36 protein-coding genes and 1 riboswitch are annotated in these 43437 nt (G+C 72.6%); of the genes, 11 read left to right on the forward strand and 25 right to left on the reverse strand.

Going from position 1 to position 43437, the window contains the following annotated elements:
- Positions 1 to 1314 (reverse strand): aminotransferase class I/II-fold pyridoxal phosphate-dependent enzyme (locus C1A38_RS21830; protein WP_102659651.1); only part of this gene is annotated, 1314 nt, incomplete at its 3' end.
- Between the two features lie 34 nt (positions 1315 to 1348).
- Between C1A38_RS21830 and C1A38_RS21835 the strand changes: the two genes are divergently transcribed.
- Both C1A38_RS21835 and leuE read left to right on the forward strand, forming a co-directional pair.
- Positions 1349 to 2617, forward strand: a complete 1269-nt coding sequence (locus tag C1A38_RS21835) for a bifunctional pyridoxamine 5'-phosphate oxidase family protein/GNAT family N-acetyltransferase (RefSeq protein ID WP_102659622.1) — start codon at positions 1349 to 1351, stop codon at positions 2615 to 2617.
- Complete coding sequence (gene leuE, locus C1A38_RS21840; RefSeq protein ID WP_102659623.1) at positions 2617 to 3279, forward strand: leucine efflux protein LeuE; 663 nt, start codon at positions 2617 to 2619, stop codon at positions 3277 to 3279. The genes C1A38_RS21835 and leuE overlap by 1 nt, the downstream gene beginning before the upstream one ends.
- A 111-nt stretch (positions 3280 to 3390) precedes the next feature.
- On the opposite strand, the gene C1A38_RS21845 is transcribed toward leuE, so the two are convergent.
- The 10 genes from C1A38_RS21845 to C1A38_RS21890 form a co-directional block, all read right to left on the reverse strand.
- On the reverse strand, positions 3391 to 4299 hold the full coding sequence (locus C1A38_RS21845; RefSeq protein ID WP_102659624.1) for a sporulation protein: 909 nt from the start codon (positions 4297 to 4299) through the stop codon (positions 3391 to 3393).
- 11 nt (positions 4300 to 4310) lie between these two features.
- Positions 4311 to 5378 carry a hemolysin family protein gene (locus tag C1A38_RS21850; protein ID WP_102659625.1) on the reverse strand — a complete coding sequence of 356 codons (1068 nt, stop codon included), beginning with the start codon at positions 5376 to 5378 and terminating at the stop codon, positions 4311 to 4313.
- Positions 5375 to 6727: a hemolysin family protein gene (locus C1A38_RS21855; protein ID WP_102659626.1), complete on the reverse strand. Its 1353-nt coding sequence runs from the start codon at positions 6725 to 6727 to the stop codon at positions 5375 to 5377. Before C1A38_RS21855 ends, C1A38_RS21850 begins: the two co-directional genes overlap by 4 nt.
- A gap of 224 nt (positions 6728 to 6951) precedes the next feature.
- Positions 6952 to 7359, reverse strand: coding sequence for a monovalent cation/H(+) antiporter subunit G (mnhG, locus tag C1A38_RS21860; RefSeq protein WP_373307016.1), 408 nt, complete (start codon positions 7357 to 7359; stop codon positions 6952 to 6954).
- Positions 7356 to 7598, reverse strand: a complete 243-nt coding sequence (locus C1A38_RS21865) for an MrpF/PhaF family protein (protein WP_238358597.1) — start codon at positions 7596 to 7598, stop codon at positions 7356 to 7358. The genes mnhG and C1A38_RS21865 overlap by 4 nt, the downstream gene beginning before the upstream one ends.
- A 17-nt stretch (positions 7599 to 7615) precedes the next feature.
- Positions 7616 to 8212: a Na+/H+ antiporter subunit E gene (locus C1A38_RS21870; protein WP_102659628.1), complete on the reverse strand. Its 597-nt coding sequence runs from the start codon at positions 8210 to 8212 to the stop codon at positions 7616 to 7618.
- Positions 8209 to 9711, reverse strand: coding sequence for a Na+/H+ antiporter subunit D (locus tag C1A38_RS21875; protein WP_102659629.1), 1503 nt, complete (start codon positions 9709 to 9711; stop codon positions 8209 to 8211). Before C1A38_RS21875 ends, C1A38_RS21870 begins: the two co-directional genes overlap by 4 nt.
- A gap of 34 nt (positions 9712 to 9745) precedes the next feature.
- Complete coding sequence (locus C1A38_RS21880) at positions 9746 to 10216, reverse strand: Na(+)/H(+) antiporter subunit C (RefSeq protein WP_102659630.1); 471 nt, start codon at positions 10214 to 10216, stop codon at positions 9746 to 9748.
- On the reverse strand, positions 10213 to 13053 hold the full coding sequence (locus tag C1A38_RS21885) for a Na+/H+ antiporter subunit A (RefSeq protein WP_102659631.1): 2841 nt from the start codon (positions 13051 to 13053) through the stop codon (positions 10213 to 10215). Before C1A38_RS21885 ends, C1A38_RS21880 begins: the two co-directional genes overlap by 4 nt.
- Positions 13054 to 13235: 182 nt before the next feature.
- Positions 13236 to 13595, reverse strand: coding sequence for a hypothetical protein (locus tag C1A38_RS21890; protein ID WP_102659632.1), 360 nt, complete (start codon positions 13593 to 13595; stop codon positions 13236 to 13238).
- Between the two features lie 175 nt (positions 13596 to 13770).
- Here C1A38_RS21890 and C1A38_RS21895 point away from each other — a divergent pair, with 175 nt between their 5' ends.
- Positions 13771 to 18351 (forward strand): ATP-dependent helicase, encoded by a 4581-nt coding sequence (locus C1A38_RS21895; RefSeq protein WP_102659633.1) that lies wholly within the window; start codon positions 13771 to 13773, stop codon positions 18349 to 18351.
- Positions 18352 to 18379: 28 nt separating this feature from the next.
- Here the strand turns inward: C1A38_RS21895 and C1A38_RS21900 are convergent, their stop codons facing one another.
- Positions 18380 to 18958: a hypothetical protein gene (locus tag C1A38_RS21900; protein WP_102659634.1), complete on the reverse strand. Its 579-nt coding sequence runs from the start codon at positions 18956 to 18958 to the stop codon at positions 18380 to 18382.
- A 181-nt stretch (positions 18959 to 19139) separates the two neighbouring features.
- Here C1A38_RS21900 and C1A38_RS21905 point away from each other — a divergent pair, with 181 nt between their 5' ends.
- Together C1A38_RS21905 and C1A38_RS21910 are read left to right on the forward strand one after the other, a co-directional pair.
- Positions 19140 to 19976, forward strand: a complete 837-nt coding sequence (locus C1A38_RS21905; protein WP_102659635.1) for an SAM hydrolase/SAM-dependent halogenase family protein — start codon at positions 19140 to 19142, stop codon at positions 19974 to 19976.
- Positions 19977 to 20040: 64 nt separating this feature from the next.
- Entirely contained in the window at positions 20041 to 20268 is a 228-nt protein-coding gene (locus C1A38_RS21910; RefSeq protein ID WP_233196945.1) for a CPCC family cysteine-rich protein, read from the forward strand.
- 82 nt (positions 20269 to 20350) lie between these two features.
- Here C1A38_RS21910 and C1A38_RS21915 read toward each other — a convergent pair whose 3' ends face one another.
- Entirely contained in the window at positions 20351 to 21547 is a 1197-nt protein-coding gene (locus tag C1A38_RS21915; RefSeq protein ID WP_102659637.1) for a DUF8814 domain-containing protein, read from the reverse strand.
- A gap of 111 nt (positions 21548 to 21658) precedes the next feature.
- Between C1A38_RS21915 and C1A38_RS21920 the strand changes: the two genes are divergently transcribed.
- Positions 21659 to 22453, forward strand: a complete 795-nt coding sequence (locus C1A38_RS21920) for a DNA-formamidopyrimidine glycosylase family protein (RefSeq protein ID WP_102659638.1) — start codon at positions 21659 to 21661, stop codon at positions 22451 to 22453.
- A gap of 201 nt (positions 22454 to 22654) precedes the next feature.
- Positions 22655 to 26299 (forward strand): hypothetical protein, encoded by a 3645-nt coding sequence (locus C1A38_RS21925; RefSeq protein ID WP_102659639.1) that lies wholly within the window; start codon positions 22655 to 22657, stop codon positions 26297 to 26299.
- Between the two features lie 87 nt (positions 26300 to 26386).
- Here C1A38_RS21925 and pspM read toward each other — a convergent pair whose 3' ends face one another.
- From pspM to C1A38_RS21960, 7 genes are all read right to left on the reverse strand, one after another.
- The gene (gene pspM, locus C1A38_RS21930) at positions 26387 to 27169 is read right to left on the reverse strand and encodes a phage shock envelope stress response protein PspM (protein WP_102659640.1); all 783 of its coding nucleotides are present in this window, start codon (positions 27167 to 27169) and stop codon (positions 26387 to 26389) included.
- Between the two features lie 22 nt (positions 27170 to 27191).
- Positions 27192 to 28055, reverse strand: coding sequence for a PspA/IM30 family protein (locus C1A38_RS21935; protein WP_013732207.1), 864 nt, complete (start codon positions 28053 to 28055; stop codon positions 27192 to 27194).
- A gap of 196 nt (positions 28056 to 28251) precedes the next feature.
- The gene (locus C1A38_RS21940) at positions 28252 to 28704 is read right to left on the reverse strand and encodes a helix-turn-helix domain-containing protein (protein WP_102659641.1); all 453 of its coding nucleotides are present in this window, start codon (positions 28702 to 28704) and stop codon (positions 28252 to 28254) included.
- A gap of 125 nt (positions 28705 to 28829) precedes the next feature.
- Positions 28830 to 29357 carry a CinA family protein gene (locus C1A38_RS21945; RefSeq protein WP_102659642.1) on the reverse strand — a complete coding sequence of 176 codons (528 nt, stop codon included), beginning with the start codon at positions 29355 to 29357 and terminating at the stop codon, positions 28830 to 28832.
- A gap of 103 nt (positions 29358 to 29460) precedes the next feature.
- Positions 29461 to 30054 (reverse strand): CDP-diacylglycerol--glycerol-3-phosphate 3-phosphatidyltransferase, encoded by a 594-nt coding sequence (gene pgsA, locus C1A38_RS21950; protein WP_102659643.1) that lies wholly within the window; start codon positions 30052 to 30054, stop codon positions 29461 to 29463.
- A gap of 53 nt (positions 30055 to 30107) precedes the next feature.
- A complete protein-coding gene (gene rimO, locus C1A38_RS21955; protein ID WP_102659644.1) occupies positions 30108 to 31586 on the reverse strand; it encodes a 30S ribosomal protein S12 methylthiotransferase RimO in 1479 nt (492 codons plus the stop codon).
- Between the two features lie 113 nt (positions 31587 to 31699).
- On the reverse strand, positions 31700 to 32629 hold the full coding sequence (locus tag C1A38_RS21960) for an ornithine cyclodeaminase family protein (protein ID WP_102659645.1): 930 nt from the start codon (positions 32627 to 32629) through the stop codon (positions 31700 to 31702).
- Positions 32630 to 32723: 94 nt separating this feature from the next.
- Positions 32724 to 32789: riboswitch (guanidine-III (ykkC-III) riboswitch) on the forward strand.
- A 57-nt stretch (positions 32790 to 32846) separates the two neighbouring features.
- Between C1A38_RS21960 and C1A38_RS21965 the strand changes: the two genes are divergently transcribed.
- Positions 32847 to 33161: a DMT family transporter gene (locus C1A38_RS21965; protein ID WP_013732201.1), complete on the forward strand. Its 315-nt coding sequence runs from the start codon at positions 32847 to 32849 to the stop codon at positions 33159 to 33161.
- An 82-nt stretch (positions 33162 to 33243) separates the two neighbouring features.
- The gene (locus C1A38_RS21970) at positions 33244 to 33471 is read left to right on the forward strand and encodes a hypothetical protein (protein ID WP_102659646.1); all 228 of its coding nucleotides are present in this window, start codon (positions 33244 to 33246) and stop codon (positions 33469 to 33471) included.
- A gap of 156 nt (positions 33472 to 33627) precedes the next feature.
- On the opposite strand, the gene C1A38_RS21975 is transcribed toward C1A38_RS21970, so the two are convergent.
- The gene (locus tag C1A38_RS21975; RefSeq protein WP_102659647.1) at positions 33628 to 36072 is read right to left on the reverse strand and encodes a DNA translocase FtsK; all 2445 of its coding nucleotides are present in this window, start codon (positions 36070 to 36072) and stop codon (positions 33628 to 33630) included.
- Between the two features lie 113 nt (positions 36073 to 36185).
- Between C1A38_RS21975 and C1A38_RS21980 the strand changes: the two genes are divergently transcribed.
- Positions 36186 to 36665, forward strand: coding sequence for a type III secretion system chaperone family protein (locus C1A38_RS21980; protein ID WP_102659648.1), 480 nt, complete (start codon positions 36186 to 36188; stop codon positions 36663 to 36665).
- A 35-nt stretch (positions 36666 to 36700) separates the two neighbouring features.
- Complete coding sequence (locus C1A38_RS21985; RefSeq protein WP_102659649.1) at positions 36701 to 38440, forward strand: type III secretion system chaperone family protein; 1740 nt, start codon at positions 36701 to 36703, stop codon at positions 38438 to 38440.
- A 132-nt stretch (positions 38441 to 38572) separates the two neighbouring features.
- On the opposite strand, the gene C1A38_RS21990 is transcribed toward C1A38_RS21985, so the two are convergent.
- From C1A38_RS21990 to thyX, 4 genes are all read right to left on the reverse strand, one after another.
- The gene (locus C1A38_RS21990; RefSeq protein ID WP_102659650.1) at positions 38573 to 39754 is read right to left on the reverse strand and encodes a S1 family peptidase; all 1182 of its coding nucleotides are present in this window, start codon (positions 39752 to 39754) and stop codon (positions 38573 to 38575) included.
- A gap of 70 nt (positions 39755 to 39824) precedes the next feature.
- Positions 39825 to 41516, reverse strand: a complete 1692-nt coding sequence (locus C1A38_RS21995) for a ribonuclease J (protein WP_013732195.1) — start codon at positions 41514 to 41516, stop codon at positions 39825 to 39827.
- A gap of 52 nt (positions 41517 to 41568) precedes the next feature.
- Positions 41569 to 42495: a 4-hydroxy-tetrahydrodipicolinate synthase gene (gene dapA / locus C1A38_RS22000; protein WP_013732194.1), complete on the reverse strand. Its 927-nt coding sequence runs from the start codon at positions 42493 to 42495 to the stop codon at positions 41569 to 41571.
- A gap of 82 nt (positions 42496 to 42577) precedes the next feature.
- Entirely contained in the window at positions 42578 to 43321 is a 744-nt protein-coding gene (gene thyX, locus C1A38_RS22005; protein ID WP_043723373.1) for an FAD-dependent thymidylate synthase, read from the reverse strand.
- Between the last annotated feature and the right edge of the window lie 116 nt (positions 43322 to 43437).

The following is a 43437-nucleotide window of genomic DNA, read 5'->3' on the forward strand; positions in this document are numbered from 1 at the left end:
GGGGTGGGAGGCTTGGGTGAGGGTGTGGGCTAGGGGGTGGAGGTCCGGCTCGGTAAGGGGGCTGACGGTGAGGCGTAGGGCGGGTGGGCTGGCGATGCGGAAGAGGGCGCCGGGGGCGGCGAGCCAGCCGGCGTCGCGCAGCACGGTGGAGGCGACGGTTTCGTCGGTCACCGGCACCCACACGTTGAGGCCGCTGCGGCCGTGTGCGGTCAGGCCGCGTTCGACGAGGGCGTCGATGAGTCCGCGGCGACGGCGTTCGTAGCTGTCGGCGGCCCGTTCGATCAGGGCGGTCACCGCCGGGTCGCGCCAGAGGGACAGCACCAGCCGTTGCGCCACGGTGGAGACCCAGCCGGTGCCGACCCGGGTACGGCCGGCCACCCGGGCCACCGTCGTCTCGTCCCCGGCCAGCACGGCCAGGCGCAGGTCGGGGCCGAAGGGTTTGCTCACCGAGCGGACGAAGGCCCAGTGGGCGGTCGCCCCGGCAAGCGGGTGCAGCGGTACGCGGGCCAGTTCGGCGGCGTGGTCGTCCTCGATCAGCAGGACGTCGGCACGGCCGGCGAGCAGGGCACGCAGGGCGGCGGCGCGGTCGGCGGAGACGGCGGCGCCGGTGGGGTTCTGGGCACGGCTGGTCACGATGAGCGCCCGGGCACCGGCCGCGAGCGCGGCGGCGACGCCCGCGACCAGTGGGCCGTCGTCGTCGAGCGGTACGCCGATCGGGCGCATGCCGAGGGCGGCGATGAGGTCGAGCTGATTGGCCCAGCCGGGATCCTCCACCGCGACGGCGTCACCGGGGCGCAGGTGGGCGGTGAGGAGTCGTTCGATGCCGTCGAGCGCGCCGCCGCTGAGGGTCAGTTCGGTGGCGGGCACGCCGTCGGCGGCGAGTCGCTGGCGGGCCGCCTCGGCGAACTCGGGCAGCGTGCCGGCATCGGAGTAGCTGATGGCGGGGCCGATGGTGTCGGCGAGCGCGGCGAGGTGGGGGCCGAGCGGCGGCAGCAACCGCGCGTCGGGTTCGCCTTTGGACAGGTCGCGCAGCCCGGCGGCGGGTGGGGGGCGTAGTGCGGCCCGGCGGGCGGCCACCGGCGGGCGGGGGCGGACCCGGGTGCCGTGCCGGCCGGCGGTGACGATGAGTCCGCGTTGGCGCAGTTCGGCGTAGGCGCGGGAGACGGTGGCCGGGCTGACGGCCAGGTCGGCGGCGAGGGCGCGTACCGGTGGTAGCGGGTCGCCGGGGGCGAGGGCGGCGTCGCGGATGCCGGACTCGATGCTGGCGGAAATCTCGGCGGCTGTCGCACCGCTCACCTGATATCGTGCTGACACAAATTCAGCATTGTACTAGAGCAAAGGTGGGAGCATGTACGCGCCGACCGCCCGCACCACCGCCAGTCGCTCCCGGGAGCGGATGAGTTACGACCGCGCCGCCGCCCACGCCGTCCTCGACGAGGCGTACCACTGCGCCCTCGGGTTCACTGTGGACGGTGAGCCTCGGGTGCTGCCCACCCTGCACGTACGCCTCGGTGACACGCTCTACCTGCACGGCTCCACCGGCAGCCGGCCGCTGCTGGCCGCCCGCGGTGACGGGCTGCCGGTCTGCGTGGCGGTCACCCTGCTCGACGCCCTGGTCTACGCCCGCTCGCAGGTCCACCACAGCGCCAACTACCGCTCGGTCATCGCGCACGGCACGGCCCGACTGGTCACCGACGTCGCCGAGAAGGCCGAGGTGCTGACCGCCCTGGTCGACAAGGTCGGTGCCGGTCGCGCGGCGGACAGCCGACCGCCGAACCGGCGGGAACTGGCCGAGACCGCCGTGCTGGCGTTGCCGTTGACCGAGGTCTCGGTACGTTCCCGTGCCGGTGGCGTCAGCGAGGAGCCGGCCGACCACGCGCTGCCGCACTGGGCCGGGGTGATCCCGCTGCGGCTGACGGCGGGCCTGCCCGAGCCGGACGTCGGGGTCACCGTGCCGGTGCCGCCCTATCTGCGGCCAACCCTCACCGGCGCACACCCGGAACCAGCCCACACCGCGTGGCACGAGCCGGTGGTGCTGCGCGGCGAACACGTGCTGCTGGAACCGCTGGACCTGGCCCACGCCGACGAGTTGTTCACCGCGACCGCCGACCCGCAGGTGTGGCAGCACCTCGGGTCGCCTCAGCCGACAACCGTCGACGAACTGGCGGCCGCTGTCCGCGCCTATCTGGGTGCCTGGCAGCGGGGTGAGCAGGTGCCGTGGGTGCAGCGCTGCGCGGTGACCGGCGCGGTGGTCGGCACCACCTCGTACTACGAGATCGATCCCGAACGGCGGTCGGTGGCGATCGGGCACACCTTCCTCGGTCGGCCGTGGTGGCGTACCCGAATCAACACCGAGGCCAAGCTGCTGCTGTTGGAGCGGGCCTTCGGCGACCTGGGGGCGGTGCGGGTGGTCTGGCACACCGACATCCGCAACGAACGTTCCCAGCGCGCCATCGAGCGGCTCGGGGCCATCCGCGAGGGCGTGCTGCGCAAGCACCGCCTGCGCCCGGACGGCTCGTGGCGGGACACCGTCCAGTATTCGATGACCGTCGAAGAGTGGCCGAATGCACAGGTCAGGCTGCGGGAAAGGCTTCGCGCGAAGGCGCCTTCGGCCTGATGATGTCCAGCGTGCTGGGGATCACCGACATCTGGACGTACGTGCTGGGCACCGTGGCCATCGTGCTGCTGCCCGGGCCCAACTCGCTGTTCGTACTCTCCACCGCCGCGCGACGCGGGGTGGGCACCGGTTACCGGGCGGCGGCCGGGGTGTTCGTCGGCGACGGGGTGCTGATGTTCCTCTCCGCCGCCGGGGTGGCGTCGCTGCTCAAGGCGTACCCGCCGGTCTTCCTCGTGATCAAGTACGCGGGTGCGGCGTACCTGGGCTATGTCGGGTTGACCATGCTGCGCGCGGCCTGGCGGCGCTGGCGGGACCGCAACGATCCCACCACCCCGCGCCTGATCGACGCCGCGCAGCCGGCGGAGATGCGCAGCCCGTTCCGCAAGGCGCTGGTGATCAGCCTGCTCAACCCGAAGGCGATCCTGTTCTTCGTCTCGTTCTTCATCCAGTTCGTCGACCCGACCTACCCGTGGCCGGCGTTGTCGTTCCTGCTGCTCGGCCTGATCGCCCAGGTGACCAGCGCGCTCTACCTGACCGCGTTGATCTTCGCGGGCACCTTCCTGGCCGCCCAGTTCCGCCAGCGTCGCCGGCTCTCCGCCGGCGCGACCACCGCCGTCGGCGCGCTCTTCCTCGGCTTCGGCGTCAAGCTCGCCCAGGGCTGAGGTGCAAGGAAGGGCACCTTGTTAACGCCTGAGGTAGTGAAAGGGCCCCCTGTTAACACCTCGGCTCGGCTCAACACCTCGGCTCGGCGGCTCGGCGCGCGGGCGGAAGGGTCAGGTGCCGTCGCCGCCGGTGCCGGCACCACCGGCCGTGCCACCGAGGCCGTAGCCGGGCGGGATCGGCTGGTCGGGCGGGCGGCTGACGTGGGCGGACTCGTTGATGCTCGCCGACCAGTCGGCGTGCGCCGCGGCGGCGGCGTGCCGGTTGATCGTCTCGCGTAGCCAGCCGTCGACCGTGGCGGTCCAGTCCCGCTTGTCGGCGTCGACGTGCCAGATCCGGAACCGGCTGATGCTGGTGTGGGTGATGCCCGCCAACGCCAGCCGACGGTCGCACCAGAGGATCACCTCAAGGCCGGCGGAGTTGGTCACGAAGATCACCTCCAGTTCGGTGATCGGCCCGGCGTAGAGCGGGCCGACCCAGAACCCCCACCGCTGGTGCAGGGGCAGCGTCTGCTCCACCCCGGGCAGCCGGCCGTCGATCAGACCGGACTGCCGCGCACTGAAGCCGAGGGTGTCCAGTGCGCCGAGGATGTGCTGCTGGGTGGGGAGCGGGTGGACGAAGATCGGCACCATCGCGCCCTGGTCCAGCGCTGGTTCGATGGCCACCTCGGTGCGCAGCCCCATCCGCAGGCTGAGCAGCGGTACGCCGCCGAGCGTGGTCACCGGGGTCTCCCAGGGCAACGGGAACTCGAACGGGATCGACCGGGCCCGGCCCGCCCGCAGGACCAGCGCGTCGGACACCTGCGCCTGATGGAACTGCACCAGGCGGCGGGGCGCCTCCGGGTCGTCCGGCTCGACCGTGCTGACCAGGCCGAGCCGGACGTGGTAGACCGGCACGTCGACGGAACCGGCGATCAGGTTCACCCGCCCCGGCAGCCGTAGGCCGGGGCGGGTGCTCGGATTGGCCAACGCGGTCTGCACCGTCAGGCCCGTACCGCCCGGTGACACCCCCGTCAGCCGCATCCGCGTCGCTCCTACCTCAGCCGGCGTACCGCACGCGGGATCGTGTCGGTTTCGTCGTCGAACTCACCGATGACCTCCTCCAGCAGATCCTCCAGGGCGACGAAGCCGACCGGTCGGGTCGGACCGGCGCCGTTGCGGACCATGGCCAGTTGGGACTGGCGGGCCCGCATCACGGCCACCGCCTCGGTCACCGTCGCCGTGTCGGGCAAGGTGATCGCGTCGTTCATCAGATCCGCTGCGGTGGCATCGGGCCGGACGGCGGCGGCACGTACCGCCTCCCGTACGTGCACCAGACCGCAGACGTCACCGGCGGCGTCCAGCACCGCCAGCCGCGACCGGCCGCTGTCCCGGCTGACCTGTTCGATCCGCTCGACCGGGTCGTCGAGGCGGACCGTCACCATCCGGTCGAACGGCTCCATCACCTGGGCCACCGTGGTCCCCTGCAGCTCCAGCATGCTGGTCAGCAACTCGTGCTGGGCGGCACCGAGCAGGCCGTGCTCGCGGGACTGCTCCAGCAGCATCCGCAGCTCGTCCGGGCCGTGCACCTGCGCCAGCTGATCCTGCGGGTTGACCTTCGCCAGCCGCAGCATCGCGTTGGCCACTGCGTTGAGGGCCGACAGCACCGGCCGGGCCACCCGGGCGAAGGCCCGGAACGGCAGGGCCAGCAGCAGCGCGGAGCGCTCCGGGTGGGTGATCGCCCAGGACTTCGGCGCCATCTCGCCGACCACCAGGTGCAGGAAGGTGACCAGGCTCAGCGCGAAGATCAGCGCGATCACGTGGCTGGCGCCGGAGGGCAGGCCGACGGCGTGCAGCAGCGGCCCCACCAGGCGTTCGATCGCCGGCTCGGCCAGCGCACCGAGGCCCAGCGTGCACAGGGTGATGCCCAGTTGCGCGCCGGCCAGCATCAGCGACAGCTCGCGTACGCCGTCGAGGGCGGCCCTGGCCGCCCGGCCACCGCCGACCGCCGCCTGCTCCAGGCGGTACCGCTTGCTCGCCACCAGGGCGAACTCGGCGGCGACGAAGAACCCGTTGAGGGCGAGCAGGACCACCGAGGTGATCAGCGCGAATCCGGTGCTCACGCGGTCACCTCCTCACGCCCGCCGGCCAACTGCAGGCGGACCGAGTCGGCCACGTGCCGGTCGACCGCGAGCACCTCGACCAGGGCTCTCGGGGAGACCTCAGCGTTGTCACCGTCGGCAGGCAGGTCGATCTCCAATCGGTCCCCGACCTCGGGCACCCGGCCCAGCTCGCGCATGACCAGACCGGAGAGGGTGTCGTACTCGGGATGTTCGGGCAGCGAGATGCCGGTGCTGTCGGCGACCTCGTCGATGCGCCAGCGCGCCGGCACCACCCAGGAGCCGTCGTCCTGCCGGGCCGGGGCCCGCTCCGGCGGGTCGTCCTCGTCGCGGATCGGGCCGACCAGCTCCTCGGCGATGTCCTCCAGCGTGATCACGCCGGCGAAGCCGCCGTACTCGTCGACCACGCAGGCCAGCTGACGGTGCCCGGAGCGCAGCCGGTCCAGGACCGTCGGCAGCGGCAGCGTCTCGGGCACCAGCAACGGTGGTACGGCGACCTCGCTGATCGGGGTGGTGGCGCGCTGCGCCGGGGGCACCCGGAGCACGTCGGAGATGCCGACCACGCCGATCAGGTCGTCCACGCCCTCGGCACCGCGCACCGGGAAGCGGGAGCGGCCGGTGTCGAGCAGCTCGACCACCCGGCTGATCGTCTCGTCGGCGCGTACGGTGTGCACGTCGACCCGGGGCACCATGACCTCGCCGGCGGTCAGCTGACGGAAGTCGAGCCCTCGGTCGAGCAGCTCGGACATCTCGGCGTCGAGGTGCCCTTCCAAGCGGGACTCGGCGATGATCTGTTCCAGGTCCTCCGGCGTGGCGCCGCTGGGCAGTTCCTCGATCGGCTCGATGCCGACCCGACGCAGCAGCCGCACCGCGGCCCGGTCGAACAGTTTGATCAGCGGGCCGGCGATCGCCATGTAGAACAGGGTGGACCGGGACAGGGCCCGGGCGACCGGCTCGGGTCGGGCGATGGCCAGGTTCTTCGGGGCCAGCTCGCCCACCACCATCTGCACCACAGTGGCGATGACCAGAGCCAGCACGACGGACAGCGGCAGCGTGACGCCGGAGGAGACGCCGGCCACGCCGAGCAGTTCGGCAAGTCCGGCGCCCAGGTACGGCTCGGCCACGTAACCGACGAGCAGGGCGGTGACGGTGATGCCGAGCTGAGCGCCGGAGAGCATGAACGACAGCCGCGCGGTCACCTCCAGTGCCCGGGCGGATGCCTGGTCACCCTCGGCGGCGCGCTGCTTGAGCTTGCCCCGGTCGACGGCGACGTAGCCGAATTCCTGCGCGACGAAGTAACCCGTCGCGACGGTCAGAACGATGATCAGGAGAAGACCGACGAGGATCAACACGGGAGGCTCAGGGCTCCCGGGGTCATCGGGTCATGTGGATGCCGGGGCTTACCCGGCTGGCTACTGCTGCCCTCCTGGGCAGAAGAGTCGATCATGCGGTCATTCTACCGGCCCGGCCGCCCCCGTCGTGGGGGCTGGGCAGCCCGCGCCCTCGGCATGTGAAAGGTCCGCCGGCCCGCGCGTCACCCACACCTCGCAGTCACCAGCAGACCCATCCGTCACCGTCAGCGGTCGGCCAGTTCGTCGGCGTCGAGCAGGCCCGGATCGAAGCGTCCGGTGCGGTAGGCGGCCCGACCGATCATCTGGGCGGCGACCGGGGCGGTGGCCAACTGGAAGACGCCCACCAGCGCGACCATGCCGAGGTCGGAGAGGGTACGCAGCCGCAGCACCAACCCGAGCAGCAGCAACAGCACACCCAGCACCTGCGGCTTCGTGGCGGCGTGCATCCGGCTCAGCGTGTCGGGGAACCGCAGCACCCCGACGGCGGCGGCCAGGCTCAGCAACGCACCGGCGACCAGGCTGACGGCACCGAGCCAGTCCGCCACGTCGGTCACGGTGAGGGCGGCCCAGTCCACGGCCGTCGCCGTCCCGCCCGACACCGTCCCGCCCGGCCCGGCGGCGGGCGGCGTCACGACTGCTCCCGGACGGCGAAGCGCACCAGGGAGACCGAGCCGACGAAGCCGAGCAGGGCCAGCACCACCAGTACGGGCAGCGTGCTGGCGTGCCGGTTGAGCGCCGCCTCGGCGCCCACCGCGCCGACCATCGTGGCGAGCAGCATGTCGGCGGCGACCACCCGGTCGAGCAACGACGGCCCCCGGTAGAGCCGGACGAGGGCGAGCAGCGCGGCCACGGAGAGCAGGCCGGCGATCATCAGACCGAGAAGGAAGGTCACGACAACTCCTTGTCGACGGGTACGGAGAGCACCTGACGCAACTCGGCGTTCGAGCCGACCGCGGCGACGATCCGCCGCTCCACGATGCGGACCTGCCGGCGGGCGGCGACGAGATCCGCCGGGCCGTGCACGTCGAGCACGTGCACGTAGAGAACCGCGGCCTGCCGATCCGTCTCCACGATCAGGGTGCCCGGGACGAGCGACAGCACCTCGGCGGTGAGCGCCAGGTTGAGATCGGTGGGCACCCGCAGTCGGACCGCCACGATGGCCGAGCGCGGGACGTAGCCGGGCTGCACCGCGATCCGGGCCACGTGCAGGCTGGCCCGGATCAGTTCGCCGACGAACCGCACCGTGAACACCAGCAGCCCACGCAGCCGCAGTCGACCGTCGAAGGTCACCGGTGGCAGCGGGAAGAACACCACCACCGCCGCGGCCACCAGCAACCCACCCAGCAGGTTCGCCCAGCTGAAATCGCCCCAGAACAGGTTCCAGGCCACCACCAGCCAGCCCACCGCCAACACCCGGTCGCGTCGACGTCCCAGCCGGGAACGCATGCCCTGGGCGGGCGTCGCGTCCGGCTCCGGCCGGGTCACGGTGGGCCGCCCGGCAGGACGGCATGGATGTACGGGGTTCGTTCCCGCAGGTCGACCGCCGCGCCCGTGGTCACGTCGAACAGGGGTCCGGCCGCCACGGTCAGGGCCACGCCGAGGACCACCAGGGCCGTGGTGGCGCCGACCGTCAACATGGGCAGCGGTGCGTTCGAGTTGCCTGTCACGCAGGGCACCCGCCAGAACGCCATGCTCCACGCCCGGCTGGCCACGTAGAGGGTGAGCAGGCTGGTGATCGTGCCGACCGCCACGAGCGTCCAGGGCAACGTTCCGCCGACGGCCGCGCCGGCCTGGAGCAGGCCGAGTTTGCCGAGGAACCCGGAGAACGGTGGGATGCCGGCGAGGTTCATGGCCGAGACGAAGAAGAGCAGTCCGAGCAGGGGCGCCACCCGGGCCAGCCCGCCGAGGCGGCGCAGGTCGGTGCTGCCGGTGCGTTGCTCGACCAGGCCGGCGACCAGGAAGAGGGTGGTCTGGATGGTGATGTGGTGGACCACGTAGAAGATCGCGCCGACCAGGCCAGCCACCGTGCTGAGCCCGACTCCGAAGATCATGTAGCCGATGTGGCTGACCAGGGTGAACGAGAACAGCCGCTTCATGTCCGACTGGGCCACCGCGCCGAGGATGCCGACCAGCATGGTCAACCCGGCCACCACCAGCAGCAGCGTGCCGGCCTGCCCACCGGGGAAGAGCAGCGTCTGGGTCCGGATGATGGCGTACACGCCGACCTTGGTGAGCAGGCCGGCGAAGACGGCGGTGACCGGGGCCGGGGCGGTCGGGTAGCTGTCGGGCAGCCAGGCCGACAGCGGGAAGACCGCCGCCTTGATGCCGAAGGCCAGCAGCAGCATCAGTTGCAGGCTCAGCCGGACCCCGTCGGGCAGGGCGTCCAGTCGGGCGGCGAGGTGGGCCAGGTTGAGGGTGCCGGTCGCCGCGTACACCAGGCCCACCGCGATCAGGAAGATCATCGAGGCCAGCACGTTCACCACCACGTACGTGGAGCCGGTACGGATGCGCAGCCGGGTGCCGTTCAGGGTGATCAGGACGAAGCTCGCGGCGAGCAGCATCTCGAAGCCGACGTACAGGTTGAACAGGTCACCGGCGAGGAACGCGTTCGTCACGCCGGCGGTCAACACCAGGTAGGTGGGGTGGAAGATGGCCAGCGGCGCGCTCTCGCCGGTCTCCCCCTGGCCCTGGCCGATCGAGTAGAGCAGCACGCAGAGGGTCACCGCCGAGGAGACCACCAGCATCAGCGCGGCCAGTTGGTCGGCGACCAGCACGATGCCGACCGGTGCAGGCCAGGCGCCGATCTGGACGACAAGTGGTCCGTGCTGGTACGAGCGCACCAGCAGCAGCACCGACACCAGCAGGGTGGCGCTCAGGCAACCGACGCTGACCATGCGCTGTGGCAGGGGCCGGTTCGCCAGCAGCAGCGTCAGTGCCGCGCCGAGCAACGGCAGCAGCACCGGCAGCGGTACGAGCGTGCTCATCGTCCGCTCCGGCCGGGGTTCGGCGCGTACCGGCTCATCCCGGCCCCTCCCCGCGTCGCGGCCCGGGTGCGGGCGCGTCGAGTTGTTCGGGATCGAGTTCCGGTGGTTCCTCACCGAAGTCGACGGTCGAGACCTCCTTGCGCGCGGCGCGTTGCTTGATCCGCTGGTCCTCGATGTCGTCGGGCACCTCGTCGTCGCCGTCCAGATACCAACTGCGGTAGCTGATAGCCAGCAGGAAGGCGGTGAAGCCGAAGGTGATCACGATGGCGGTGAGCACCATGGCCTGCGGCAGCGCGTCGCTCATCGCCGCCGGTTCGGTGACCCCGACCACCGGCGCCCCGCCGGGCCGCCCGCCGAAGATGATCAGCAGGTTGATTCCGTTGCTGATCAGGATGACACCGAGCAGGACCCGACTCAGGCTGCGTTCCAGCAGCAGGGTCACGCCGCACCCCACGAGGATCCCGATCGCGAGGAAGGACACCAGGTTCGCGCCGGCACCTGTCATCTGCGCCGCCCTCTCCCGCGTTCGACGGCGAGCCCTCCGGGCCGACCGCCCGAGGCCTCGATGTTCCGGTCGATCTCGGCCCCGAGACTGCGCAGCACGTCCAACGCCAACCCGATCACCACCAGGTACACACCGACGTCGAAGAAGAGCGAGGTGACCAGGTAGAAGTCGCCGATCAGCGGCAGCCAGAGGTCGATCTTGGCGCTTTCCAGCGCCGCGCCACCGGCCAGCATGCTGGCCAGCGCACCGCCGACCGCCACCGCCAACCCGGCCCCGAGCACGGTGCCGGCGTTGATCGGCGCGGCCTCGGCCAGTTCGTACCGACCACCGGCGAGGTACCGCATGGTCAGCGCCAGGCTGGCGACCAGCCCGCCGGAGAAGCCGCCGCCTGGCGCGTTGTGGCCGGAGAAGAGCAGGTAGAACGAGAACAGCACGGCGGTGTGGAAGATCAGCCGGGTGACCACTTCCAGCACCAGGGAACGGTTGCGCTCGTGCAGGGTGGCGCCGCCACGCAGCCAGACCGGTCGACCGGCGAGGACCTCGCCCCGGTCGACGTCCAGCCGACGCGGCCGGGGGCCGGTGCGGGACCGCTGGAAGACCAGGCTGGCCACCCCGGTCGCGGCGACCACCAGGACCGACAACTCGCCCAGGGTGTCCCAGGCGCGGATGTCGACGAGCGTCACGTTTACCACGTTGCGGCCGTGTCCCTGCTCGACGGCGAGTTGGGGAAAGTCCTCCGAGATGCTGCGCGCCTGCCGGGCGGTGGCGGCGGCGACGGCGAGTCCGGCCACGGTCAGCCCCACGATCGCCCCGATCCCCCGTCGTAGCCATCGGCTGCTCCACAGCGGACGCACCGAGAACCGTTTCGGCAGGCGGCGCAGCACCAGCACGAAGACCGCGATCGTCACGGTCTCCACCAGGAACTGGGTCAGCGCGAGATCGGGTGCGCCGTACAGCACGAAGAACATCGCGGTGCCGTAGCCGGTCATGCCGACCAGCAGCATCGCGGTCATCCGGCGACGGGCACCCACGGCGAGGAGCGCAGCCACGCTGATCACCACAAGCACCACCGGCTGGGCCGGCGTCAGCCACAGCGCGATCGGGTGCTGCCACGGCTCGATGTACAGCAGCACACCACCGGGCACGGCGGCCAGCACCAGCAGGATCAGACCGAGGTACTGCGGCAGCGAACCCCGCTGCGTCACGCTTGTGACGTCCACCGCGACCCGGTCGAAGCGGTGGGTGACCCACTCGTACCCCTGCTGACCGGTGACCGGCACGCGTACCCGCGCCAGCGCGGGGGCCAGCGGACGGCGCAACCAGAACACCACCGCGCCGCCGGCCAGGACCAGCGCCGACAGTCCGAGCGCCAGGTTGAGGCCCGACCAGAGCGCCAGGTGCGCGTGCACGGGCCCGAAACTCTCGGCGTACGGTCGCAGCAGGTGGTCCACGGGGCCGGCGGCCACACCGGCGGCGAGCCCGACGAGGGCCAGCCCGGTCGGTGGCAGCAGCATCGCCGGCGGGATCCGCCCCAGCCTGGTCGGCGCGATCCCCGGGCGGCTGCCGAAGGCGCCCCAGAGGAACCGGAGGCTGTAGGCGACGGTGAGCACGGTGCCGACGACAAGCACCGCCAACACCACCGGCCGGTCGGTGAACGCGGCGAACACCGCCTCCTTGGCCACGAAACCGAGCAAGGGCGGCACGCCGGCCATGGAGGCGGCGGCGAGCACGGCGACGCCGGCCAGCACCGGTGCGGCGCGTCCCAGCCCGGAGAGTTTGCGCAGGTCCCGGGTGCCGGCACCGTGGTCGATCACGCCGACCACGAGGAACAGCGTCGCCTTGAACAGCGCGTGCGCGGCCAGCATCGCCACACCGGCCAGCGCGGCGTCCGCGGTGCCGACGCCGATCGTCACCGCCAGCAGGCCGAGTTGACTGACCGTGCCGTAGGCGAGCAGCAGCTTCAGATCGTGCTGCCGCAGCGCCGCCCAGCCACCGATCACCATGCTGGCCAGCCCGGCGACCAGCACCACCGGTCGCCACGGCGCGGCCCCGGCCAGCACCGGGGCGAACAGGCCGAGCAGATAGACGCCGGCCTTCACCATCGCCGCGGCGTGCAGGTACGCGCTCACCGGGGTCGGTGCCGCCATCGCCACCGGCAGCCACGAGGTGAACGGCAGCAGCGCCGACTTGGACAGCGCGCCGAGCAGGATCAGCAGCACCGCGACCACCAGGTACGGGCCTTCGGGCAACGGGCGGGCGGCGATCTCCGACCAGCGGTAGGTGCCGGCGTGGTGGCCGAGCATGATGAACCCGACAAGCATGGCCAGGCCACCGAGCGTGGTCAGGATCAACGCCTGACCCGCCGCCCAGCGGGCCGAACGCCGCTCTGTGCTGTGCCCGATCAGCAGGTACGAGAAGACAGTGGTCAGTTCCCAGCAGACGTAGAGCAGGAGCAGGTCGTCGGCGAGGACGAGCCCGAGCATCGCCCCGGCGAAGCCGACCATGACGGCGGCGTACTGGGCCGTGCCGACGGCGTCGGCCGGCAGGTAGCGCGCGCTGTAGACCAGCACCAACGCGCCGACGCCGCCGACCAGCAGCGTCATCAGCCAGGACAGGGTGGTCATCCGCAGCGCCAGGTCCAACCCCAACTGCGAGATCCACGGGTACGTCTCGACCACCGCGCCGCCGTGCGCCACGTCCGGCGTACGCACCAACGCCCAGCCGAACGCGGCGGCGGGCGCCAGGGCCAGCGGGTAGCAGGCACGCCGACCCCACCGACGCACCAGTAACGGCGCCACGATGGCTGCCGTGAGGTGCAGGGTCAGCAGTACGAGCACGCGCGCTCCCGTCGAGGTGGGGCAGCGGCGCCCGTTTCGCGTGCCGGCGCCTGAGAGGGATCAGACGACAGTTTCGGTGCAAGCTAGGCGGTTTTGGCGAAAAAACCCCATATCTGATGCACCTTGCCGCAACGGCGTGACGGTCCTCGGCCAGCCGTGCCACCGCCGCTGCGGTGGTGCGGTCAGCCGTGCGAGGGCCGCGCCGGGTCGCGTGCGGGCTCCACCATCAGATCCGGCCGGCCGATGCGCCGGGCCGCCTCGTTGACCAGCCGCTGGGTGGCGGTCAGGGAGCGGACGGAGAGCAGTCGGCCCCGGCTCTCCCGGCGCAGCACGAAGTAGTGCACGGCGACCCGCACCTGCGCCCGGTCGGCGGCGCTGGCCTGCGCGGTGACGACGACCAACTCCCGCAGGCAACTGGCGAGCCGCTCGGCCAACTCGAGGTCGGGGCCGCGCAGCCCGGCACGCAGAGCGACGACCCGACTGTCGACCTTGCGGATCAGAACGTCGGTGCCGGATCCTGGGCCCCGCTGCTCGACGGCCATCCGATCTCCTCACCGCTCATCGTGCCGCGGGTGAAGTTACTTTATGTTGCCTGCCACAAGCAAGCAGTTAAGTAAGACTTAACGGATTAAGCGCTCAAACAGCGATGAGCCTTTTAATAACCCCCTAATCTCCTCAGTTTGCCCCCGGTGCGGGTCCGCGGATGTCGGTGCCTCGGTGCAGGATGGGCTGGTGGACTCCAGCGCAGCACCGACGGGCGGCCCGACGCTCTCCCGTTTCGGTGCGGCGACCCGGGAGTGGTTCAGCGCCGCCTTCGAGGCACCGACGGCCGCCCAGGCGGGTGCCTGGACGGCGATCGCCGCCGGCCGCAACGCCCTGGTCGTGGCGCCGACCGGGTCCGGCAAGACCCTCGCCGCGTTCCTCTGGTCGCTCGACCGGCTGGCCCGCGAGCCCGCCCCGGCCGACCCCCGACACCGGTGCCGGGTGCTCTACGTCAGCCCGCTCAAGGCGCTCGCGGTCGACGTCGAACGCAATCTCCGCACCCCGCTGGCGGGCATCCGGCAGGCCGCCAGCCGGCTCGGGCTGCCCCCGCCGGAGATCACCGTCGGGATGCGCACCGGCGACACCCCGGCCGACGAACGCCGGGCCTTCGCCCGCACCCCACCGGACATCCTCATCACCACCCCGGAGTCGCTGTTCCTGCTGCTGACCTCGGCGGCACGCGACTCGCTGCGCGGCGTCGAGACGGTGATCGTGGACGAGGTGCACGCGGTGGCCGGCACCAAACGCGGCGCGCACCTGGCGCTGTCCCTGGAACGGCTCGACGAACTGTTGCCGGCGGCGGCGCAGCGGATCGGGCTCTCCGCGACGGTCCGACCGGTCGACGAGTGTGCCCGGTTCCTCGGCGGTGCCCGCCCGGTCGAGGTGGTCGCCCCGGTCACCGCCAAGACGATCGAGGTCAGCGTCCAGGTGCCGGTGGAGGACATGACCCACCTCGACGAGCAACCGACACCGCAGGACGCGCTCGGCGGCCCGCGCACCGCGTCGATCTGGCCCGCCCTGGAGGAACGGGTGTACGCCCTGATCCAGGCGCACCGCTCGACAATCGTGTTCACCAACTCCCGCCGCAGCGCCGAGCGGCTCTGTGCGCGCCTCAACGAACTCGCCGCCGAGCAGTCCGCAGGTGAGCCGTCGGCGGCTGCCGGTGCCGGCCGCACCCCGGCGCTGATGATGGCCCAGGCCGGGGCGGTGGCCGGCGCTCCGCCGGTGGTCGCCCGGGCGCATCACGGCAGCGTCTCCCGAGAGGAACGCCGGCACATCGAGGAGTCGCTCAAGGCTGGTCAGTTGCCGGCCGTGGTCGCCACCTCCAGCCTCGAACTCGGCATCGACATGGGCTCGGTCGACCTGGTGGTGCAGATCGAGGCACCGCCGAGCGTCGCCGCCGGTCTGCAGCGGGTCGGCCGGGCCGGGCACCAGGTCGGCGCGGTGTCGCGCGGCGTGGTGCTGCCCAAGCACCGCGGCGACCTGCTCTCCTGCGCGGTGGTCGCCGAGCGGATGAGCGAGGCCACCATCGAGGAGCTGCACCATCCCCGCAATCCGTTGGACGTGCTCGCCCAGCAGATCGTCGCGATGGTCGCGCTGGACCAGTGGCGGGTCGGGGACCTGGCCGCGGTGGTACGCCGGGCGGCACCCTTCGCCGAGCTGCCCGACTCGGCCCTGCACGCCGTCCTCGACATGCTCTCCGGGCGCTACCCGTCGACAGCCTTCGCGGAGTTGCGGCCACGGCTGGTCTGGGATCGCGCCACCGACGTGCTGACCGGTCGTCCGGGCGCGCAGCGACTCGCCGTGACCAGCGGCGGCACCATTCCCGACCGGGGGCTGTTCGGCGTCTTCCTGGCCGGCGCGCAACGCGCCGCCCGGGTCGGCGAGCTGGACGAGGAGATGGTCTACGAGTCCCGGGTCGGCGACGTTTTCCTGCTCGGCTCCTCCTCCTGGCGGATCGAGGAGATCACCCCGGACCGGGTCCTGGTCTCCCCCGCGCCCGGGCAGGCGGCCAAGATGCCGTTCTGGAAGGGCGACCAGCCGGGCCGCCCGGTGGAGCTGGGTCGGGCGATCGGGGCCCGGATCCGGACCCTGCTGCGCCACGGCGACGAACAGGCCACGGCTGCGCTGCGGGCCACCGGGTTGGACGACTGGGCCGCCGGCAACCTGATGGCGTACCTGCGCGAACAGCAGGCCGCGACCCGCGCGCTGCCGGACGACCGGACGGTGGTGGTCGAGCGGTTCCGTGACGAGCTGGGCGACTGGCGGCTGGCCGTGCACAGCGTCCTCGGCGCCCGGGTGAACGCACCGTGGGCGCTGGCCGTCGCCCGTCGACTCGGCGAACGCTACGGCCTGGACGCGCAGGTCCTGCCCTCCGACGACGGCATCGTCGTACGCCTGCCGGACACCGCCGACAGCCCACCCGGCGCCGACGTGGTGGCCTTCGATCCCGACGAGATCGCGCAGTTGGTGGAGGAGTCGGTCGGCACCTCGGCGCTGTTCGCCGCCCGGTTCCGGGAGTGCGCGGCACGCGCGCTGCTGCTGCCCCGCCGGGACCCCCGCCGCCGGCAGCCGCTGTGGCAGCAGCGGCAACGCGCCGCGCAACTGCTCGACGTCGCCCGCGAGTACGCCGACTTCCCGGTCACCCTGGAGGCGGCCCGGGAATGCCTCCAGGACGTCTTCGACGTGCCCGCCCTGGTGCAGGTGATGCGCGACCTCGCCGGCCGCCGGGTACGCCTGGTCGAGGTGGAGACGCCCCGACCGTCGCCGTTCGCCCGCTCCCTGCTCTTCGGGTACGTCGGCGCCTTCCTCTACGAGGGCGACGCCCCACTCGCCGAGCGCCGCGCCGCGGCCCTGGCCCTGGATTCGGCCCTGCTCGGCGAGCTGCTCGGCCGGGTCGACCTGCGCGAGTTGCTCGACCCGGCGGTGCTCACCGAATCCGAGCGGCAGCTGCGCTGGCTGACCCCGCAGCGCCGACCCCGCGACGCGGAGGACGTGGTCGAGCTGCTGCGCCAGCTCGGCGACCTGAGCGCCGAGGAGTTGGCCGAGCGGGGCGTGCCGGTGGACTGGCTGACCGATCTGGCCGCCGGCCGCCGGGTGCTGCGGGTACGCATCGCCGGGCAGGACCGCTGGGTGGTCGTGGAGGACGCCGGTCGGCTGCGGGACGCGCTCGGGGTGGCGCTGCCGGTGGGAGTGGCGCAGGCGTACCTCGAACCGGTGGCCGACCCGCTCGGCGACCTGGTCGCCCGGTACGCCCGTACCCACGGTCCGTTCCCGGCGGCCAGTTGCGCGGCCCGGTTCGGCCTGGGGGTCTTCGTGGTGGAGCAGGCGCTGCGCCGGCTGGCCGCCACCGGGCGGGTGGTCTCCGGCGAGTTCACCCCGGACAGCGTCGGCACCCAGTGGTGCGACGCGGAGGTGCTGCGGCTGCTACGCCGCCGGTCCCTCGCGGCGCTGCGTCGGGAGATCGAGCCGGTGCCGCCCCGCGCCCTCGCCACCTTCCTGCCCCGGTGGCAACAGGTCGGCTCGTCGGCCCGGGGCGTGGAGGCGGTGGCCGCCGTCGTGGAGCAGTTGCAGGGCGTGTCGATGCCGGCGTCGGCGCTGGAGCGGCTGGTGCTCCCGGTCCGGGTGGCCGACTACTCTCCCGCGTTGCTCGACGAGCTGTGCGCCAGCGGCGAGGTCGTGTGGGCCGGTGCCGGTGCGATCGCCGGCGGGGACGGTTGGGTCACCCTCGCCTACGCCGACGTCGCGCCGCTGCTGCTGCCCCCGCCGGACGACGCACTGGCGCGTACTCCCCTGCACGACGCGGTGCTCGACGCCCTCGGCGACGGTCAGGCGTTGTTCTTCCGGGCACTGTCCGACCGGGTCGGTGCCACCGACGACGCCGAGTTGACCACGGTCGTCTGGGATCTGGTCTGGGCCGGGCACCTCACCAACGACACCCTGGCGCCGCTGCGGACGGTGCTCGGCGGTGGCGGCGCGCACCGGGCCCGACCGGCGGCGACACGCGGCCGCTACCGACGCCCGGGGCGGGTGGCGCTGCCCAGCCGGGGCGGTCCACCGACGGTGGCCGGTCGGTGGTCCCGGTTGCCGGAACGCGACGTCGACCCGACGCGGCGGGCCGCCGCCCTGGCCGACGTGCTGCTGGAACGACACGGCGTGCTCACCCGGGGAGCGGTCGTGGCCGAGCAGGTGTCCGGTGGCTTCGCCGCGGTCTACCCGGTGCTGGCCGCGCTGGAGGAACGCGGTGCCGCCCGACGTGGCTACTTCGTCGACGGGCTCGGCGCGGCACAGTTCGCCGTGCCCGGCGCGGTGGACCGGATCCGCGCCCTGGCCGAGCCGCTGGACGCCACGCCGGCCCGTGGTGGCCCGGCCGTGCTGCTGGCCGCCACCGACCCGGCCAACCCGTACGGTGCAGCGTTGCCCTGGCCGGAACGGGTGGTCGACTCCGGCGACGCGGCGGCACCGGCCACCGGCCACCGGGCCGGCCGCAAGGCCGGTGCCCTGGTGGTGCTGGTCGCCGGTGACCTGGTGCTCTACGTGGAGCGGGGCGGGCGGACCATCCTCTCCTTCACCGACGACGCCGACGCGCTGGCCGGTGCCGGGAAGGCCCTGGCCGACGCCGTCGGTTCCGGCGCGTTGGGGCCGATCTCGGTGGAACGGGCCGACGGCGAGGCGGTACGCACCTCGGCGCTGCACGACGCGCTCACCGCCGCCGGCTTCCGGGCCACCCCGCGCGGTCTGCGCCTACGCGCCTGACCCCACGTGCGGCGGGGTCGCCCCGCGCTCAGCGCAGGTCGTCGAGGACCTTCTCGTAGCGCGGCCGCTCGGCCTTCGGCGTCGGTGCCTTCAGGTAGTTCAGCACCACCGTGCCCTTGCGGTGCGAGACGCCGTCCCACCGCTCCGCCATGTCGATGGCGCTGCCCTCGTCCGGGAACACGTACACCGCGATGCCGTCGGTGACGACCAGTTCGGAGCAGCCCAACCCGAGCCCGTCCGGCCCGCACTCCTCCGAGCGGTCCCGCGAGTTGGCGACCTTCAGCCCGGCGGCCCGGAACGCCGCGATGACCTCCCGGGCGCTGGGCTCGCCCGCCTGGCGGGGCGGCAACTCGATCGGCGGTGGGCTCAGCGGCAGCTTCGGCGAACTGCTCTCGGTGCTCGCCTCGTCCGACGGCGCGCCACTGGACTCGGGTCCGGCGGTGGCGGCGGCGGTGGCTTCCGGGCTGGTCGGCGGCGGCGCGGCGCTGTCGGCCGAGGTTGCCGTCGGGGCGGCCGTGGACGGCCGATCCGGGTCACCACCGCAGGCGGTGAGCGCAACGGTGGCCGAGAGCAGGACGACGGCGGGCAGAATCTTCCGGTAAGTCACTCCTGGCAGTCTGCCCAACCCGGCGGTCCTCGTGCAGTGGCCGGTCGGTCAGTGCGCCTGTCACCTATCCGCTATGGCGGGCGCCGGCCCGCAGGCAGCGCGATGGCGACCGGCCGCCGCAGGCGGCCGGATGGCGGGCGCTGCCCACGGGCGCCGGGCGCCGCACGTACCATCCGATGCCGTGACAAGTCGTACGCGCACCACCGGGTCGGCCGAGGTCGTCTCGCTGACCACCGACTACGGTCTGGCCGACGGTTTCGTGGCGGCCTGCCACGGGGCGATCGCCCGGCTCGCGCCGACGGTCCGGGTGATCGACGTGACCCATCTGGTGCCACCGGGAGACATCCGGCGGGGTGCGACGGTGCTCGCGCAGACCGTGCCGCACCTGCCGTTCGGGGTACACGTGGCGGTGGTCGACCCGGGTGTGGGCACGGCCCGCCGGGGCATCGCGCTGGCCACGCCCGAGGGCCTGCTGGTCGGGCCGGACAACGGTCTGCTGCTCGACGCCGCCGCCGCGCTCGGCGGGGTGACCGAAGCGGTGGAGCTGACCAACCCGCGGTGGCAGGCGGATCGGGTCTCGGCGACCTTCCACGGTCGGGACGTCTTCGCCCCGGTCGCGGCCCGGTTGGCCTCGGGCGGCGCGCTGGCCGACGCAGGCCGGGCCGTCGATGCGTCGACGCTGGTCCGGCTGCCCGACCCGGTGGTCGAGGTGCGACCGGACGGCTTCACCGCCGAGGTGCTGACGGTGGACCACTTCGGCAACGTGCAACTGGCCGCTGCGGCCGAGTTGTTGCTTGCGCTGCCGGGCCGGGTCCGGATCCGCCGCGTGGGCGAGGAAGACCGGGAGCGTACGGCGGTGCACGGTCGTACCTTCGGCGACGCCCCGCCCGGTGCCCTGGTGGCGCACGCCGACTCGGCCGGCCGGGTGGCCTTGTCGGTCAACGGCGGCCGGGCCGCTGAGGTGCTCGCCGTCACTGCCGGTACGCTGCTGCGGATCGATGGACTCGCCGGCTGTTGACCGGCCCGCTGCCACACGCACGAAACGTCCACTGTGGAAGGCTGTCGGAGTGGAAGAACGCTGGGTGCCTGCCGCCTGTCCCTGCTGCGCCTCCCGCACCGGCGGCGGCACCTGTCCGGTCTGTTTCTGGACCGACGACGGGCAGGCCGACGCCGACGCCGACGTGGTGCGCGGCGGGCCGAACGGCGACCTGAGCCTGACCATGGCCCGGCTCAACTTCGCCGTCTACGGTGCCTGCCACCCCCGCTACCAGGATGCGGTGCGCGCCCCGCGGCCCGAGGAACTGCCCTGACCACAGGGTGAGCCGTAGCGGCGCCCGGCCCGGCCGAGTCGGGCCGGTGCCGCCTGACACCGACCCGCCTCGACGCACCGGTTCAGCAGCGCGGCACCGTGCCGCCCCAGACCGTCGAGATGTACGCGTGGCTGACGAACTGCCCGCTGGCCAGCCGGTTCCACCGGTTGGTGGTGCGGTACGGGCCGGTCACGCTCTGCCCGGTCACGTAGCACTGGATCGGCACGTTGGCGTACTGGGCGGCCAGGCCGCGCGTCGCGTAGGAGGTGCCGGGGCCGCTGCGGATGTTCAGCGGTCCGTCCCCGACCACACCCCGGGAACCGGTGCCGGTCCACAGGTACGCCACGTCGACCCAGGCGTTCGTGGTCAGTTGCAGCCCGTCCCAGAAGGTGCCGTCGGCCAGGTCGATGCCGGCCGGGTTGAGCACCACCCGACCGAACTGGTCCCGTCCCCCGTTGTAACCGGACTGGTAGGCAGCCTGCGCCTCCGGCCGGCCCTGCGGCAGATCCTTCCAGTTCTCCCGGACCGCACTGGGGTTCCAGTAGTCGTCGCGGGTGTTCCACGGACCGACGTCCCAGACCGGGGCGTACTCGCATCGGCTGCCGGTGGTGGTGCAGACCCGGACGGTGTAGTCGCCGCTGTTGCGCGGTGACAGACCGCGCCGGGACGGCAGGGCCACGAAGTGGTCGCGGGCCACGACGACGTGTCCGTTCGCGGTCGTGTTGCCGACCAGGCCGACCCGCGTCGCGTACACCCGGTAGGTGAGGCCTGGGGTGGCGGCGGTGACGGCGACCCGGTCGGCGGTGAGCCGGACGGCGCGTACCTCGGCGGTCTCGCCGGACCGGCTCGCGGTGAGCACCACCCGGGCCTGCACCTGGCGGACCGGGCTGTCGAAGACGGCGGCCGGGACGGCGTCGCGCCATTCGGTCCACCCGTGGGCACGCCAGCCCCGGACCTGGACCGTCGCGGCGGCGCCGGGCCGGGTGGTGACGGTGACGTCGGCGCGGACCCGGGTCGCCGATGCGGCGAGGGTACGCGCGGAGGTCACCAGCATGCCCTCGGCGACGGCGCTACGCCGTGCCGGGGCGGCGGGTGGGCGGGCGTCGGCCAGTCGCAGACCGGCCCGAGTGTGCCGCACGTTGACGTCGTCTCTGTCGACGACCGACAGATCGGCCTGCCACCTGTCGGTACGGGCGGCGGACGCGGATGCGGGGTGCAGGGCCACCGTGAGTACGGCGGCCATGGCGAGCGAGAGGACGGGGATGCGGAGATAATTCATGGGCAATCCTCCAGGTATTTGCCCAATCCTGCCCAGATAGGCAGATCAACGAGAAGTGGGATACAGATAGCGATACACACGAATTGCGCTCGGTCGGGGGATAATGCCGGGATGCCCGAGGGTGACACCGTGTGGAACACCGCCCGCGTCCTGGCTCGCGCGCTCACCGGGGCCCGGCTGACCGGCAGTGACTTCCGGGTGCCCCAACTGGCCACCACCGACCTCACCGGTTGGCGGGTGACCGACTGCGCCAGCCGAGGCAAGCACCTGCTGATCCGACTGGCCGAACCGACCGGCGCAGCACAGTGGACGCTGCATTCGCACCTGCGCATGGACGGCACCTGGCGGGTGTACGCCCCGGGAGAGCGCTGGAACGCCCGCCCGGCCCACCTGATCCGGGTGGTGCTGTCCGCCGCGACCGCGACCGCCGTCGGTTACCACCTGCACGAGGTGGCGCTGCTGCCGACCGCCGAGGAGGACCGGCTCGTCGGGCACCTCGGCCCCGACCTGCTGGGAACGGACTGGGACCCGCAGGAGGCGGTCCGCCGGCTGGCCGACCGACCGGCCGACAACATCGCCGAGGCGCTGCTGGACCAGCGCAACCTGGCCGGGGTCGGCAACCTCTACAAGTGCGAGCTGCTGTTCCTGCGCGGAATCAACCCGCGCACCCGCGTCGCCGACGTGCCCGACCTCGCCAGCCTGGTCACCCTGGCACACGACCTGCTGGCCGCCAACCGGGGACGGTGGACGCAGAGCACCACCGGGTCGCTGCGTCGCGGCCAGACCAGTTACGTGTACGGGCGGCGTGCCCAGCCGTGCCGACGGTGCGGCACCGCGATCCGCAAGGAGGAACTGGGCGAGCGGGTCACCTACTGGTGTCCCCGCTGCCAACCCGCCCCGACCTGACCTGGCCCGACCGCCTGGCCACTGCCCGGGGTGGCGCGCGACAACACGCCGGATGAGCAGCAAATTGACACGATTGGGTACTTCCTTAACCGGCAGGTCACGTCGCATGCTGCGGTTGAGCGCTCACGGATAGTCAACGCAGCGCGATGTGGCCGACCACGTCGGGGTGGTGGCCGCCGCGCCCCGATCACCGGGAGAGCCATGGCCGTGTTCCGTAGACTCCGGTCGACCTGGCTCGACCGTGCCACCCGCAGTGAACAGCAGGGCTCGTCCCCGACCGTCCCCAGTGCTCGCACCGGCCCGGCGGCGGTCACCGACGTCACCGCCGTACCCGAAGCGGCCGGCACCGCCGCACCGGCGAGCCTGGACCCGGCGGCCGCACCACGCTGCTTCGGCCCGGTGCCGAACCACGCCTACAGTCCCCTGCCGACCCTCGACTCCACCGGCGCGGTGGTGACCGGCACGGGCATCCGCAAGTTCGTCGACCCGCTGCCCGGCCTCGGCGCGTTGGGGCGTACCCCCCTCGGGGCCGAGCTGCCCGTCGCGGTGCCGGACACCATCAGTCACCCCGGCTGCGACTACTACGAGATCGGGCTGACCGAGTACACCCAACGGCTGCACCAGGATCTGCCGGCGACCCGGCTGCGCGGCTACCGACAGCTGAACCTGGGCACCGACGGCGACGGGCACAACACCGTCGCCCCGCCGTCGCGCGCCTGGCACCTCGGGCCGGTGGTGCTGGCCCGCCGGGGCCGACCGGTACGGATCAAGTTCATCAACCAGCTGCCGGCCGGCCCGGCCGGCGAACTCTTCCTGCCGGTGGATCCGACCATGCCCGCCGCGGGCGAGGGTCCGCTCGGCGGCCCGGCACCGTACCCGCAGAACCGGGCGGTACTGCACCTGGCCGGGGCGCACACCGGTTGGATCAGCGCCGGCAACCCGTACCAGTGGATCACGCCCGCCGGTGAGATCACTCCCTACCCGACAGGCGTCGGCCTGACTCCGGTGCCCGACATGCCGCCGCCGGGGCCGGGTGCCACCACGCTCTACTACCCGAACGAGCAGAGTGCCCGGCTGCTGTGGTTCCACGACAACACCGTCGGACTGTCCCGGCTGACCATCTATTCCGGACAGATAGCGCTCTTCCTGCTCACCGACGAGGCAGAGGATCGGCTGGTCGCCGACGGGGTGCTGCCCGACGAGCAGTTGCCCCTCGTCTTCGAGGACAAGACCTTCGTACCGGACGACGCCCAGCTCGCCGCGCAGGACCCGACCTGGGACCGGCACCGCTGGGGAGCCCGGGGCAGCCTCTGGCACCCGCACGTCTACCAACCCCGACAGAACCCGTACCAACCCGACGGCCGCAACCCGACCGGCCGCTGGGACTACGGCCCGTGGTCCCGTACCGTGCCGGCTGCCGGGTCGGACGCGGCGGCGGTGCCCAACCCGCGCCACGACCCGGTCACCGAGCCGGACGAGCCGCCGGAGATGCCCGGGGTGCCGCATCCCAGCGCGGTGCCCGGCGCGTACGGCGACACCGTGCTGGTCAACGGCGCCGCCTACCCGTACCTGGACGTCGAGCCCCGGGTGTACCGGTGGCGGATCCTCAACGCCTGCACGGACCGCTGGCTCAACCTCCAGCTGTACCGGGCCGGCTCGGACGAGCCGATGTGGACGCCCGAGGGCCGACTCGTCGACGCCGACGCCGGTGAGGTGCCGATGGTCGACGCGGTACGGGCACCGGGGCGTCCGGCGGGCTGGCCCACCGACGGTCGGCCCGGTGGGGTGCCCGACCCGGACGCCTGCGGACCCGAGATGATCCGGATCGGCAACGAGTGCGGCCTGCTGCCCGCCCCCGTGGTGATCCCCAACCGGCCGGTCGGGTTCCGCTACGACCGACGCGATCCGGCCGTGCTCAACGTCGACGGGCACGCGCTGCTGCTCGCCCCCGGTGAGCGGGCCGACGTGCTTGTGGACTTCGCCACCGTCGCCCCGGGCAGCACGCTGATCCTCTACAACGACTGCCCCGCGCCGTTTCCCGCCTTCGACCCCCGCTACGACCACCACACCGGCGCGCCCGACCGCACCACCGAGGGTGGCGCGCCGCCGTCCGTCGCCGGCTACGGCCCGAACACCCGGACCCTGTTGCAGATCCGGGTGGCGGGCACCCCGGCCACGCCGTACGACCTCAACCGGTTGCGCGAGCGGCTTCCGGCCGCCTACGCGGCCAGCCAACACCCCCCGATCGTGCCCGACCCGGCGTACGACCCCTGCTACGGCACCGTCACTGCCGGAGCGACCCGCATCCCCGTGCACGCCACAAGGGTCGAGTTCACCCCCACCGGGGCCGCCGCACCAGCCGCCCTGCCGCTGACGGTCAAGGCGGTGCGACAGGTCTTCGAGCCCGAGCACGGCCGGCTCACCGGGCGGCTCGGGGTGGCGCATCCGCACGCCGGGCCACGCGCCGAGACTGTCCTGCCGCTCGGGCCGACCGACCCTGCCACCGAGGTGCTGCACGTCAGCGACCCGGCCGTGCCGGTCGGTGCGCCGGGTGACGGCACCCAGCTGTGGCGGGTACGCGGCACCGGCCGGCAGAGCCATCCGGTGCGTTTCGACGGGCTGGACGTGCAGGTGGTCGGCCGGGTCGGGCGCGACGGTGCGATCCGTCCCCCGTATCCGGGGGAACTGGGCTGGAAACAGATCGTCCGGGTCGACCCCGGCGAGGACGTGATCCTGGCGCTGCGCCCGGAAGCACCGCCGCTGCCGTTCAAGATCGGCGACAGCGTACGGCTGCTCGATCCGACCCGGCCGGTCGGTGTGCCGGTCGGATCCACCCCGGTCAGCCCGCTCGACGGGCGTCCGGCCTCGGTGGTCAACCAACTGGTCAACCTGGGCTGGGAGTACCGCTGGTGCAGCGGCGCGGGCGGGCACCGCGACCAGGGCATGAGCCGCCCTCTCGTGGTACGCGTGTCGCCCCGGGCACCCAGCGGGCTGGCCGCCACCGCCGCGCCCGGCTCGGCGACCGCCCTACCGGCGATCAACCTGACCTGGACCGGCAACGGCAGCCGTCCACCGGCCACCAGCCATCTGCTGCAACGCGCCACCGACCCGACGTTCATCAGCGGGCTGACCGAGTTGACCGTGGCGGCCACCGCGACCCGGTACACCGACGCCACAGTCACCCCCGGCGTGACCTACCACTACCGGATCCGGGCCGAGAACGCCGTCGGCTGCTCGGCCTGGTCGAACAGCATCCCCGCCTCGGTGCAGCTCACCGCGCCGACGAAGCTGTCCGCGGCGATACCACCGGCCGCGCCGCTGCGTGTCGCGCTGCGCTGGGCCAACCGTTCCTTCGCCACCGGGATCGACGTGCAACGGGCCACCAACCCGACCTTCACCAGCGGGCCGGGCACCACCGCCATCGGCGTCGGCGATCACCACCTCGACCCGGCGGTCGCCCCCGACACCACCTACTACTACCGGGTACGCACCACCTACCTGGGTGCCGCCTCGCCCTGGTCGACGGTGGCAACGGTGACCACCCCACCGGCGCCGGGGGTACCGACCTCGGTGAGCGTGACCACCAGCACACCCGGCCCGGACACGGCGACGGTGATGTTGAACTGGGCGGCGAGCACCCCCGCCAGTCAGGGCGCGGGCTTCACCGTGGAACGCGCTCTCGACGTCGCCTTCACCCGCGAGTTGGCCACCTTCACCGTCACCGGCCGAGGCTTCACCAACACCGGCCTGGCCCGAGGCGTCACCTACCACTACCGGATCCGCTCGTTCAACGTCGTCGGCGCCTCCCCCTACACCCCGCCCCTGCCCATCACCACCCCCGAATAACGCGCCACGCGCCCGCCGCGCGCTCTCCCCGCGTTGATCAAGAAGTTCTGGTCTGGATCCGGCGTTGCGGAGACCGAAACGTCTTGATCAGCGGGGTATGCCGGGGGTGGGGTGGGGGCGGAGTTCGGAAAGGGCGGAGGCGAAGCCGTGCAGCAGGTCGGTGGCCTCGGTGAGGCGGGTGGCGGCGGGGTGTTCGAGTTGGGGGCGGTACTCCTCGGCGAGGTAGCCGGCGGCAGCCACCACCAGGCGCTCGTACGCCGTCACGCCGGCCTCCAGTTGGCCGGTGAGCGCCTGGTGCGCCTCGGCCAACGGCGGCCGGGCGTCGGCCGGCGCGAGGCGCAGGGTGCGCTCCACGCTGGCCACCCGGTCGGCCAGCTCCCGCAGGGACTGCTCGGCGACGCTCGCCTCCGCGACGGCCGGCTCGGCGAGGCCGGTGAGCCGACCCGTCATCCCGGCCATGGTGGTGGCGGCCCGGTCCAGCCGTTCCCACGGACCGGCGGCGCTGGTGCCGCGCAGTGCGGTGCGGGTACGGACCCGGCGCACCTCGGCCACCACCCCGGCACCGGCGGGCAGTCGTTCCACTGCAGCCACCAGGCGGGCCCGGTTGCGGGCGGCGGCCTGGGCCGGATCGAGGGCGGGCGGAGCCGGCTGGGCGGCCAACGCCCGCAGGTCCACCCAACGCCACGCGGCCAACGCGGTGGTGGCACCCGCAGCGGCGGCCCAGACCGCGTCGGCCAGCCCGATCCCGGCGTACGGAGTCAGGATGACCGTCGCGCCACCGAACCCACCGGCCAGGACGCTCCACCGCCGGGCGGAGCGGCGCAGCTTGCCCAACCGCCGGAAGTACCGGGTGCGTTCGTCTGCTGCCACCGTGGCCTCCTCGATCCCCCGCTCAACCGGCGGCGCTGGTGTCCCCGGTGCCCCGGTCCCGATTCATGGTCGCCCTGATCTCGTCCAGTCGGGCGACGGCCGGGTCGGCGGTCGCCGGCTGCGGGGCGCCGACCGCGCCCTGCCCGGTGCCGGCACCGAGCTGCTCACCGGCCATGCTCGCCCGGATCTGATCCAGCCGGGCGGTGCCGGCGGTGTCGAGGGTGGCCTTCTGGATCTCCAGCATCCGGCCCTCGGCCGAGTTGCTGGCCAGCTCGGCGCGGCCCATGGCGTTGGCGTAGCGCCGCTCGATGCGGTCGCGGACCTCGTCCAGGCTGGGCGTCGTGCCGGGCGCGGTGAGCGCCGACATCGACTCCAACGAGGCGGCCACGCTCTCCTGCATCTTGGCCTGCTCGAGCTGGCTGAGCAGCTTGGCGCGCTCGGCCAGCTTCTGCTGGAGGATCATGGAATTGTTCTCCACCGCCCGGCGGGCCTGCCCGGCGGCGGCGAGCGCCTGATCGTGAAGCGTCTTCAGGTCCTCCGCGGCCTGCTCGGCGGAGACCAGCTGGGTGGCCAGCGTCTGCGCGGACTGCTCGTAGCGCCCGGCCTCGACCTCGTCACCCTTGGCCCGGGCCTGGTCGGCGAGGACCAGCGCCTGCCGGGCGTTGCTCTGCAACCGCTCGACGTCGGACATCTGCCGGGACAGCTTCATCTCCAGCTGACGCTGGTTGCCGATCACCGCGGCGGCCTGCTGGACCAACGCCTGGTGCTGCCGGTGCGCCTCGTCGATGGCCTGTTGGAGCTGCACCTTGGGATCGGCGTGCTCGTCGATACGGGCGCCGAAGAGCGCCATCAGGTACTTCCAACCCTTGACGAACGGGTTCGCCATCTCCGCGGTATCCCCTCAGTAACGTCGCTGCGCCAGCCCCCATGTCGGGTGGCCCAGCTCGGCCACCGGCGATGGTGGGTCCATCGTCCCAGCCGAGCACCAGCACGACATCCGTACCGGCGACGAGGGGACGTATGCGATCAACCCTACGCGGCGGCCGCCACCGCGACCATCCGCCACCGAGCCCTTCGCGCGCTCAGGCGGCGCAGACCACGTCCCGGTCGGTGCGGTCGGCGGGTCGGACCCGGGTGCTGCGCAGGGTCGCCTTGAGCGGGGACTCCTGACGCACCGAGACCGCGACACCGTCCGCGCTGACCTGGCGTACGGAGCGGTTGGTCGCTGCGCCCACCGTCGCGGTGACCGGGGTCGACTCGGCCGACTCGTCCTGCATGGGCACGAGCACACCGGGCAGCTGCTCGGCGAGCGCGACGGTGTCGCTCACCTCTCGCAGCAACTCGGAGAGGCGGGCGCCCAGCGCATCGCAGATCGCGGCGAGCAGTTCGCTTGAGGGTTCCTTCTGGCCGCGTTCGATCTCGGACAGGTAGCCCAGGCTGACGTTGGCCGCGGACGAGACTTCGCGCAGCGTGCGGTGCTGCCCCTGCCGGCGCGCCCGTAGAGCGTCACCGATCACCCGGCGTAGCAGGACCATCGCACCTCCCCTGGGGGACAGAGTACGCCTGACCGTGCGGCCGGGCGGCGGCACCGGCTCCGATCGACGGAGCCTTCCCGCAACCGTACCCGCTATGGGCCGCCACGACATCCCACCCCGCCCGGCTACTCCGCTGCGTAACCGCCGCGCCCGCCGCCACCGGCCGCCGCCGTGACGCCTCCGGAACGCTGCGCATGCTCGGTGAGCAGCCGCAACGCCTCGGTCACCGAGGCACCCCGGATCTGATCCCGCCCGCCGTCGAGGTGCAACTCGCGTACCTCCGTGCCGTCGGGGCCGGCGACCGCGACGAAGACCAGCCCGACCGGCTTGCCGTCCTGCGGCTCCGGGCCGGCCACACCTGTGGTGGCCAGCCCCCAGTCGGCCCCGCAGCGCTGCCGCCCACCCTCGGCGAGCGCCGCCGCCACATCGGCGTCGACCGGGCCGCGCTCCGCCAGCAGGTGCTTCGGTACGCCCGCCAGCGACTCCTTCAGCTCGGTCGCGTACACCACCAGACCGCCCCGGTAGACGACGCTCGCACCGGCGATCTCCACGATCGTGGCGGCCAGCAGTCCTCCGGTCAGCGACTCGACGGTGGCCAGGGTCTCCCGCCGCTCGGTGAGGCGGTGCACCACTCCGGCCGCCGCGCGGCCCATCGATCCTTCGGCTTCTCTCACACCCACGACTGGCATCCTTCCCGACCGGACCGGTTCCTACTCGCCACGACGCGGGATTTCAGCTGCCAGAAGCGGTGCCGGCTCAGCTGCGGGCGCGACGCAGCCGCAGAGCCTGGGCGATGTAGTCGAATCCGGTGACGACCGTCACCGCGACCGCCGCACCCATGATCCAGGGACCGATCACGGCCAGCCCGTCCGGCATCGGCCACAGGTACCAGACGATGGCCAGGATCTGCAGGGCGGTCTTGACCTTGCCGCCACGACTGGCGGCGATCACTCCCCGCCGGATCACCCAGAACCGCATGGCCGTGATGCCGACCTCGCGGGCGAGGATGAGCCCGGTCACCCACCAGGGCAGCCGGTCGTACCAGGACAGCAGCAGCAGGGCGGCACCGGTGAGCGCCTTGTCGGCGATCGGATCGGCCACCTTGCCGACCGCGGTGATCAGCCCGAACCGGCGGGCGATCCAGCCGTCGACCAGATCCGTCGCCGAGGCGACGGCGAAGATCAGGCAGGCGGTGATCTGCCAACCGGCGTGGGTCATGCCCGACACGACCACCGAGGCGGCGAAGACCGGTACGAGCAGCAGCCGCAGGGCGGTCAGCGCGTTGGCGGCGTTCACCACCGGCACCCGGGCCGCCACCGGAGCCGGTGTCGACTCGGTCGCGCCGGTCATCGGCCCACGCTCGGGCACCCCATGCTGTCGTTCCCTCTCGTCTCGGCCCGCCGTCACCGTGTCGCGCCGGGCGCCGCCGAGATCATCTCATCCGGCACCGCCAGCAGGTCCACTCCCTCCGTGCCGGTCACGGTGGCCCGGACCAGGTCACCCGGACGAAGCGCGGCCAGGTCGACACCACCGTCGGCGGGCGCGACGAGGGTGGTCGAACCGTCCACCTCCGGCGCCTGGTGCGCGGCCCGTCCCTCGACGACGTCGCCGTCGATCGAGTCGACGAGCACCTCGACGGTCGTGCCGAGCCGGTCCTCGGCACGCTGCGAGCACAGCTCGTCGGCGAGGGCGCTGAGCTTGTCGTACCGGCGCTTGATGGTGGCGGCGGAGACCTTGCCGGACAGCCCGGCGGCCTCGGTGCCGTCCTCGTCGCTGTAGTCGAACATGCCGATCGCGTCCAGCCGGGCCTCGGTCAGGAAACGGACCAGTTCGTCGACGTCGGCCCGGGTCTCGCCCGGGAACCCGACGATGAAGTTGCTCCGCGCCCCGGCCTGGGGGTCCAACTCCCGTGCCGAGGCCAGCAGCTCCAGGAACCGGTCGGTGGAGCCGAAACGTCGCATCCGGCGCAGCACCGGCTCGCTGGAGTGCTGGAACGACAGGTCGAAGTAGGGCGCGACGCCCGGCGTGGTGGCGATCGCCTCGATCAGGCCGGGTCTGGTCTCGGCCGGCTGAAGGTAGCTGGCCCGGACCCGGACGATGCCGTCGATCGCGGCGAGCTGCGGCAGCAGCTTCTCCAGGGCGCGCGGATCACCCAGGTCCTTGCCGTACGAGGTGGAGTTCTCGCTGACCAGCACCAGTTCACGGACACCGCTCTTGGCCAGCCACTCCGCCTCGGCGAGCAACTCGTCAGGGGTACGGGAGACGAAGGCGCCGCGGAAGGCGGGGATGGCGCAGAAGGCGCAGCGGCGGTCGCAGCCGCTGGCCAGCTTGAGCGAGGCGACCGGCCCGCTGTCGAGCCGGCGACGCAGCACCGGACGCAGATGCGCGGGGGTGTGCTCGTCGACGTCGGCCCCTCGGCCGTGCCCGGGCAGCGACACCGCGCTGTCCCGCCGGGCGACCGGGGTCAACGGCAGCAGCTCACGCCGGTCCCGGGGAGTGTGCGCGGTGAACTCGCGGCCCTCGACCACCGCGTCCAGCCGGGCGGCGATCTGCGGGTAGTCGTCGAAGCTGAGCACCGCCTGGGCCTCGGGCAGGCTGTCGGCCAACTCCCGGCCGTACCGCTCCGCCATGCAACCCGCGGCGACCACCTTCGCGCCGGTATCGGCGGCGGCCAGCAGCGTCTGGATGGAATCCTGCTTGGCCTTCTCCACGAAACCACAGGTGTTGACCACCACCACGTCGGCGCCCTCGCCGTCGGTGGTCACCTGCCAGCCATCGGCGTGCAGGCGGGCGGCCAACTCCTCCGAGTCGACCTCGTTACGGGCACAGCCCAGGGTCAGCAGGGCGACACGGCGACCGTCAGAAGAGGTGGCAGACACCATCCGAGGGTACCGGGCCGCCGCGCCCGGCCCGGCGGGGCGGGCGCGGCGTCCAACGGGTTGGGCACGCTGTCCACCAGGTGGGGCGGGGCGTCCACCGGGTTGGACGGGGCGGATCAGGTCGGGACGGCCGGGGCGAGGGCCCGGACCACCTGGTCGAGCAGGAACACCTCGGTGCCGGCCAGGCCGACCGAGCAGAAGACCGAGACCTGGTCCGCGTCGGTGCGGCCGGGCGCGGCGCCGGCCAGCACCGCTCCCAGATCACGCAACCGCGAGGCGTACGGCGCTTCGGCGGCCAGCATCGGTGGCACGTACGCCCCGGCCTGCGCCGGTGAGTCGGTGACCAGCACGGCGGCGGCGTCGAGGAGATCGGGGCCGAATTCCGCCCGGTCGCGCTGTTTGAAACCGACCGCGTTGACGTGGGTGCCGGGGGCGAGGTCGGCGGCGTCCAGCACCGGTGTCGGGCTGGTGGTGGCGAGCACCACCACGTCGCGGTCGCGCACCGCCGCGCGGGCGGTGTCCACGGCGCGGGCCGGTACACCCAGCTCGGCGCGGACCCGGTCGGCGAACGCGGTCCGGCGTGCCGCCGAACGGCTGAACACGGTGACCTCACGCAGCGGGCGTACGGCGGCGGCTGCCCAGACCTGGGTCCACGCCTGACCGCCGGCGCCGATCACCCCGAGCGTGTCGGCGTCCGGGCGGGCCAGCGCGTCCACCGCGACCCCACCCAACCCGCCGGTACGCCGGGACCCCAGCTCCTCCCCCACGGCCACCGCCCGCACCGCGCCGGTCTGCCCGTCGTGCAGCACCACCACCTGCTCGGCCCCCGGGTGACCGAAGGTGTCGTACGACCGGTAGCCGTACCACTGCCCGGTCAGGTGCCCGGCCGTGAGCACCATCCGGCCCCCGCCCAGCGGCGCGGCGGCCCGGGGCGGGGCCACCAGTCGTCCGTCGTACGCGGCCAGCAGAGCCCGGCGCATGGCGTCCACGGTGGCCGGTGCGTCAAGCGCGCCAGCGACCTCCGGATCGGAGATGAGCAGGGTCATGCCCCCCATCGTGCAACGTCAAGCAAGGTTGAGGTCCACCCGAGGTGATCGGCCTCACCCGAGCCGCGGCTTTCCCCCGGTGCTACGGTCGGTCCCGGTGGCCCGCAAGGGTCCCCCGGACGAGTCGTGGGCGTACCCGGTCAGGCCAAGACGCCCCGTGCAAGGACCCGACTCGTCCCGTGCCAGGTGGCTCGGGCGACCGCGAAAGGTGACCCCGATGGCCTGGATCGTGCTGGTGCTCTCCGGACTGCTGGAAACGGCGTGGGCGATCGCCCTGGACCGCAGCGCCGGCTTCACCCGTCCCCTCCCCTCCGCGATCTTCGCGGTCACGCTGGTGCTGAGCATGGGCGGCCTGGCGTACGCGCTGCGGGAGATCCCGGTCGGCACCGGGTACGCGGTCTGGGTCGGCATCGGCGCGACCGGTACCGCGCTGGTGGGGATGCTCGCGCTGGGCGAGTCGACAAGCCTGCCCCGGATCCTCTGCCTGCTGCTGGTGGTCGCCGGGGTGGTCGGCCTGAAGATCTACCACTGATCTCCGGCACCGGTGGCGTGACGAACCGCACCAGTGGGTAGAGACCGGACGGCAGACGCAGACTCACCATCCGGAGGCAGACATGGCCACCAGCACCGTTCGTTCGACCAGCGCCGCCCGCATCTGCACCATCGTGGGCTTCGTGTGCGCGGTTCTCGCGTTGCTGCTCAATCCGATTCTCTTCGGAGTCATCGGTCTGGTCCTCGGTGTCGTCGGCGCGGTGCTCGGCGACAAGCCACTCGGCTGGTACGCCGCCGGCGCCAACGTGGTCGCCATGCTGCTCAGCATGTTGATCCTCAACGCGCTCTGACCCACCAGCACGACGGGCCCGCCGCGACACGCGGCGGGCCCGTGGCATGTCTGCGGCAGGGCCGGCCGCTGCCGCCCGATCCGCCGCTGTCGGCGGTCCTCGCCGCCGGTCGGTCACCGTCGGCGGTCCTCGCCGCCGGTCGGCCGCTGTCGGCGGTCAGTCCTCGTCGCCGCGCAGGCCCGCCAGGACCTCTTCCAACTCGTCCGGCTTGACAAGCACGTCGCGGGCCTTGGAGCCCTCCGAGGGGCCGACCACGCCCCGGGTCTCCATCAGGTCCATCAGCCGGCCGGCCTTGGCGAAGCCGACCCGCAGCTTGCGCTGGAGCATCGAGGTCGAGCCGAACTGCGAGGTGACCACCAACTCGACCGCCTGCACCAGCAGGTCCAGGTCGTCGCCGATGTCCTCGTCGATCTTCTTCTTGCTGTCCTGCGCGGGAGCCAGCACGTCCGGACGGAACTCCGGTTCGCGCTGGTCCTTGCAGAACTTCACCACGTCGTTGATCTCGCGCTCGGTGACCCAGGCACCCTGGATGCGGATCGGCTTCGAGGCGCCCATCGGCAGGAACAGCCCGTCGCCGCGGCCCAGCAGCTTCTCCGCACCCGGCTGGTCGAGGATGACCCGCGAGTCGGCCAGCGAGGAGGTGGCGAACGCCAGGCGGGACGGCACGTTGGCCTTGATCAGGCCGGTCACCACGTCCACGCTCGGCCGCTGGGTGGCCAGCACCAGGTGGATACCGGCGGCCCGGGCCAACTGCGTGATCCGGACGACGGAGTCCTCCACGTCACGGGGGGCGACCATCATCAGGTCGGCCAACTCGTCGACGATCACCAGCAGGTACGGGTACGGCCGGATCTCCCGCTCGCTGCCCGGCGGCGCCTTGATCTCACCGTTGCGCACCTTGCGGTTGAAGTCGTCGATGTGCCGGACGCCGTTGGCGGCCAGGTCGTCGTAGCGCATGTCCATCTCGCGGACCACCCACTCCAGCGAGTCGGCGGCCTTCTTCGCGTTTGTCACGATCGGGGTGACCAGGTGCGGGATGCCCTCGTAGCCGGTCATCTCGACCCGCTTCGGGTCGATCAGCAGCAGCCGCACCTCGTCCGGCGTGGCCCGGGTCAGGATGGACACCAGCAGCGAGTTGAGGCAGCTCGACTTGCCCGCGCCGGTGGCGCCCGCGATCAGGATGTGCGGCATCTTCGCCAGGTTGGCCACCACGTAGCCGCCCTCGATGTCCTTGCCGAGAGCGACCACCATCGGATGGTGGTCGCTGGTGGCGGCGCGGGAGCGCAGCACGTCGCCGAGGGCCACGTTCTCCGGGTCGGTGTTCGGGATCTCCACGCCGACGGCACTCTTGCCCGGGATCGGACTGAGGATGCGGACGTCCGGCGACTTCACCGCGTACGCGATGTTGCGGGAGAGCTGAGTGATCCGCTCGACCTTCACGCCGTGGCCGAGCTCGACCTCGTAGCGGGTGACCGTCGGGCCCCGGGTGAAGCCGGTCACCGCGGCGTCCACGTCGAACTGTTCGAAGACACCGGTCAGCGCGGCGATCACCTCGTCGTTGGCCTTGCTGCGGGTCTTCGGCGCGGCCCCGCTGCCCAGCATGTTCGCCGGTGGCAGGGTGTAGTCGCCGGCCAGGCCGGTAAGCGCGAGCTGCTCGGCCCGGGTCGGTGCCGGCGAATGCTCCGGCGGCTCGGCCGGCTTGCGGCTCGCCGGCACCCGCGACGGCGGCTTGCGCGGCAGGACGATGGTCTCCTGGAGATCCACATCGCCCGGGTCGTCGAAGTCGTCCGGGTCGAGCGGCGGCGGGGTCCGCTTCGCGGGGCGACGCCGGGCCGGCGTGGCGGCCGGCTCGTCGGTGTCCTGTCCGGTCTGGCCGATCACGCTGCCGGCGAGCAGGCCGAGCCGCTCAGGGATCTTGTTGATCGGCGTGGCGGTGACCACGAGCAGGCCGAACACCAGCAGCAGGATCAGCAGCGGTACCGCGACCCAGGCGGTGACCGCCCGTTCCAACACGCTGCCCACACCCGCGCCGACCAGGCCACCGGCGAAGTCGCGCTCACCCGGGTCACCCGGCTGTTGACCGATGTGCAGCATCGCGGCGGTGGCGACCAGCATGGAACCCCAGCCGATCCAGCCCCGGCCGCGGTGCTCGGGGTCACCGGGCTGGCGCATCAGCCGCCAGGCACCGATGCCGAGCAGCACCGGCACCACCACGGAGATGGCGCCGAGGAAGAGCCGGACCGTGTCGGCCAGCCGGGCCCCGACCGGGCCGGCGGCGGAGAACCAGAGGGCTGCCGCGCTGAGTAGGGCGAGGCCGATCATCAGCAGCCCGGCGCCGTCACGGCGGTGCTCCGGGTCCAGGTCACGGGCCGAGGCGGCCTGCCGGCCGACGGTGCGTACCGCCCAGCCGACGCCGTGGGCGAGGCCCATCCACAGTGCCCCGACCGCGCGACCGACGTAGGCGGCCGGACCGGGGCCCCGCGAGGTGGTGCGACGCCGCGCCGGGGCGGCCTTCTTCGCCGGTTGACGGGCACGACTGTTCGCGCCAGCACGCGGCGACGCGCCGCGTCGCCGGCTCGCTTGAGAGGTACGGCCCGCCATAGCATCACCGTAACGGCGGGTCCCGCGATACGCCGGTCTTCCTGGTCGGCTCCGCGTGTCGCAACGCGGTCCCCGCCACCTGCCGTGATATTTGCCTGGCGAAGGGATGCCCGATGGCGTCGCCGGAGTACGACGACGGTCTGGACGGCCCGCTGGCCGGGCATCCGGACACGCTACGACCGTTGACCCACGACCTGGTCGCCGCGGTGCTCGCCAACCGGGGGCACGCGGTCACCACCGACGCCGGCGGCAACCTGGTCGGACGATGGGCCGAGGCGCACATCTGGTTCCTGCGCGCCGGCGACCTCGGAGAGCTGCTCCAGGTCCGTACGGTCGCCACGCACACCTTCCCGGTGGACCTCGTACCGAGGCTGCACGAGTTCTGCAACGGCTGGAACCGGGACCGGTTCTGGCCGAAGGCGTTCGTGCACGTCGACGACGCCGGGCAGGCCCGGATCTGCGGCGAGGTCATCACCGACCTGGAACGGGGGGTGACACCGCATCAACTGGACCGCCTGCTCGACCGGGGCATCGTCACCGGCTGCGGGCTGGCCACCGAGGTGGGGCGGATCCTGGGGACGGCACCCCGGTGAGCGGGTGGGCCACCGGCCGCCGCAGCCGACCACGGATGTCGACGCCGGGCGACGGACGGGCCGACCGGGGCCCCGCCGACCTGCTGGCCGATGCGCGTGACATGCCCGACGGCGAGGCGCGCATCGCCGAACTGGAACGGGTCGCCGCCCTCGCCGAGGCCACCGGCGATGCCGGGACCGCGATGGACGCCTGGGCCGAACTGGTCGAGGCCCACCTGCGCGGCGGCCAACGGTGGCGGCTCTTCGAGCCCGTCCGGCGTTGCCTCGACACGGCCCGCCGGCCGCAGCGCCCCGACGACGGCACGCGTCCCGTCGGACCGGACGACGAGACGCTGCGCCGCTACCAGCGGTACGCCGTCGAGGCCCTGCTCGGCACCTCCCGCATCGGCCTCGATCAGGCCCGGACCGTACTGGACGGGCTGGACGACCCGACGTGCCACGACGGCGGAGCCCTCGTCGCCCAGCTGCGCTGCCGCATCGCCGATCACGTCGGCGACGAGCCCGCCGCCCGACACTGGCTGCGACGGTGGCGGACCGCCGGCCCGGACCCGGCCGCCGGCTGCCCCGACTGCCTGCCGGTACGCCAGGCTGAACTGCTCGCCGGCTGGGGTGACTGGGCCGAGGCGCTCGCCGCCGTCGAACCCCTGCTCGACGGTACGTTCGGGTGCACCGCCCAGCCGGAGGCCGCGTTGGCGGCTGCGTTGCTGCCGTGGCTGCGGGCGGGCACGGCGCAGCGGGCGGGCACGGCGCAGCGGGCGGGCACGGCGCAGCGGGCGGCGCAGGCGCACGTGCGGGCGTACCGTCGACACCGCGTCGCCCCGGACGGGTTCGACCACCTCGCCACCCATCTGCGGTTCTGCGCGCTCGGCGGCCACCTCGACCGTGGGCTGGAGATCCTCGTCGAGCAGGTGCCCCGGCTCGACCAGCCGCACGACGACCTGGCCGTGATGGAGTTCGCCACGGCGGGCGCGCTGATCTGCACCCTGGCCGCCGAGCAGCGCGCCGATCGGACGGTGCACCGACCGGCCTACCACGGGCGGTCCGCCGCGACGGTCACGGTGACGGCCCTCGGCGCGGAACTGCTCGCGGTGGCCACCGAGTTGGCCGGCAGCTTCGACGCCCGCAACGGCACCGGACACCAGTCCGGCCGGATGGCCGCCTGGCTGGCCGAACGACCGTCGGCCCCGCCGGTGCCTCTCCCCGCCGACGAACCGGTCGACGATGAGCCGGTCGACGGCGAACCGGTGGATGCCGGCGAGTCGGTGGACGGCGAACCGGCGGCTGACGACGAGCCGGCGGGCGCGCCCTGGTCGGACGGCGGGGTGCGCGACGGGACGACGGGCGAGCGCCGGAGCATGGCCGAGGAGGAGTTGGGGGCGCTCTCCGTGACGATGATCACCACCGTGTTGGATCGGCGGGGCGACCGCTACGCCCTCGACAGCGCCGGCACGGTGCTCGGGCGCTGGGGCGACGCGGTGATCCAGTTCCGGCGGGCCGGGGAACGCGGCGACGTGCTGCACGCGCGGGTGGTCGCCGACCGTCGGCTGCCGGCGGCCCGCCGCGCCGAGGCGTACGCCTTCTGCAACGGCTGGAACCGGGACCGGCTGCTGCCCAAGGCGTACGTGCACGATCCCGGTGACGGCGAGCTGGTGTTGGCCGGTGAGGTGGCCACGGACCTGGCGTACGGGGTGGCCCCGGCCCAGGTGACAGTCCTGGTCGACGCGGCGGTACGGACCGGCGTCGCGTACGCCGAGGCGGTCGCCGCCCTGCCCTGACCCCCGCCGACGCTCGGACCCGGCCTTGTCGTCGCCGGCGCGTGCCTGCTCCTACCGCAGCGAGCGGGCCCCGCCCGTTGCCGAAGCCGCGAGCGGGCCCGACCGGCGTGTGTGCCGGCCGGGCCCGGCAGATCAGCGCTGGCCGCTCAGGGCGCGGAAGTTCTGCGTGGTGAGCAGGGTCAGGTTGTTGCGTTGCAGGATCTCGTTGATCGGCTGGTAGAACGTGGTGCCGCCACGGGCGCAGTCACCCGAGCCACCGGAGGTGACGCCCTGTGCCTGGTTGCCCGAGATCCACGAGCCGCCGGAGTCGCCGGGCTCGGCGCACACGTTGGTCCGGACCAGCCCGCTGACCAGCCCCTCCGGGTAGCGCACTGTGGCGTTGCGTGCCTGCACGGTGCCGCAGCGGACCCCCGTGGTGGAGCCGGACCGGCAGATCGACGAACCGGCGGGCACCTCCCGCGAGCCGGCGACCCGGGCGATGCCGCCCCGGAAGTCGGTCACCTCCGGCAGCACCCGCGTGTTGCTGTTGACCTGCACGAACGCCCAGTCGTCGCCGGGGAACGAGGAGGACCGGAAGACGCCCTGCAACTCCCCGTCCGCGCCGGAGGTGCGGGCACCGACCCGGCCGCAGTGCCCGGCGGTGACGTAGCCGCCGACCACCGCGAAGCCGACCGAGCAACGCCCCGCGCCGACGAAGAACGGCTCACCGCCACGTACGTCGGCGAAGAGTCGCGGCTGTTCCTCGGTGGCCATCCGGACCGCCTGCCGCGGCACCCCGGCGCGAGCCACGAACCGCCACCCGGCCGCCTCGGCACCCGGCTGGGCGAGCACCACGAGGCTGTTCGAGGCGACGTCGACGTACCAGCCGGAGACCTGCTGGGCACGGGCGGCGCTGCGGTCCATTCTGGTCTTGAGCGCATCGAGCTGCCCGACCCCGCGCTCGACCACCTTCGGCACCGCCCCGGCGGCACGGACCCGCGCCGCCTCGGCCGGGTCGGCGACCGCCACGTTCAACTGACTGCCGTCGGCGCTGAGCCAACTGCCGCCGTAGTCCGCACCCAGCTCCGTCCGGAGCTGGTCGACCACGCCGGTGGCCCAGCGTTCGGTCTTCAGCCGGGCCGCGACCTGGGTCTCGTCGAGGCCCAGATCCCGGCGCAGCGCCTCGACCACCTGCGGGTCGGCACCCTCCACCGCCTGACCGGCCGGCACCCGCGGCGCACCGCTGTCACCGGCGAACGACGGCAGGGTCACCGCCGCCGCCGCGCCCACCGCGGCCACCACGACACCGATGGCTGTCAATCTTCTGCGGTCCATCCGCCACGCTCCTCCCGGCAGGCGCGGGCACGCCTGCCGGGTCGGAGTACGGGCGAAAGGTCCGAGCGGTTCAGACCTCGACGACGGTGGGCACGATCATCGGCCGACGCCGGTAGGCGTCGTTGACCCAGCGGCCCACGGTCCGACGGACGATCTGCTGGAGCTGGTGTGGATCGGTGATCCCGTCCGCGGCGGCCCGGTTCAGCGCCTCGGTCACCAGCGGGATCACCGCGTTGAACGCCGCAGCGTCCTCCGAGAAGCCCTTGGCGGAGACGGTGGGACCGGCGACCACCTTGCCGGTGACCGAGTCGACCACGACGGTGGTGGCGATGAACCCGCCGTCACCGAGGATGCGCCGCTCGGTGAGCAGCGACTCGCTGACGTCACCGACGGCGAGGCCGTCGACGTAGACGTACCGACTCTTGACCCGCCCGACCAGGCTGGCGCGGCCCTCGACCAGGTCGACCACGTCGCCGTCCTCGCAGAGCACCACCCGGTCCGGCGCGACGCCGGACTCGATGCCCAGTCGCGCGTGCGCCCGCAGGTGCCGCCACTCGCCGTGCACCGGCATCAGGTTGCTCGGGCGTACGACGTTGAGCAGGTAGAGCAGTTCGCCGGCCGGGGCGTGGCCGGAGACGTGCACCTTGGCCACGTCCTTGTGCACCACCACGGCACCGGCACGGGCCAGGCGGTTGATCACCCGGTAGACCGAGGTCTCGTTGCCGGGCACCAGCGAGGACGCCAGCACCACGGTGTCGCCGGGGGCGATGGTGATGTGCCGGTGGTCGCCGCTGGCCATCCTGCCCAGGGCGCTCATCGGCTCCCCCTGCGAGCCGGTGGACATCAGCACGATCTGCTCCGGCGGCATCGACGTCGCCTCGTCCAGGCCGACGACCAGGCCGGCTGGGATGTTCAGCAGGCCGAGGTCACGGGCGATGCCCATGTTGCGCACCATCGACCGGCCGATCAGGGCGACCTTGCGGCCGTGTTCGAGCGCCGAGTCGAAGACCTGCTGCACCCGATGCACGTGGGAGGCGAACGAGGCCACGATGATCCGGCCCCGCGCCTTGGCGAAGATCGAGTCGAGGACCGGGCCGATCTCCCGTTCCGGCGTGACGAAGCCGGGGATCTCCGCGTTTGTGGAGTCCGACAGCAGCAGGTCGACACCCTCGGCGCCGAGCCGCGCGAACCCGGCCAGGTCGGTGATCCGCCCGTCCAGCGGAAGCTGGTCCATCTTGAAGTCGCCGGTGTGCAGCACCAGCCCGGCCGGCGTACGGATGGCCACCGCCAGCGCGTCCGGAATCGAGTGGTTGACGGCGAAGAACTCACACTCGAACGGGCCGAGCCGCTCCCGGCCGCCCTCGCGCACCGTCAACGTGTACGGCTGGATCCGCCGCTCGGCCAGCTTCGCCTCGACAAGCGCCAGGGTGAACTGCGAGCCGACCAGCGGAATGTCGGCCTTGTGCGCGAGCAGGTACGGCACGGCGCCGATGTGGTCCTCGTGGCCGTGGGTCAGCACGATCGCCTGGATGTCGTCGAGCCGGTCGAGGATGGGCCCGAAGTCGGGCAGGATCAGGTCGACGCCGGGCTGCTCCACATCGGGAAAGAGCACCCCACAGTCGACGACCAGCAACTTCCCGTCGTACTCGAAGACGGTCATGTTCCGACCGATGGCGCCGAGCCCACCGAGCGGGATGATCCGCAATCCGCCCTCCGGCAGCGGCGGGGGAAGTTGAGCCTCCTCGTTGTGCGCCTCGGTCACGCGCTCACCTCATTCTGTGACGCCGTCACCCGGCGTCCGTCCGGTCGTTTGATCATTCGGGAAGTGGTAGGCCCGCTGCTGCGCAGTCGGCGCGCAGCTGAGCCACCTGGTCCTCGGTGGCGTCCACCAACGGCGAACGGACCGGGCCGGCCGGCAGGCCCTGCACGGTCAGGCCGGCCTTGACCAGGATGGTGCCCTGGGTACGGAAGATCCCGGTGAACAGCGGCAGCAGTCGACGGTGCAGCGTCAACGCGGTCGACATGTCCCCTGCGTCGTACGCCTCGATCATCCGCTTGGTGTCCGCGCCGCTGAAGTGCGTCGAGGTGCCGACCACGCCGACGGCACCGACAGCCAACGCAGGCAGCGTGAGCGAGTCCTCGCCACTGTAGTACGCCAGGTCCGTACGGCTGGTGACCCAACTGGTGGCGGTCAGGTCGCCCTTGGCGTCCTTCACCGCGACGATGCGGCCGTGCTCGGCGAGCCGGACCAGCGTCTCTGTCTCGATCGGCACACCGGAGCGGTGCGGGATGTCGTACAGCATCACCGGCAGCCCGGTGGCGTCGGCCACCGCGGTGAAGTGTCGCAGCAGCCCCGCCTGGGGCGGCTTGTTGTAGTACGGGGTGACCACCAGCAGCCCGTGCGCACCGGCCTTCTCCGCCGAGGCGGCCAACTCGATGGTGTGCCGGGTGTCGTTGGTGCCCACCCCGGCCAGCACCCGCGCCCGGTCCCCCACGGCCTCCACCACGGTGCGGATCAGCTGTTCCTTCTCAGCCTCCGTGGTGGTCGGCGACTCGCCGGTGGTGCCGTTGATCACCAGCGCGTCGTTGCCCTGCTCCGCGACGAGATGGTTCGCCAGCCGCGCGGCGCCGTCCAGGTCGAGCGTGCCCTCAGCGGTGAACGGGGTCACCATGGCGGTGATCACCCGGCCGAAGGGACGGGACACCGCCCGTGCCGGGGCGTCAACGTGGTCGTGCGTCATGGTGACAACCTATCGGACAGCGGCTGGAGGACTGCCGGGGAAGGGTGGCATGCGCCCCGGGCGGGCAGCGCCCTGAACCCGCTCAGGACTGCTCGGCGAGCGGGCTCGCCGCGACCTCGGTGCCGTCGGGCAGGGTCGAGATGACGAAGTCGGCGAAGACGTTCGGCGCGACCCGCTGCAACTGCCGCAGGCACTCCACGGCCAGCTCGCGGATCTCCACGTCGGCGTGCTCGGTGGCCCGCATCGCGATGAAGTGCCGCCAGGCACGGTAGTTGCCGGACACCACAATCCGGGTCTCGGTGGCGTTCGGCAGCACGGCCCGGGCCGCCTGACGTGCCTGCTTGCGCCGCAGCGTCGGGTTGGGCTCGTCGACGAAGTGCCGCTCCAGCCCCTCCAACAGCTCGTTGTAGGCCCGTACGCTCGCCTCCGCGGCCTCGACGAACCGCTTGTGCAGCTCCGGGTCCTCGGCGATCACCCGCGGCTCGACCATCGCCGCGTCCCGCTCGGGCACGTACCGCTGGGACAGCTGCGAGTACGAGAAGTGCCGATGCCGGATCAACTCGTGGGTGAACGAGCGGGACACCCCGGTGAAGTAGAAGCTGACCGACCCGTGCTCCAGCACGGAAAGGTGCCCGACCTCCAGGATGTGCGCGAGGTAACCGGCGTTGGTGGCGGTGGCCGGGTTCGGCTTCTTCCAGCTCTGGTAGCAGGCCCGCCCGGCGAACTCGGCGAGCGCCTGCCCGCCGTCGGCGTCCGTCGACCACGGCACGTCCTGCGGCGGCTCAAAATGAGTCCACGCGATCAACCTGACCTGGGGCTGCACCATCTCCGGCATTCCGCGACTCTAACCCCACCCCTCCCTGACCCCCACACCCTCCCCACCCCACCCACAACTCCGCGATCTTGCACTTGTGGTCGCCGAGACGCACCCTTCACCCCTTA

The sequence above is a fragment of the Verrucosispora sp. ts21 genome (assembly GCF_002879555.1).
GTDB lineage: Bacteria > Actinomycetota > Actinomycetes > Mycobacteriales > Micromonosporaceae > Micromonospora > Micromonospora gifhornensis.

Coding starts and splice junctions, on each gene's coding strand:
- C1A38_RS21970 (WP_102659646.1), top strand. CDS start 33,244: ATGGCCACCAGCACCGTTCGTTCGACCAGCGCCGCCCGCATCTGCACC.
- pgsA (WP_102659643.1), bottom strand. CDS start 30,054: ATGACCGGCGCGACCGAGTCGACACCGGCTCCGGTGGCGGCCCGGGTG.
- leuE (WP_102659623.1), top strand. CDS start 2,617: ATGATGTCCAGCGTGCTGGGGATCACCGACATCTGGACGTACGTGCTG.
- C1A38_RS21975 (WP_102659647.1), bottom strand. CDS start 36,072: ATGGCGGGCCGTACCTCTCAAGCGAGCCGGCGACGCGGCGCGTCGCCG.
- thyX (WP_043723373.1), bottom strand. CDS start 43,321: ATGGTGCAGCCCCAGGTCAGGTTGATCGCGTGGACTCATTTTGAGCCG.
- dapA (WP_013732194.1), bottom strand. CDS start 42,495: ATGACGCACGACCACGTTGACGCCCCGGCACGGGCGGTGTCCCGTCCC.
- C1A38_RS21960 (WP_102659645.1), bottom strand. CDS start 32,629: ATGACCCTGCTCATCTCCGATCCGGAGGTCGCTGGCGCGCTTGACGCA.
- C1A38_RS21925 (WP_102659639.1), top strand. CDS start 22,655: ATGGCCGTGTTCCGTAGACTCCGGTCGACCTGGCTCGACCGTGCCACC.
- C1A38_RS21880 (WP_102659630.1), bottom strand. CDS start 10,216: ATGACAGGTGCCGGCGCGAACCTGGTGTCCTTCCTCGCGATCGGGATC.
- C1A38_RS21940 (WP_102659641.1), bottom strand. CDS start 28,704: ATGGTCCTGCTACGCCGGGTGATCGGTGACGCTCTACGGGCGCGCCGG.
- C1A38_RS21920 (WP_102659638.1), top strand. CDS start 21,659: ATGCCCGAGGGTGACACCGTGTGGAACACCGCCCGCGTCCTGGCTCGC.
- C1A38_RS21945 (WP_102659642.1), bottom strand. CDS start 29,357: ATGGGCCGCGCGGCGGCCGGAGTGGTGCACCGCCTCACCGAGCGGCGG.
- C1A38_RS21985 (WP_102659649.1), top strand. CDS start 36,701: ATGTCGACGCCGGGCGACGGACGGGCCGACCGGGGCCCCGCCGACCTG.
- C1A38_RS21835 (WP_102659622.1), top strand. CDS start 1,349: ATGTACGCGCCGACCGCCCGCACCACCGCCAGTCGCTCCCGGGAGCGG.
- C1A38_RS21980 (WP_102659648.1), top strand. CDS start 36,186: ATGGCGTCGCCGGAGTACGACGACGGTCTGGACGGCCCGCTGGCCGGG.
- C1A38_RS21935 (WP_013732207.1), bottom strand. CDS start 28,055: ATGGCGAACCCGTTCGTCAAGGGTTGGAAGTACCTGATGGCGCTCTTC.
- C1A38_RS21915 (WP_102659637.1), bottom strand. CDS start 21,547: ATGAATTATCTCCGCATCCCCGTCCTCTCGCTCGCCATGGCCGCCGTA.
- rimO (WP_102659644.1), bottom strand. CDS start 31,586: ATGGTGTCTGCCACCTCTTCTGACGGTCGCCGTGTCGCCCTGCTGACC.
- C1A38_RS21875 (WP_102659629.1), bottom strand. CDS start 9,711: ATGAGCACGCTCGTACCGCTGCCGGTGCTGCTGCCGTTGCTCGGCGCG.
- C1A38_RS21990 (WP_102659650.1), bottom strand. CDS start 39,754: ATGGACCGCAGAAGATTGACAGCCATCGGTGTCGTGGTGGCCGCGGTG.
- C1A38_RS21890 (WP_102659632.1), bottom strand. CDS start 13,595: ATGGCCGTCGAGCAGCGGGGCCCAGGATCCGGCACCGACGTTCTGATC.
- C1A38_RS21845 (WP_102659624.1), bottom strand. CDS start 4,299: ATGCGGCTGACGGGGGTGTCACCGGGCGGTACGGGCCTGACGGTGCAG.
- C1A38_RS21965 (WP_013732201.1), top strand. CDS start 32,847: ATGGCCTGGATCGTGCTGGTGCTCTCCGGACTGCTGGAAACGGCGTGG.
- C1A38_RS21865 (WP_238358597.1), bottom strand. CDS start 7,598: ATGATCGCCGGCCTGCTCTCCGTGGCCGCGCTGCTCGCCCTCGTCCGG.